At 47.5% G+C, this 57671-nt stretch carries 50 protein-coding genes and 3 tRNA genes (1 of these 53 running past the window's edge); 36 read left to right on the top strand and 17 right to left on the bottom strand.

The window, feature by feature from the left end:
* On the bottom strand, positions 1-269 hold the 5' portion of the coding sequence (locus H8K26_RS15240) for a hypothetical protein (protein WP_190480711.1). 247 nt of this gene lie to the left of the window's left edge; 269 of the gene's 516 nt are visible here — the first part of the coding sequence; the start codon lies at positions 267-269; its stop codon lies beyond the left edge, outside the window.
* Positions 270-505: 236 nt separating this feature from the next.
* Here H8K26_RS15240 and H8K26_RS15235 point away from each other — a divergent pair, with 236 nt between their 5' ends.
* The 4 genes from H8K26_RS15235 to nadC all read left to right on the top strand — a co-directional run bounded on the left by H8K26_RS15235 (position 506) and on the right by nadC (position 6792).
* Positions 506-2455 carry a CocE/NonD family hydrolase gene (locus H8K26_RS15235; protein ID WP_190480709.1) on the top strand — a complete coding sequence of 650 codons (1950 nt, stop codon included), beginning with the start codon at positions 506-508 and terminating at the stop codon, positions 2453-2455.
* Positions 2456-2499: 44 nt separating this feature from the next.
* Positions 2500-4551 carry a M13 family metallopeptidase gene (locus H8K26_RS15230; RefSeq protein WP_190480706.1) on the top strand — a complete coding sequence of 684 codons (2052 nt, stop codon included), beginning with the start codon at positions 2500-2502 and terminating at the stop codon, positions 4549-4551.
* A 210-nt stretch (positions 4552-4761) separates the two neighbouring features.
* Positions 4762-5898 carry a quinolinate synthase NadA gene (nadA, locus tag H8K26_RS15225; protein WP_390367063.1) on the top strand — a complete coding sequence of 379 codons (1137 nt, stop codon included), beginning with the start codon at positions 4762-4764 and terminating at the stop codon, positions 5896-5898.
* A gap of 27 nt (positions 5899-5925) precedes the next feature.
* The gene (nadC, locus tag H8K26_RS15220) at positions 5926-6792 is read left to right on the top strand and encodes a carboxylating nicotinate-nucleotide diphosphorylase (RefSeq protein WP_190480702.1); all 867 of its coding nucleotides are present in this window, start codon (positions 5926-5928) and stop codon (positions 6790-6792) included.
* 128 nt (positions 6793-6920) lie between these two features.
* Here the strand turns inward: nadC and nadB are convergent, their stop codons facing one another.
* The gene (nadB, locus tag H8K26_RS15215; protein WP_190480699.1) at positions 6921-8528 is read right to left on the bottom strand and encodes an L-aspartate oxidase; all 1608 of its coding nucleotides are present in this window, start codon (positions 8526-8528) and stop codon (positions 6921-6923) included.
* A 117-nt stretch (positions 8529-8645) separates the two neighbouring features.
* The gene (purT, locus tag H8K26_RS15210; protein WP_190480698.1) at positions 8646-9857 is read right to left on the bottom strand and encodes a formate-dependent phosphoribosylglycinamide formyltransferase; all 1212 of its coding nucleotides are present in this window, start codon (positions 9855-9857) and stop codon (positions 8646-8648) included.
* Between the two features lie 313 nt (positions 9858-10170).
* On the opposite strand from purT, the gene H8K26_RS15205 reads away from it, so the two are divergent.
* From H8K26_RS15205 to H8K26_RS15155, 11 genes are all read left to right on the top strand, one after another.
* Positions 10171-10443: an HU family DNA-binding protein gene (locus tag H8K26_RS15205; RefSeq protein ID WP_186885834.1), complete on the top strand. Its 273-nt coding sequence runs from the start codon at positions 10171-10173 to the stop codon at positions 10441-10443.
* Positions 10444-10495: 52 nt separating this feature from the next.
* Positions 10496-10571: transfer RNA gene (locus tag H8K26_RS15200), tRNA-Val, on the top strand.
* 26 nt (positions 10572-10597) lie between these two features.
* Positions 10598-10674, top strand: a tRNA-Asp gene (locus H8K26_RS15195).
* An 86-nt stretch (positions 10675-10760) separates the two neighbouring features.
* Positions 10761-12683, top strand: coding sequence for a SurA N-terminal domain-containing protein (locus H8K26_RS15190; RefSeq protein WP_190480696.1), 1923 nt, complete (start codon positions 10761-10763; stop codon positions 12681-12683).
* 194 nt (positions 12684-12877) lie between these two features.
* A complete protein-coding gene (ccoN, locus tag H8K26_RS15185; RefSeq protein WP_186885836.1) occupies positions 12878-14317 on the top strand; it encodes a cytochrome-c oxidase, cbb3-type subunit I in 1440 nt (479 codons plus the stop codon).
* Between the two features lie 18 nt (positions 14318-14335).
* Positions 14336-14953: a cytochrome-c oxidase, cbb3-type subunit II gene (ccoO, locus tag H8K26_RS15180; protein WP_190480694.1), complete on the top strand. Its 618-nt coding sequence runs from the start codon at positions 14336-14338 to the stop codon at positions 14951-14953.
* A gap of 41 nt (positions 14954-14994) precedes the next feature.
* Entirely contained in the window at positions 14995-15141 is a 147-nt protein-coding gene (locus H8K26_RS15175; RefSeq protein ID WP_186885838.1) for a cbb3-type cytochrome oxidase subunit 3, read from the top strand.
* A gap of 2 nt (positions 15142-15143) precedes the next feature.
* Positions 15144-16151 carry a cytochrome-c oxidase, cbb3-type subunit III gene (gene ccoP / locus H8K26_RS15170; protein WP_186885839.1) on the top strand — a complete coding sequence of 336 codons (1008 nt, stop codon included), beginning with the start codon at positions 15144-15146 and terminating at the stop codon, positions 16149-16151.
* 42 nt (positions 16152-16193) lie between these two features.
* Positions 16194-17606 carry a cytochrome c oxidase accessory protein CcoG gene (ccoG, locus tag H8K26_RS15165; RefSeq protein ID WP_190480692.1) on the top strand — a complete coding sequence of 471 codons (1413 nt, stop codon included), beginning with the start codon at positions 16194-16196 and terminating at the stop codon, positions 17604-17606.
* A 9-nt stretch (positions 17607-17615) separates the two neighbouring features.
* Positions 17616-18155: a FixH family protein gene (locus H8K26_RS15160; protein ID WP_190480690.1), complete on the top strand. Its 540-nt coding sequence runs from the start codon at positions 17616-17618 to the stop codon at positions 18153-18155.
* Between the two features lie 459 nt (positions 18156-18614).
* Positions 18615-19376, top strand: coding sequence for a sulfite exporter TauE/SafE family protein (locus H8K26_RS15155; RefSeq protein ID WP_190480687.1), 762 nt, complete (start codon positions 18615-18617; stop codon positions 19374-19376).
* A 29-nt stretch (positions 19377-19405) separates the two neighbouring features.
* On the opposite strand, the gene H8K26_RS15150 is transcribed toward H8K26_RS15155, so the two are convergent.
* From H8K26_RS15150 to trpS, 8 genes are all read right to left on the bottom strand, one after another.
* Positions 19406-19729 (bottom strand): flagellar basal body rod C-terminal domain-containing protein, encoded by a 324-nt coding sequence (locus H8K26_RS15150; RefSeq protein ID WP_223827054.1) that lies wholly within the window; start codon positions 19727-19729, stop codon positions 19406-19408.
* A gap of 76 nt (positions 19730-19805) precedes the next feature.
* Complete coding sequence (locus tag H8K26_RS15145) at positions 19806-21746, bottom strand: MASE3 domain-containing protein (RefSeq protein ID WP_190480686.1); 1941 nt, start codon at positions 21744-21746, stop codon at positions 19806-19808.
* Positions 21747-21883: 137 nt separating this feature from the next.
* On the bottom strand, positions 21884-22723 hold the full coding sequence (locus H8K26_RS15140) for a universal stress protein (RefSeq protein ID WP_190480683.1): 840 nt from the start codon (positions 22721-22723) through the stop codon (positions 21884-21886).
* 125 nt (positions 22724-22848) lie between these two features.
* Positions 22849-23661, bottom strand: a complete 813-nt coding sequence (locus tag H8K26_RS15135; RefSeq protein ID WP_370587111.1) for a helix-turn-helix domain-containing protein — start codon at positions 23659-23661, stop codon at positions 22849-22851.
* 96 nt (positions 23662-23757) lie between these two features.
* Entirely contained in the window at positions 23758-24162 is a 405-nt protein-coding gene (locus H8K26_RS15130; RefSeq protein ID WP_186898108.1) for a response regulator, read from the bottom strand.
* Between the two features lie 135 nt (positions 24163-24297).
* Positions 24298-24939, bottom strand: coding sequence for a response regulator (locus tag H8K26_RS15125; protein WP_186898107.1), 642 nt, complete (start codon positions 24937-24939; stop codon positions 24298-24300).
* Between the two features lie 106 nt (positions 24940-25045).
* Positions 25046-25501: a universal stress protein gene (locus tag H8K26_RS15120; protein WP_186885847.1), complete on the bottom strand. Its 456-nt coding sequence runs from the start codon at positions 25499-25501 to the stop codon at positions 25046-25048.
* Between the two features lie 172 nt (positions 25502-25673).
* Complete coding sequence (trpS, locus tag H8K26_RS15115) at positions 25674-26696, bottom strand: tryptophan--tRNA ligase (protein ID WP_190480681.1); 1023 nt, start codon at positions 26694-26696, stop codon at positions 25674-25676.
* 250 nt (positions 26697-26946) lie between these two features.
* Here trpS and hemC point away from each other — a divergent pair, with 250 nt between their 5' ends.
* The 5 genes from hemC (at position 26947) to ppa (ending at position 31673) form a co-directional block, all read left to right on the top strand.
* Entirely contained in the window at positions 26947-27894 is a 948-nt protein-coding gene (gene hemC, locus H8K26_RS15110; RefSeq protein ID WP_190480679.1) for a hydroxymethylbilane synthase, read from the top strand.
* 22 nt (positions 27895-27916) lie between these two features.
* Positions 27917-28669: a uroporphyrinogen-III synthase gene (locus H8K26_RS15105; RefSeq protein ID WP_317889281.1), complete on the top strand. Its 753-nt coding sequence runs from the start codon at positions 27917-27919 to the stop codon at positions 28667-28669.
* 2 nt (positions 28670-28671) lie between these two features.
* Complete coding sequence (locus tag H8K26_RS15100) at positions 28672-29835, top strand: uroporphyrinogen-III C-methyltransferase (protein ID WP_190480677.1); 1164 nt, start codon at positions 28672-28674, stop codon at positions 29833-29835.
* Positions 29836-29838: 3 nt separating this feature from the next.
* On the top strand, positions 29839-31035 hold the full coding sequence (locus H8K26_RS15095; protein WP_186898104.1) for a heme biosynthesis protein HemY: 1197 nt from the start codon (positions 29839-29841) through the stop codon (positions 31033-31035).
* Between the two features lie 101 nt (positions 31036-31136).
* Complete coding sequence (ppa, locus tag H8K26_RS15090) at positions 31137-31673, top strand: inorganic diphosphatase (protein WP_186885852.1); 537 nt, start codon at positions 31137-31139, stop codon at positions 31671-31673.
* A gap of 111 nt (positions 31674-31784) precedes the next feature.
* Here ppa and H8K26_RS15085 read toward each other — a convergent pair whose 3' ends face one another.
* Positions 31785-32822: a serine/threonine protein kinase gene (locus H8K26_RS15085; protein ID WP_186885853.1), complete on the bottom strand. Its 1038-nt coding sequence runs from the start codon at positions 32820-32822 to the stop codon at positions 31785-31787.
* A gap of 24 nt (positions 32823-32846) precedes the next feature.
* Positions 32847-34013, bottom strand: a complete 1167-nt coding sequence (locus H8K26_RS15080; RefSeq protein WP_190480676.1) for a GNAT family N-acetyltransferase — start codon at positions 34011-34013, stop codon at positions 32847-32849.
* A 27-nt stretch (positions 34014-34040) separates the two neighbouring features.
* Here H8K26_RS15080 and H8K26_RS15075 point away from each other — a divergent pair, with 27 nt between their 5' ends.
* From H8K26_RS15075 to H8K26_RS15065, 3 genes are read left to right on the top strand one after another with little or no spacing between them, the layout of a single operon-like run.
* Positions 34041-35654, top strand: a complete 1614-nt coding sequence (locus H8K26_RS15075) for an NAD+ synthase (protein WP_190480674.1) — start codon at positions 34041-34043, stop codon at positions 35652-35654.
* Between the two features lie 15 nt (positions 35655-35669).
* The gene (locus H8K26_RS15070) at positions 35670-36008 is read left to right on the top strand and encodes a P-II family nitrogen regulator (protein WP_186885856.1); all 339 of its coding nucleotides are present in this window, start codon (positions 35670-35672) and stop codon (positions 36006-36008) included.
* A gap of 29 nt (positions 36009-36037) precedes the next feature.
* A complete protein-coding gene (locus tag H8K26_RS15065) occupies positions 36038-37177 on the top strand; it encodes an ABC transporter substrate-binding protein (RefSeq protein WP_223827052.1) in 1140 nt (379 codons plus the stop codon).
* A 20-nt stretch (positions 37178-37197) separates the two neighbouring features.
* On the opposite strand, the gene H8K26_RS15060 is transcribed toward H8K26_RS15065, so the two are convergent.
* On the bottom strand, positions 37198-37833 hold the full coding sequence (locus H8K26_RS15060; RefSeq protein ID WP_186885858.1) for a Smr/MutS family protein: 636 nt from the start codon (positions 37831-37833) through the stop codon (positions 37198-37200).
* A 14-nt stretch (positions 37834-37847) separates the two neighbouring features.
* Entirely contained in the window at positions 37848-38795 is a 948-nt protein-coding gene (gene trxB, locus H8K26_RS15055) for a thioredoxin-disulfide reductase (RefSeq protein ID WP_190480671.1), read from the bottom strand.
* 245 nt (positions 38796-39040) lie between these two features.
* Here trxB and H8K26_RS17975 point away from each other — a divergent pair, with 245 nt between their 5' ends.
* From H8K26_RS17975 to serS, 4 genes are all read left to right on the top strand, one after another.
* A complete protein-coding gene (locus H8K26_RS17975; protein ID WP_190480670.1) occupies positions 39041-41386 on the top strand; it encodes a DNA translocase FtsK in 2346 nt (781 codons plus the stop codon).
* Between the two features lie 53 nt (positions 41387-41439).
* Complete coding sequence (gene lolA / locus H8K26_RS15045; protein WP_190480668.1) at positions 41440-42114, top strand: outer membrane lipoprotein chaperone LolA; 675 nt, start codon at positions 41440-41442, stop codon at positions 42112-42114.
* A gap of 43 nt (positions 42115-42157) precedes the next feature.
* Positions 42158-43462, top strand: a complete 1305-nt coding sequence (locus H8K26_RS15040; RefSeq protein WP_190480666.1) for a replication-associated recombination protein A — start codon at positions 42158-42160, stop codon at positions 43460-43462.
* Between the two features lie 327 nt (positions 43463-43789).
* Positions 43790-45085 (top strand): serine--tRNA ligase, encoded by a 1296-nt coding sequence (gene serS / locus H8K26_RS15035; protein WP_190480664.1) that lies wholly within the window; start codon positions 43790-43792, stop codon positions 45083-45085.
* 77 nt (positions 45086-45162) lie between these two features.
* Here serS and H8K26_RS15030 read toward each other — a convergent pair whose 3' ends face one another.
* Positions 45163-47001 (bottom strand): GGDEF domain-containing protein, encoded by a 1839-nt coding sequence (locus H8K26_RS15030; protein WP_190480663.1) that lies wholly within the window; start codon positions 46999-47001, stop codon positions 45163-45165.
* A gap of 258 nt (positions 47002-47259) precedes the next feature.
* Between H8K26_RS15030 and H8K26_RS15025 the strand changes: the two genes are divergently transcribed.
* The 9 genes from H8K26_RS15025 to H8K26_RS14985 all read left to right on the top strand — a co-directional run bounded on the left by H8K26_RS15025 (position 47260) and on the right by H8K26_RS14985 (position 57564).
* Positions 47260-47349 (top strand) — tRNA-Ser (locus H8K26_RS15025).
* Positions 47350-47513: 164 nt separating this feature from the next.
* A complete protein-coding gene (locus H8K26_RS15020) occupies positions 47514-48779 on the top strand; it encodes a tyrosine-type recombinase/integrase (RefSeq protein WP_190480660.1) in 1266 nt (421 codons plus the stop codon).
* A gap of 9 nt (positions 48780-48788) precedes the next feature.
* Positions 48789-49394, top strand: a complete 606-nt coding sequence (locus H8K26_RS15015) for a hypothetical protein (RefSeq protein ID WP_190480658.1) — start codon at positions 48789-48791, stop codon at positions 49392-49394.
* A 143-nt stretch (positions 49395-49537) separates the two neighbouring features.
* Positions 49538-49789: a helix-turn-helix transcriptional regulator gene (locus H8K26_RS15010; RefSeq protein ID WP_190480656.1), complete on the top strand. Its 252-nt coding sequence runs from the start codon at positions 49538-49540 to the stop codon at positions 49787-49789.
* Positions 49790-49799: 10 nt separating this feature from the next.
* Positions 49800-51551, top strand: a complete 1752-nt coding sequence (locus tag H8K26_RS15005; RefSeq protein WP_190480654.1) for a DUF927 domain-containing protein — start codon at positions 49800-49802, stop codon at positions 51549-51551.
* Positions 51552-52282: 731 nt separating this feature from the next.
* Positions 52283-53689: a 3'-5' exonuclease gene (locus H8K26_RS15000; RefSeq protein ID WP_190480652.1), complete on the top strand. Its 1407-nt coding sequence runs from the start codon at positions 52283-52285 to the stop codon at positions 53687-53689.
* Positions 53686-54324: a DarT ssDNA thymidine ADP-ribosyltransferase family protein gene (locus H8K26_RS14995; RefSeq protein ID WP_190480651.1), complete on the top strand. Its 639-nt coding sequence runs from the start codon at positions 53686-53688 to the stop codon at positions 54322-54324. The genes H8K26_RS15000 and H8K26_RS14995 overlap by 4 nt, the downstream gene beginning before the upstream one ends.
* A 10-nt stretch (positions 54325-54334) precedes the next feature.
* Positions 54335-56125 (top strand): ADP-ribosylglycohydrolase family protein, encoded by a 1791-nt coding sequence (locus tag H8K26_RS14990; RefSeq protein ID WP_190480648.1) that lies wholly within the window; start codon positions 54335-54337, stop codon positions 56123-56125.
* Positions 56126-56820: 695 nt separating this feature from the next.
* Positions 56821-57564, top strand: coding sequence for a KAP family P-loop NTPase fold protein (locus tag H8K26_RS14985; protein WP_190480646.1), 744 nt, complete (start codon positions 56821-56823; stop codon positions 57562-57564).
* Here the strand turns inward: H8K26_RS14985 and H8K26_RS18050 are convergent.
* On the bottom strand, positions 57561-57671 hold a 111-nt coding region (locus tag H8K26_RS18050), incomplete at its 5' end, for an integrase core domain-containing protein (RefSeq protein WP_190480174.1). The genes H8K26_RS14985 and H8K26_RS18050 overlap by 4 nt on opposite strands.

Below are 57671 nucleotides of genomic sequence, written 5' to 3'. Positions count from 1 at the left end.
GGCGCACTGAGCATGGCGCCCACGACTACTGAGCCCAGAAGAACCTCTGGAAAATAAGAGTAATGCCCCCGGTAATAGCCGTGGTTGCCGTAATAAGGGCGGGGACTGTGATAGGTGTATCCGGGGAATGGGCGTCCGGCGTAGTAGCCGTGGCGAACAGAGCTGACCGGGCTGGAATGCGATTGCGCCAGCACATTGGCGGAAAAACAAAGAGCAAATCCGGTTACGCACAGCAGATTAAATACCTTCATGATGTCAACCTTCAGCATATAAATGACTGTTTCAGTAAAATTCCGAAACTTAATGCAAAAAAAACACTCAGTAACAGATAACTATGATCTGTCATGTTCATATACTGCATATTAGCAGTATTCTGAAAATCTATTGTTTCCTTATGTTGCACGATGAAGCGTGCTTTTTAAATTGGAAATCACAGAATATGCGTGTAAATGACAGTTAAAAGAAATGATGTTCCGTGAAAAACCGATAAGAAAAAGGATCTGTGATGACTCGTTTAAAACTTTCTGCGTTGTTATGTGCGTCGCTGCTGGCGTTTAATCCGCTTAGTTCTGCGCTGGCTGCAGCAGATGCAACGGAAAAAGCTGACAGCAAGCCCTCGGTGCGTGAGCTGTACACCAAATATGAATATCAGATTCCTATGCGTGATGGTGCGCGTCTGTTTACGGTGGTCTATGTTCCCAAGGATACATCTAAAGCTTATCCGTTTCTGATGGTCAGAACGCCTTACGGTAGCGGTGTGCATGATGGTGAAGAGTCGCATTATGGTGTGGATTTTTACCCGCGTTCTGTCGGTCCATCAAAGGAATTTGAAAATAGCGGCTATATTTTCGTGAATCAGGATGTGCGTGGGCGTTACATGTCGGAAGGTAAGTGGCAGGAAATGACGCCCCATGCGAAATCTGACCGTGCTCCCGGCGAAGGCAATGAAAGCCAGGATATGTATGACACCGTCGAATGGCTGTTAAAGAGCGTACGTGGTAATAACGGTAAGGTTGGCATCTGGGGTATTTCATATCCCGGTTTTTATACCTCTGCCAGCGTCATTGATTCGCATCCGGCAATCAAGGCGGCATCACCGCAGGCGCCGGTGACAGATTTATATATGGGCGATGATTCTTATCATGGTGGCGCCTTTATGTTGTCGGCAAATTTTGATTTTTATACCAATTTCACGGCAGAAAAAAATCCGACCCGGTTGCCAAAAATCTGGAGTCAGTTTGACTATGGAACGCAGGATAGTTATCAGTATTTTCTGCAACATCTGACACTGGGAAATATCACGGCACAACTCAGCGACAAACAGCGCGAATTACTGATGCCGACAATTGCCCATACCAGTTACGATGATTTCTGGAAGTCGCGCAATATTGCGGCGCATCTGAAAAACGTTAAAACGCCTGTGCTCACGGTTGGCGGTTGGTATGACGCCGAGGATGCGCAGGGTCCGTTCACAACCTATCAGGCCATCAAAGCGAATAATAAAGGCAGTTTTAATGGCATCGTGATGGGGCCGTGGGCGCATGGTGGCTGGGCTGGCGCTGAGGGTAAGTCATTAGGCAATGTCAGTTTTGATGTGAAGACAGGTGAGTATTATCGTAAAAATATTCTGTTTCCGTTTTTTGAACAGCATCTGAAAGGCGAGAAGGGCAAAGCACTGGCGGAAGCGACCGTGTTTGAAACCGGAACGAATGTCTGGCGCGAATACTCCAGCTGGCCGCCACAGCAGGCACAAAATCGTACTTTGTATTTTTCTGCGAATGGGAAGCTGAGTTGGAAAGAACCACAGGAAGAGTTCAACACCTTTGACGAATATATCAGCGACCCGAAAAAGCCTGTGCCGTTTATCTCGTATGTGGCAACAGGCGTGCCGCGCGAGTATATGGTGTCGGACCAACGTTTTGCTTCTACCCGCCCCGATGTGCTGGTGTATCAGACTGATGTGTTGGAAGAAGATGTGACGATTGCGGGGCCGGTCAATCCCCGTTTATTTGTCTCGACATCCGGTACCGATGCTGACTGGGTCGTGAAGCTGATTGATGTTTATCCTGACGATTATCCTGAGCGACAAGCACCGCGTGATCGGGGTAGTGATGTGCCGCCTCCGGCGATAAAAATGGCCGGTTATCAGCAATTAGTCCGTGGCGAGCCTTTGCGTGGAAAGTTCCGTCACGGTTTTGAACAACCTATGCCATTTGCGCCGGGAAAAGTTGATACAGTGAGCTATCGTATGCCGGATATCAACCACACGTTTCGCCGTGGGCACAGGATCATGGTGCAGGTACAAAGCTCATGGTTCCCGTTGATTGACTTAAATCCACAAAAATTTATGGATATTCCTAAGGCAAATCCTGACGATTTCCAAAAAGCGACGCAACGCGTTTATCGCTCGCCAGGGCAGTATTCCGGTATCTCCGTACCAGTGTTGGTGAAATAATCGCTGGCACTACATTCACTTATATTTCAATAAAACGAAAAATTATGTCGACACCTCAATTCTTCAAACGCAGCATCCTTGCTACTCTGGTGAGCCTTGCCTGTATGTCTGCGCCGTCGCAGGCGCAAACCGCCACCTCAAACCAATTGGTACTTGAATCATCTACGATGGATTTGAAAGCAGATCCATGCACACAATTTTTTGAATATGCGAATGGACTATGGTTGAAAAATAATCCTATTCCTGCTGATCGCTCGCGCTACAGTGCTTACGATGAGGTCACCGAGCGCAATATGATTGCCTTGAAAAAAATCGCGGAAACAGCTGCAGCGGGTCACGATCAACACCGCGCAGCGCAACTGGTTGGCGCGTTTTACGCCAGCGGTATGAATGAAGCGCAAATCGAAAAAGAGGGCGTACGTCCACTGGATCCGACATTGGCGAAAATTAATGCCATCCACGATAAACAGCAGCTCATTTCCATGATCGCTGCGTTGCACAAGCAGGGTGTGAATCCACTGTTTGGTTTTACGATTGATCAGGACGCAAAGAATGCGAACCGCTATATTCCACAGCTGATGCAAGGCGGTCTGGGTTTGCCGGATCGTGATTACTATCTGAAAACTGATGCAAAAACCAAAGAGATTCGCGCTAAATATCTGTCTTACATGACGCAGATGTTTGGCTTTCTGGGCGATACATCTGAGGTCGCAGCAAAAAATGCAGCAGATGTGCTGGCGCTGGAAACCCGTCTCGCCAAGGTTTCTCTGACCAAGGTTGAGTTGCGTGATCCGCAGGCCAGCTATCATTTGTCCGACCTGGCTGGGTTGCAGAAACTGACGAAATCCACGCCGTGGGCCACGTATTTTTCGGGTGTTGGGCTGACACAGCCGGGGCAGATCAATATTGCGCATCCTAAATTTTTCGCCGAAGCCGATCGCCTGCTGGATCGCGTACCACTGGATCAGTGGAAAACCTATTTGCGTTGGGAATTGCTGAACACGCGGGCATCAGCACTCAGCTCTGCACTGGTCAATGCGCATTTTGATTTTTACGGCAAAACTCTGGCCGGGACGAAAGAGCTGCAACCGCGCTGGAAACGGGTGCTGGCAAGCATTGATGCTCAGGCTGGTGAGGCCATGGGTGAGTTGTATGTGGCTCAGTTCTTCGGACCCGAAGCGAAAGCTGGCGTGCAGGAAATGGTGATGAACATCAAGGCGGCGATGCGCGACAGCATCAGTAAGCTGGAGTGGATGTCCGATGTGACCAAGCAGCAATCGTATAAAAAACTCGATACGGTAATGGTGAAAATCGGTTACCCCGATGTCTGGCGCGATTATTCTGGCTTGCAGATCGACAAAGGCTCGTATGCAGACAATATCGCGCGCGCCTCTGAATTCGAGTTTAAGCGTGTGCTGGCAAAATTAGGTAAGCCTATTGATCGTAATGAATGGGGTATGACGCCGCAAACGGTGAACGCCTATTACAACCCGACCATGAATGAAATGGTCTTCCCGGCCGGGATACTGCAACCGCCGCTGTACCATGTGAATGCCGACCCGGCAGCGAACTACGGTAATACCGGTGCGACGATAGGGCATGAACTGACGCATGGTTTTGATGATGAAGGGCGGCAGTTCGACGCACAGGGAAATCTGAAAAGCTGGTGGACGCCGCAGGATGAGAAAAAATTCCTGTTGCGCGCCAAGGCCATTGAGCGTCAGTTCGATGAATTTAATCCTATCGATCAACTGCACATTAACGGCAAGCTGACTGCCGGTGAAAATATCGCCGATCTGGGGGGCTTGAAAATCGCGTTACAAGCCTTGCGCCAATCGTTGAAGGCCAAACCGCAGGCCGCAGAAATTGACGGCCTGACGCCGGATCAGCGCTTCTTTGTGGCGAATGCCCAAAGTTTCCGCAGCCTGATTCGTGATGAAATGTTGCGCATGAAACTGGCAACAGATCCGCATGCGCCGGACAAATACCGCGTCATTGCGCCGCTGGCAAACATGCCCGAATTTGCGGAGGCATTCCAATGTAAGGGCGATCGTTCGCCATTGCGTCAGGGCGCGAAGCGCGTGAACATCTGGTAACAGCGTATACTGTCGCCTTTGCTGTGATCCCAACGCCGGTTTCGCCCACAGCGCAACCGGCGTTTTTTATCCTCAATTTCCCTGAAAAACAGGGGGTATATGCCAAAATCGGCCTATTGTCAGCATAAACAATGGGTCTTTTTATATACCCCGGGGAGTATATTTTGATGCCGGAACGCCTTCCAGCGCGCTTCCGGCGATAGGCAGAGAATGATGGAAGCTACCAAAGTCGTTGAATTTGAACGTCCTTTAATGGAAGAAGGCAGCAGTTGTGTCGCTAATGCCTGGGCCAAAGTGCCGGATATGCCGACACCGGAAGAAAAAGTCGCCCTGAAAAACCGTATCCGCAGCTTGCTGAAAGAAAAGCAGGCGGTGCTGGTTGCGCATTACTATGTGGATGCAGACTTGCAGGATCTGGCCGAAGAAACCGGTGGTTGCGTGTCTGACTCGCTGGAAATGGCGCGTTTCGGGCGTGATCATCCTGCCAAAACACTGATCGTCGCTGGTGTTAAATTCATGGGCGAAACAGCCAAAATTCTGAGTCCTGAAAAGACGATACTGATGCCGGATCTGGATGCGACCTGCTCGCTCGATCTGGGGTGCCCGGCAGATGAGTTTGCGGCGTTTTGCGATGCGCATCCTGACCGCACCGTGGTCGTGTACGCCAATACCAGTGCGGCTGTCAAAGCGCGTGCCGATTGGATGGTGACGTCCAGTATCGGTCTCGATATCGTCGCGCATCTGCATGCGCAGGGCAAAAAAATCTTATGGGCGCCGGACAAACATCTGGGCAGCTATATCCAGAAAAAAACCGGTGCCGACATGTTGTTGTGGCAGGGTTCCTGCCTTGTGCATGATGAATTCAAAGGCATAGAGCTGGATTTGCTGAAGGCCGAGCATCCGAATGCAAAAATTCTGGTGCACCCGGAATCGCCTGCTGCCGTCGTCGCGCTGGCCGATGTGGTGGGTTCGACGTCGCAAATGATTCACGCGGCGCAGACCATGGATGCGCAGGAATTCATTGTCGCCACCGACAACGGCATTCTGCACAAAATGCAGCTGGCTGCACCCGGCAAAACGTTCATCGTTGCGCCAACGGCGGGCAATAGCGCAACATGTAAAAGCTGTGCGCATTGCCCGTGGATGGCGATGAACGGCTTGCGCAATCTGTTGCATGTGCTGGAAAACGGCGATCATGAAATTCATGTTGATCCTGTGGTCGGGCAAAAAGCGCGGGTCTGCATTGATCGCATGCTGGATTTTGCGGCGGCGAAAAAAGCCAATGTGCGCCCATCGTCCGATCTGGCAAAAGAAGCCAGCTTATTTTCCGGCATTGGTCCGGCTTAACTGAACTCTGCTCAGGATTTTGTACTCATGCCTAGTAATTTGAAAAATTCCCATTCGCCGTTCGATGCCGATCTGCAAAAAGCGTTTGAACGCAATATCCGCGATGCGCTGGCCGAAGATGTCGGTGCCGCCGACCTGACTGGTTTGTTGGTGCCTGCTGATGAAGTCGTGCAGGCGCAAGTGATTGTGCGCGAAGATGCCATCCTGTGCGGCGCGCCGTGGTTCGATGCCGTGATGACGACGCTGGATCACTCTATCGAAGTGGATTGGCAATATGCCGAAGGTGAGGCGATAAAGGCCAACACCGTGGTCTGCAAAATCAAGGCGCCGGCTCGTGCTTTGCTGACGGCCGAACGTTCTGCTCTGAATTTCCTGCAGTTGTTGTCTGCGGTTGCGACTGCGACTGGCAAGTATGTTGCTATCATCGCCGGCACTAAAGCGGCGATTCTCGATACGCGCAAAACCTTGCCAGGATTGCGTCTGGCGCAAAAATATGCGGTACGTGTTGGTGGTGGAAAAAACCAGCGTCTGGCTTTGTATGACGGCATTTTGATCAAGGAAAATCATATTGCGGCTGCCGGTGGTGTCGCCGCTGCCATGCAACAGGCACTGAGCCTGAATGCCGGAGTCAGCATACAGATAGAAGTGGAAACGCTGGAGCAATTACAGACGGCATTGCAAGCCGGTGCGACATCGATTTTGCTGGATAACTTCGATACCGCAATGATGCGTGAAGCCGTGGCAATCAACGCAGGCCGGGCTTTGCTGGAAGCATCCGGTGGCATTGATCATGTCACCGTTCGCGCGATTGCTGAAACCGGCGTTGACCGTATTTCCATCGGCAGCCTGACCAAGGATGTCAAGGCGACGGATTATTCTTTACGGATTATCTGAGCGCTGACAGGTTTCCCATTCTTTTTTCGCATAAAACAATGCCGCCAGAGTCCGCATAAATATTGGGCTGTGGCGGCATTGTTTTTTGCCGTTTTCGTGATTCTTGATTGTGTTGTATCGCCTGACGCTTATTTTTTGCGCTTCGGTGTCAGCACTGTTGGTAAGGCCTTTGGCAAGGTGTCGGGATAATCGCGACTGAAATGCAGGCCGCGACTTTCGCGGCGAGACAGTGCACTGTTGACGATGAGCGAGGCGACTTCAACCAGATTGCGCAATTCCAGTAAGTGGTTGGAAATGCGGAAGTTGGCGTAATACTCGTCGATTTCTTCTTTCAGCAAACGTATCCTGTGCTTCGCGCGCTCCAGTCGTTTGGTGGTGCGTACGATACCGACATAATTCCACATGAAGCGGCGCAATTCATCCCAGTTGTGGGCGATCACGACTTCTTCGTCGGCGTCAGAGACGCGGCTTTCATCCCAGTCAGGTAGGGCGATCGGTGTGATTCTTTCCTGACTTTCTATGTGTTTTGCTGCGGCACGGCCAACGACCAGACATTCAAGCAGGGAATTGCTGGCGAGACGATTGGCGCCATGCAGGCCGGTGTAAGCCGTTTCCCCAACCGCATACAGGCCGTGGAGATCAGTTCTGCCATCGGTGTCGGTAACAATGCCGCCGCAGGTAAAATGCACCGCTGGCACGACCGGAATGCCTTGTTTGGTGATGTCGATGCCCAGCTCCAGACAGCGCGCATAAATCGTCGGGAAATGCTCTTTCAAAAATTCTGGCGGCTGATGGCTGATGTCGAGTTCAACATAATCGAGGCCGCGTTTTTTCATTTCGAAGTCGATCGCGCGCGCCACCACATCACGTGGTGCGAGCTCCAGACGTTCATCATGATCGGCCATAAAACGCTTGCCAGCGGCGGCACCTGCTTCGGCGGGTAATTTTAAAATACCGCCTTCGCCACGTACCGCTTCCGTGATCAGGAAAGATTTGGCAAATGGGTGATACAGACAGGTTGGGTGAAACTGAATGAATTCCATATTGCCGACGCGGCAGCCTGCGCGCCATGCCATTGCAATACCGTCGCCAGTCGCTGTATCCGGATTTGTGGTGTACAGATAAACTTTGCCTGCGCCGCCGGTCGCCATCACGGTATGCTGAGCGGAGAAGGTATCGACTTTTCCGGTTTTAACGTCTTGAACATACAGACCGAGACAACGTGGTGTCGGTGAGGTGTCGCCGAGCTTTGCTGATGTGATGACGTCAATCGCGTAATGATGTTCAAACAGCGCGATGTTGGGGTGGTTACGCACCTTTTGTTCCAGCGTGACCTGAACCGCATGTCCGGTGGCGTCGGCGGCATGAATGATGCGACGCTGACTATGACCACCTTCGCGCGTCAGGTGGAAGCCGAGTTCTGCTTCCTCGTCGCGGGTGAATGGCACGCCTTGTTCTATCAGCCAATCTATCGCTTCACGCCCATGCTCAACAATATAACGGGTTGCTCCTTCATCGCACAGGCCGCTACCAGCGATCAGTGTGTCTGAAATATGCTGATCATGACTGTCATGCGAATCCAGCACGGCGGCAATGCCGCCCTGAGCCCAATTGCTGGCACCGTCAAGCAATTCGCGTTTGGAGATGATGGCAACCTTGCGTGTTTGTGCCAGATGCAAGGCGACGGATAAGCCAGCCAGACCGCTGCCAACGATGACTACATCGAAATTCTTCATAAAGAGCTTTATAAAAACGCGCTGTCTTGTTGCGCCGTCTTGTTGATAAATGGCCGCGATTTTTAAGTCGCGGCAAACGTGCTGACAGACCTGCGTTTGTTGAAATGATTTATTTTATTATTTTATGACGACAGGTCTCACTTTGGCTGCAGCTTCTTTGGCCAGGCGGCGTGCTGTGTCGGTGTCGCCCGCTGCTGCCAATGCCACGCCCATGCGACGGCGTGCGAAAGATTCGGGTTTGCCGAACAGGCGGATATCTGTGCCCGGTACTTGTAATGCCTCCGCAACGCCTTCAAATGCGATCCCTTTTGCTTCGTGTTGGCCGTAAATGACCGCTGATGCCGCCGGTGTCCGTAATGCGACATCGACCGGCAAGCCGAGTATGGCTTTGGCATGCAGTTCAAATTCATTCTGCACCTGACTCGACATGGTGACCATGCCCGTGTCATGTGGACGTGGGCTGACTTCGGAGAACCAGACCATCTCGTTTTTGACGAATAATTCAACCCCAAACAAACCGAGACCACCGAGATCATCGGTAATTTTCTTGGCGATATCACGTGCACCTTGCAGTGCCTGCGGGTGCATTGCCTGCGGTTGCCAGGATTCGACATAATCGCCTTGCACCTGAACGTGACCGATAGGCTCGCAGAAGTGCGTCTGGATTTCGCCATTGCTACCTATGGCGCGTACGGTCAGTTGTGTAATCTCGTAGTCGAAATCGATGAAGCCCTCAACAATGACGCGACCAGAATTGACGCGCCCGCCTGCTGCAGCGTAGTTCCATGCGGTTTCTACATCGGCGGCGCTGTCGAGTTTTGATTGTCCTTTGCCGGAAGAAGACATGACTGGTTTAACGATGCAGGGAAAACCAATTTCTGTGCATGCAGCGCGCAACTCGTCCAGACTATCGGCGAAGCGATATGGCGATGTCGCCAGCCCTAATGTTCCTGCCGCAAGGCGGCGTATGCCTTCGCGATTCATTGTCAGCCACGCTGCGCGCGCTGTCGGAATCACCTGCACCTTGCCGGCATTTTCGAGTTCAACCAACGTCGGAGTAGCGATGGCTTCGATTTCTGGAACAACCAGATCAGGCTGCTCGACTTCAATCAGTGCCGCCAATGCTGCGCCATCGGTCATATCGATAACGTAAGCGCGATGTGCGACCTGATGACCCGGTGCATTTTCATAGCGATCCACAGCGATCACTTCGACTCCCAGTCGTTGCAGTGAAATGATGACTTCTTTTCCAAGTTCACCTGAACCCAGCAGCATAACTTTGGTTGCGGAAGGGGAGAGTGGAGTGCCTAAATTTTGAATCAGTTTCATATTCGTGTCGGATAGTTTTTGTATGATTTTGTCGTAGCCACCAGCATGTGGTTTTCGCTTATTTATGCAATGCGCGGCGGGGCCGATTTATCGTTAACAGAAAGCCAGCAACGATATCAAGGTCAAATTATACTGAGTAAAGTCAAACTTAATCTTTAAGATTGCAATGAAAGCTTGTAAAACCGCTTGACACAAGGCTTTCCGGCTTGTTTTAATACCGGATGCAGATTTCCTGCTTGCCGTGATAGATGCGAGACTGAGAAACAATCGAATACATCGTCGCGAAATTCAAATTTTTGTGAGGGGGCTTTAAGTGAATAAAACTGAGTTGATCGATCATATTGCGAAAACAGCGGATATTTCAAAAGCGGCTTCTTCCCGCGCTCTGGACGCTTTGATCGGTGCGGTAAAAACAACGCTGAAGAAAAACGGTACAGTCACACTGGTTGGTTTTGGTACTTTCTCCGTCGGTAAACGTGCAGCGAGAACTGGCCGTAATCCACGCACCGGAGAAGCAATTAAAATCAAGGCGGCTAAGGTTCCTAAATTTAAACCTGGCAAAGCATTGAAAGATGCTGTAAACTAATGATCTTTCGCGGCGCCGTGACAATGGTGGCGCGAGTGTAAATTGAAGGTGCGGGCGCTTAGCTCAGTTGGTAGAGCGGAGCCCTTACAAGGCTTAGGTCGGGAGTTCGAGCCTCTCAGCGCCCACCAGTTAATTTATACATAGTAGTAAAAAAGGAGTGGTAGTTCAGTTGGTTAGAATACCGGCCTGTCACGCCGGGGGTCGCGGGTTCGAGCCCCGTCCGCTCCGCCAGAAAACTGAAAAGGCGAACGAAAGTTCGCCTTTTTTTATATTTGCAATTTTGTGATTGTTATTCTTCGTCATACGATAGGTTGAACATGTTTGAATTTATTCGTACCCATCAGCGCTTAATGCAATTTTTATTGTTGCTGATTATTTTTCCTTCGTTCGCCTTTTTTGGTATCGAGAGTTATACCAGATCGCAAGCGACTGCCGGTGCAACGGTTGCAACGGTTGCAGGTCAGGCGGTCACTCAGCAGGAGCTGGATGCTGCTTTGCGCGAACAGTTGGATAAATTTCGCCAGAGCTATGGTCCGCAATTCGACTCTAAGATGTTGAATACTCCGGAAATGAGGAAAAATGTTCTGGATGAGTTGATTGCCCGTAAAGCCGTTGCTGCTGAAATTAAAAATAGCAAACTGACGGTGACCGATCAGACTTTGCAGCAACAGATTCTGGCATTGCCTGGTCTGGTGAAGGCGGATGGCAGCTTCGATAAAGAACGGTATCTGAATTATCTTGCTTCTCAGGGGATGACTCAGGCTATGTTTGATCAGCGTATGCGCCAGGATTTGACGGTTGAGCAGTTGGCTGGTGCTGTGCAGAACACGAGTTTTATTCCAAAAACGGTCGTGGATCGTATTGCGCTGATCAGCGAGCAGGAGCGTGAAGTTCAGATGTTGAACTTTAAAACGGCTGATTTTACCTCGCAGGTAAAAGTCACTGATGAAATGGTGAAAGCTTATTACGATAAAAATGCTGCGCAATTCGAAATTCCTGAGTCAATCAAGGCCGAATATGTTGTCTTGAATAATGATGTATTGCAGGCGCAGGTTGCTGTTTCTGATGCGGAAGTGCAGGAGTTTTATAAAAGTAATGCGAAAGCCTACAGCGTTGATGAACAGCGCCGCGCGAGTCATATTCTGATTGCGGCGAAAAAAGACGCGAGTGATGCTGAAAAAGCGAAGGCAAAAGCGAAGGCTGAATCATTGTTGGCAGAAGTTCGCAAAAATCCTGCTTCATTCGCAAAGCTGGCAAAAGAAAATTCTCAGGATCCAGGCTCAGCAGAGCGTGGTGGTGATCTCGACTTCTTCGGTAAAGGTGCGATGGTCAAGCCTTTTGAGGATGCTGCTTACAAGCTGAAGCAAGGCGAAGTCAGTGACGTCGTGCAGTCCGATTTTGGTTTTCATATTATTCAGTTGACGGATGTTAAGCCTGCGATGGTCAAACCTCTGGATGAGGTGAGGGCGCAAATTACTGCTGATATTAAAAAGCAGAAAGCAGCAAAGGCGTATGCAGAGGCGGCGGAAACTTTTGGTAATACAGTTTATGAGCAGGCGGATAGTCTGAAATCGGTTGCAGACAAACTGAAGCTCAAAATAGAAGTAGTTGATGGTTTGGTGCGCGAACCGAATAAGGCGTTGCCGGCTTCTGTGGTGACGAATAATGCCAAATTTCTGACGGCTATTTTTGCTGACGGTGCTGTGAAGAAAAAACACAACACAGAAGCGGTTGAGGTTGCGCCAAATACTCTGATTGCCGGTCGTATTCTGGAATACAAAGCGGCTAGCAAGCGCCCGTTGGAAGAGGTGAAGCCGACGATCGTTGCGAAACTTACGCAATCCGAAGCTGAGGCTTTGGCTGAAAAAGAAGGTAAGGCTAAACTGGCCGCATTGAAAGCGGCGGATTCTGTTGCCGGATTCTCGGATGTGAAAGTGATTTCACGTGCGAAGCCGCAGGTTATTCCGGCGGCAGCATTTGTGCAGGTGATGAAGGCGGACACGCAAAAATTGCCAGCTTATGTTGGTGTGGCGCTCGGCGGTGGCGGTTATAGTGTTTTCCGTATTTCTAAGGTGAGTGCAGGTGTTCCTGATGCAGCAAAACGTGCATCAGATGCGCAGCAAATTGCCAGTATGCAGTCGCAACAGGATCTTTTGACTTACATAGAGTTGTTGAAAAAAAAGGCGAAAGTCAGCGTTAATAAATCGGCTTTGGCAGCTCCGGTTCAAGTAGTTCAGTAATCAAAAAAGATGACCATAAAACGGCGCCGGAACGGTGCCGTTTTTTTTGCGCAAACCGTTAATCGGCGTTATTCTTGAGGCTGTTGCGAATAGCATGAAGCAGGCGCAGATTCCGGTAATATTTGATATGTATCAATGTAGTTGTGCAGTGCGGTTGTTATTCTTTCAGTGTATTTTTACAACAGAGTGAGATCATGACGATAACTAAAGAAAACTCATACAACTATCGGGTTGTACGCCAATTTTCTGTCATGGCTGTAGTTTGGGGAATAGTCGGCATGCTTGTGGGCGTGGTGATTGCTACTCAACTGGCCTTTCCAGAATTTTTAACAGGGATACCTTGGCTTAGCTATGGGCGCTTGCGACCCTTGCATACTAATGCAGTAATTTTTGCGTTTGGCGGATGTGCGCTGATGGCGACATCTTATTATGTAGTTCAGCGTACTTCCAACGTACGCTTGTTTTCTGATGGTTTGGCTGAATTTACTTTCTGGGGTTGGCAACTGGTGATCGTTGCTGCAGCCGTTTCTCTGCCTCTGGGTTTTACTCAGGGTAAAGAATACGCTGAACTGGAATGGCCAATTGATTTGCTGATTGCAGTCGTTTGGGTTGCTTACGCGATTGTATTTTTCGGCACACTGGCTAAACGTAAAGTAGAACATATTTATGTTGCAAACTGGTTTTACGGCGCGTTCATTCTCGCCGTCGCAGTGTTGCATATCGTAAATAGTGCTGCATTGCCAGTTTCATTGACTAAGTCCTACTCAGCTTATGCTGGTGTGCAGGATGCGATGGTTCAGTGGTGGTACGGTCATAATGCGGTTGGTTTCTTCCTGACTGCAGGTTTCCTTGGAATGATGTATTACTTCGTTCCTAAGCAAATCGAGCGCCCTGTGTACTCCTATCGTTTGTCGATCGTTCACTTCTGGGCATTGATTTTTACCTACATGTGGGCGGGTCCGCATCATTTGCACTACACGGCATTACCTGATTGGGCGCAGTCCATCGGTATGGTGTTCTCCCTGATTCTGCTGGCTCCATCATGGGGTGGTATGGTCAACGGTATTATGACCTTGTCTGGTGCCTGGAGTAAATTGCGTTCAGATCCTATCCTGCGCTTCCTGATCGTGTCTCTGTCCTTCTATGGTATGTCGACATTTGAAGGTCCTATGATGGCGATCAAAACTGTGAATGCCTTGTCGCACTACACTGACTGGACTGTTGGTCACGTTCACTCCGGTGCTTTGGGTTGGGTTGGCTTTATTTCCATCGGTAGTTTGTATTACCTGATTCCACGTTTGTTTGGACAGACACAAATGTACAGCAAGCGTCTGATCGAGATTCATTTCTGGGTTGCGACTATCGGCGTTGTTTTGTACATCGCTTCTATGTGGATTGCCGGTGTGATGCAAGGTCTGATGTGGCGTGCAGTAAATGAAGACGGTACTTTGACTTACTCTTTCGTTGAGTCTGTTAAAGCGACATTCCCTTACTACGTCATCCGTTTAACAGGTGGTGCAATGTATCTGAGTGGCATGATTATCATGGCATACAACGTTGCGAAAACATTGATGGCTGCGAAACCAGTAAATAACGCGATACCTGCGTTGTCTGCTAATTCCGCTCATGCTTAAATCAACAGGAGAAATTTGATGCGTAATTTTACTCATGATCTGATTGAGCGTAACGTAGGCTTGCTGCTGGTGCTGACCATTCTGACGATCAGCTTTGGTGGTCTGGTTGAAATTGTTCCGCTGTTTTTTCAGAAATCGACAACGCAACCTGTTCAGGGAATGCAGCCTTACACGCCATTGCAATTGGCGGGGCGTGATATTTATCTGCGTGAAGGTTGCTACGGCTGCCATTCACAGATGATTCGTCCTTTCCGTGCTGAAACTGAGCGCTATGGTCACTATTCCGTTGCGGGCGAGTCTGTCTACGACCATCCTTTCCAATGGGGTAGTAAGCGTACTGGTCCTGATCTGGCACGTGTCGGTGGTCGTTACAGTGATAACTGGCATCGTGATCACTTAAATGATCCTCGCTCAGTTGTTGTTGAATCGAATATGCCTGCTTATCCATGGTTGGCAAAAACACCGCTGGATCCAAATAGCATTGTTCCAAAACTGAATGCGATGAAAACTTTAGGTGTTCCATACACTGAAGAGCAAATCAAAGCAGGTCCGGCAGAACTGGCAAATAAATCGGAGCAAGATGCTTTGATTGCATATCTGCAGGTTCTTGGAACAGCGATTAAAAATAAAAACTAAAGAGTGGCTCCTTGGGTTATCACTTTTTGAAAGGGTAAATTATGAATTTCACGATCCTGAGCAGTGTGGTGACGTTGATTAGCCTGTTTGTATTTCTGGGCATCGTCTACTGGGCGTTTAGTTCCGGTAACAAGGAGCGCTTCGAAAAACTGGCTCGCTTGCCAATTGATAATGAGAATGGAAAATAGTCATGGCAGATTTTTTTAATGAATGGTGGGGCATAGGTATCGCCACCATCGTGGCTCTCGGCATGGTCTTTTGCGTTGTGCTGTTATGGTCGCAGTCAAAAGTGAAAGTGAAGGTTGGTGCTGATGGTAAGCCTTTGCCAGCAGAAACCACTGGTCACGTGTGGGATGGTACTCTGATGGAGCAAAACAACCCGCTTCCGCAATGGTGGAAATGGTTGTTCTATCTGACGATCATTTTCAGCGTGGGCTATTTGATTGTCTACCCAGGTTTTGGTGGAAATCAAGGATCGTTCGGCTGGAGCCAGGTTGGTGCTTATGAAAAAGAAATGAAAGATGGTGAGGCGCAATACGGTCCGATTTTCAATAAGTACCTGGCAATGGATATCAAGGATGTCGCGAAAGATCCGCAAGCACGTGAAATTGGTCAGCGCCTTTTCCTGAACACTTGTGCGCAATGCCATGGATCTGATGCCCAAGGCGGTAAAGGTTATCCAAATCTGACAGATAGCGACTGGCTGTATGGTGGCGATCCTGAAGTCATCAAGACTACCATCACTCATGGTCGTAACGGCATGATGCCACCAATGGGTGCAGCAATTGGTAGCGATGATGATGTTCGTAACGTTGCTAACTATGTATTGAGTTTGTCTAATTCTGCACACGATCCTATCAAAGCAGCGATAGGTAAGCCAAAGTTTGCCGCTTGCGCAGCATGTCATGGTGCTGATGGTAAGGGAAATCAGGCTTTGGGTGCGCCGAATCTGACAGATAAAATCTGGTTGTATGGTGGCAGTATCGATACCGTAATGGAAACGATCAATAAAGGCCGCACTAACCAGATGCCTGCACATAAGACTATACTTACAGAAGGAAAAATTCATCTGTTAGCAGCGTATGTCTGGGGGCTGTCAAACAATACAGAAGCAGGGAAAGTATCTGATTCTGAAGCTAAGAGCATCAAGCAAATTGCTACCGCTGTTGTACCTGCTGCGGATAACGCCGTAAAATAAGCGTAAGAGCATTTGTTTAAATAAGAAAGACGAAGTTTTAAAATGAAGCATATCCCCATTACTCCGGTGCCGATGGATGAAGTAGAGCTGGCTCTGTTTGAGGAACGTAAGAAAGTTTATCCTCGTACACAAAAGGGCTGGTTTGCATCCTGGCGCTGGGTAATGGTGGCTTTTACACAGTTACTGTTTTACGGTACTGCCTGGCTCAACTGGAATGAGAGACAAGCGGTATTGTTCGATCTGGTTGCACGTAAGTTTTACATATTTGGAATTGTTTTCTGGCCGCAGGATTTTATTTATCTCGCGGTGTTGCTGGTAATCTCAGCGTTGTCCTTGTTTTTATTTACAGCAGTTGCGGGACGTTTATTTTGTGGCTACGCCTGCCCGCAAACGGTATACACCGAAATCTTTTTATGGATAGAGCGCAAGGTTGAAGGTGACCGTAATGCGCGTATCAAACTTGATACAGGTCCATTAACTGCTCGCAAATTCTCTTTAAAATTCGTTAAACACTTTTTATGGCTGATTTTAAGCTTGTGGACGGGTTTTACCTTTGTTGGATATTTCACGCCAATACGTGAATTAGCTATTTCTGTCGGATCCTTTACCTTGGGCCCCTGGGAAACATTCTGGTTCCTTTTTTATGGTTTTGCCACCTACGGCAACGCAGGCTGGATGCGTGAGCAGGTCTGCAAATACATGTGTCCTTATGCACGCTTCCAAAGCGCAATGTTCGATAAAGACACATTGATTGTGACTTACGATACCGAGCGCGGTGAACCACGTGGTTCGCGCAATAAGAAGGTTGATTTTAAAGCTGCTGGTCTGGGCTCTTGTGTTGATTGTGGTATCTGTGTTCAGGTTTGCCCGACTGGAATTGATATTCGTAACGGCTTGCAATACGAGTGTATTGCTTGTGGTTTGTGTATTGATGGTTGTGATCAGGTCATGGATAAAATGGGTTATGAGCGTGGATTGATCCGCTATACAACTGAACATGCACTGACACGCAAGTTAGATAACAAGGCGATGTGGAAACGGGTATTCCGCTTACGTACCTTGGTTTACAGCGGTATTTTAGGATTAATTATCATAGTCGCAGCAGTTTCTCTGGTCTATCACGTACCATTAAAAGTGGATGTGATTCGTGATCGTGGTATGCCAAAAATCACTGAAAATGGCGAGATAGAAAATGTCTACCGCCTGCAAGTCATGAATACGCAGGAATCTGCACGCAGGTATTCGGTAGAAATTCAGGGTGTTAAGGGCGCAACAATTTTGAATAATGTTGATATCGACGTTAAATCTGCCGCAGCAAAAGCTTTTCCGGTGCGTGTACGAGTTCCGGCGAATGTTCTACAGACAGGATCCAATCGAATTCGTTTTGTCGTTAAAGATCTCGATGCGCCTGATGTTTCCGTCACTGAAAAAGCTGTGTTTATTGTTCCCCGCTAAGGAGTGGTTATGGATGCAATCCTGATTTCAAAAAAAAGAGATAAATGGTTCAAAGAACCTTGGCTTTTGTTAGTCGCGGGCGGACCTGCAATCGTTGTTTGTGCGAGTATTTTTACTGGTGCCATTGCATTTCGTGGAGCAGATAAGGTGGTTGCTGAAGATTATTACAAGCAAGGCTTAATGATCAATAAAGATATTCAGCGTGATGCGAAATCAAGAGAATTGCATTTAGGTGCAACGCTGAGTCTCGACGTGTCCTCTGGAAAACTTCGTATGCAGTTGAAAGGTGACGGTTTGTTACCTGACACTGTGAAGCTGAGTCTTGCTAATGCCGCTGAAGGTGCGACATCTGTAAACGAAGTCGTTCATCGCTTACCTATGGTGCAAGTTAGCCCTGGGATTTATGAGGGTGACTTAAAGTTAGTCTCGAGTATTTTTTCAAGCTCTGTTAAATTGTTTCACATTAAATTAGAAACGACTGATTGGCGACTGACCGGGGATTGGTTTGAACCAGAGCAAAAGGTCGCGCAATTAGGTATGGCAAAATAATTGCGCATCCCTATGATTTGTTGACTGATCAGTTGAATAATCACTAAAGGGGACGAGATTGGAACATCAGAATTCAGCTCACAGCAAAGCTTATTTACGGCCAATGTTGATGATAGTGTTGTGGCCCGCATTTCTAATGGCATGTGCTGCAACAGGATTGTTTTTTAGTCTCGTTGATCCTATGGAGTTGATTATATTTGATCAGCGTTTGCAGTTGCATCTTACGGGCGTGTACACAATAGGTTTTTTCATGTTCTGGCTGTTAGGCATTCTCTCCAGCGGTTTGACTGCTTTACTAGTACAGAAGGCTCATTAGCCAGGTTTCAGACGCCAGTCTGCTATACATCTTTATTCAATCGGTGTGTAGCTCTTGAATACTACTGCGCAATGCGTGTCAGTTTCATCTCTTAAGCGAGATATATTTATTATCTCGCGTTCATCCCGATTTATATTATTACTATGCTGACTCTGCCCCTGATACTTGCTGCTGTAACCGCCGGTATCGCGGGAGGGGTGCATTGTGTAGGTATGTGCGGTGGTATTTCTTCCATGCTTAGTCGTACCGGGAGCAATGGAAGAAAAGTGATTCCTATCAGCCGGAGTGATGATACTGAAAGGCAGTCGCTAGTCTCGGTAACAAGTGGTATTCGTTTTCAGGCTTTGCTACAGGCCGGCAGACTTTCCACATATATGATGATTGGTGGAGTGTTTGGTGGTTTGGGAAGTGCAGGCATGATTTTGAAACCTTACTTTCCGGTTCATCAGATTTTGTTTGTCATTGGTAATCTTGCGCTGATTATTCTGGGACTCAAAGTTATCGGGTTTCGTTTTCACGTAAACGCTCTGAGTCCTTATTTTTCGCGCCTACAGCAAGCATTGTTTTTTTTTGCCCCGCCGCTAAAGCAAAGTATTGAATATCCGTTCTTTGTCGGTATGGCTTGGGGATGTCTGCCTTGTGGGTTACTTTGGGGGATGGCACCTTTTGCTTTGCTATCGGGAGATGCATTTTCGGGTGCAATACTGATGTTGTTATTCGGTTTGAGTGCAATGCCACATCTGTTGTTGAGTCAGGGCATATTTAATGCTGTCAGTAAGGTCAGGGTGCCTTCGGTATTGAAATACATCGGCGCATTTGTACTGATAGGGATAGGATTGATCGGACTCTGGTATTCAGATATGCAGCAGATGCCCGGTTTTCTTTGTGTCTTGCCTGATCGCTAGCTTTTTTTAGGTGTCAGTCAGTGTGGCGACTACGCTTTGGTATTGATCAGCGTTCCTAATAATTCATCAGCGGTTTTCACCATTTTTGCGTTGATGTCAAATCCAGCTTGGTACTGAATAGACTGCACTATCTCTTTCGTAAGATCAGTGCCGCTGGTCTCTTGTGTTGCCATCTTAAAACCCTGTTGGCTGATGCTGACGGTCACACCACCATTGCTTGCCTCTTGAAACGCAGCTTGCTGAGGTATGAAGCCTTGTGTTTCCGCGTTCGCTACATTGTGACTGGAAACATCTAAGGCTGTCTGATTTGCTCGCATACCTGACAGTCCATTGCTCAAAATAGAAGATAGCATCAGCTTTCCTTTGAAAATATTGCCATATGCAGAGTGTATCCCGTATTTTTTTGCATCACGATGTGTTTTACAATATTTAATCTGTCAGCGGTAATCTTATTTCCAGAGTAGTGCCTTCTCCAGGCGTGCTCAGAACCTGAAATTCTCCGTTCATTGCTTTAATTCTTTCCCTCATGCCTACCAAGCCGAATGAGCTGGTTTTCCCCATATCTTCTTCAACGATTCCTTTACCATTGTCGTTAATGTTTAATTTAAGTTCTGCGTGAGAGCGTTGAAATTCGATCTGAACATCGCTTGCTTCAGAGTGACGTGCGACATTGGTCAGTGACTCCTGAATAATGCGGAAAATGGCTGTGCTTCGCGCATCGTCTAACGTCAGTTGATCTTCGTCAGCAATCAATTCGCAATTTATGCGATGTCGATGAGAGAAATCTCTCTGTAAAGTCTGTAGCGCGAAGAACAGTCCTCCCTCATCCAGTGCGCGTGGGCGCAGATCTGTGGCGATACGCCGTAGCGTAGTAATCGCAGTCAATATCAACTGATCCATGCTGTTGATCGTGGGTTTATTTCTGTCCAGAAATGACAGATCCCGTTGCAGTAATGATAAATCCATCCTAAGTGCAGCGAGCAGCTGACCCAGATCGTCATGTAGTTCGCGCGCGATGTGCTTACGCTCCTCTTCACGGATCGATTGTAGTGTTGCTGAGAGCTGGCTGAGTTGCTCATGATACTTTGCCATTTTCTCTTTTGCGACTTTTCGGTCAGTAATGTCTCGGAAGATGACCGTGTAGTAGCGTTTTCCGTTTTCCAGTTGATGTGCAATTGATGCCTCGATCGGAAACTCCTCACCTGATGCGCGACATCCGGTGACATAAAAGTCTTCAAAATGGGTGCCCATCTTGCGGCGGGTGATCCCGGCCTCTCCAAATTGCTGCACGTGACTTTTATGCGTCTCGCGATGGCGTGCCGGAATTAAACGGTTAAGGGATGTTCCGACTAATTCATTTACTTCATAGCCGAAAATTAACGCAGCGGCGGGATTGACCAGAATGATTTCCTGTTTGTCGTCAACGGTGATGATGCCATCAATTGCAGTATCGATCATGCGACTCAGACGTTGGCGTTCCAGTTTTAATTCTTCAGCAGATTTTGCCAGATTATTAGTAGAAGCAGCGAGGCTTGCATAAGGTGTATGGATGTTGACAGCGACCATGCTGCGGTAAATCGCAATCGCGGAAAATAGTAGAAATGTATGTCCTATGACGACATTGACATCACTGGTTTCCGCATAGATGGAGAAGTAGACTTCAGACATTGCCATCAAGACGGTGGCCAGAAACAGTGGAACTCTGTCGATATGTAAATGCTCTGCAGATTTGTCAATCTGGAAGCGTAGTGCGTGTCTGTAAAATAAAACTGCAGCTAAGATATGTGCTGCAATTAACGAGGTTTCGCAGGCGACTTTGAACGATGTCTGACCGGCTCCCTGAATGAATGTCAGCGGAATTAAATTGGGAAATGCAAAAACCAGAATCCCCCAGCCTAACGTGGCTAGTAAACCGGCACTCAAAACCCCATACGATTGCATCTGACTTATTTCTGAGTCTTCCGGATCAAACGCAAGCCCAAGCAAAGTTGTCGCGATTATTGATCGAGAAATAAGCCAGAAACTCATTGATTTATGCATGTCTCCTGCGGTTTCGAATCCAGGCATACCTTGAAATGTGAGCGTATGAAAAAAGCCCAATATTGCTGTGCAGAGAAATGCAACTGCCAGTATCACACTACTTTTTTTACGTACTTCACCAAAAGCATTCCAGCAAACGATAAACACCGAAGCAAAAATAACGATGGTCACTGTCTCTAGAAAGGTATGTACCGGGAGCGGCGCTGGTACGACGAAGACGGAGAGGCGCTCCTGGTCTACCCATAAAAAACAGGATAGTACAAACAGGACCCCCGCGATCCAACGCGCTTCGGATAGTCTTGATGTTAACGAGAGTGAATTTGATGACATGCGACTTGATGATATTGAGATGAGATATGTGTATTTTAAGGGCTGAAATCAGCTTGTATTGATGTCTTGGTAAAAAAAATGGCACCCATCAGTGGATGCCATTATTACCGAGGCGGTGAACCTGACGCCAGTAATGATCAATGAGACATAAATACAGGAACCGTCATACTTTCAAGAATGGTCTTAGTCACGCCACCCATGATCATTTCCCTGAAACGGGAATGTCCGTAACCGCCCATCACTATCATATCGCTATCGAGGTCATGTGCTAATGAGAGCAACGCGTTACCGATATCAGTGGAAGTTTTGTGCACTGAAACCTCGACTTTAACGCCATGTCTTGCGAGGTAAAGAGCGATATCAGCGCCGGGTTGCTCGCCGTGGGCATCAGGCGTGGATTTTGGATTGAAAATGGCAACCTGAACTACATCTGCCTTTTTTAGTAAGGGCAGTGCATCAGTAACTGCACGGGTCGATTCCCGACTTGCATCCCAAGAGATCAAGGGGCGTTTTGCGATCGTATTAAAATCTCCCGCATACGGAATGATGAGTACCGGACGCCCGGAATTCATCACAATATATTCAGGAAAATCTGGTAATACTGAAGGCGAGGGCTCATCGTGATTGGTTTGTCCTATGATCACCAAGTCACTATATCTGGCTTGAAGGCCAATTCCACCACCAGCCTCGTCATTTGCAACCATACTTTCATGTGATGAAACACCAATCGTTTCCACTTCGCGATTGAAATTGGCGACGGCTTTTTCTGCGCGTTCTCTGAGAAAATTGAGATGGATCGTCAAGTTCGGGTCGCTGGCACTGATGTTTCCGTCCTGATAGATAAATCGTGAAACGCCAGTGACTGCTGTCCCGATTAAATGTGCATCTTCAGCTTTAGCAATTTCAGCCGCAAATTTGACTCTTAAATTTGATCGCTCTGATTCATCAACGTGCACAAGTAAGGTCTTATATGTCATGTCATTGCTCCTGTTAATTTTTTCTTCGCGTCAGAGCTTAAAAAACTCTTAGAGAAAAATCGGTAATGAATCAAAATCGGTGACGCAAATTTTTGTATAAGTTGCCAGATTCTAGCTTAAATATTTTATACGGCAACCGCTGTTTCACTTCCCCATTGCGGAAGTAGTTTTTTCCCAACCATTACAGATACTTTTTCACTGACTTTATTTCGGGTTTTTGCTGGCGGCAGACGACGCAGGGTTTTCAACGCAGTTGTATCAAGTAAGCATATTTCACGTTGATCGACGCTGATTAATCCCATTTCGTTAAATGCAGACAGCGTCCGGCTAACGGTTTCTAATGTCAAGCCAAGGTAGCTGCCGATTTCGTGGCGAGTCATACGCAGGTTGAATGATTTTCCAGAGTAACCTAACTGGCTGAAGCGTTCGCCCAGTGTGGTCAGAAAACGGGCAACTTTGGCTTCTGCGCTAAGTGCGCTAAGCATGCCTATCATTAATTGTTCACGAACCAGTTCGCGGCTCATGACGCTGAACATTGCATGTTCTAATTCAACATAGCTGCGCCCCAGATTTGCAAAAGCCTTGTAAGGCAAAATAATGATGTCGCAATCTGACAGAGCAACAGCTTCTGAGGCGTGTTGTTGATTATGGATGCCATCGATTCCAAGCAGATCACCCTTCATCGGAAAGCTCAGTACTTGTTCGTTACCGTATTCATCAATTAATACAGTTTTCAGGAATCCCGAGTTGACAACATACAGCGCTTCAAAATTCTGTCCTATCGTATGAATGCGCTGACCAGCTTTAAAGCGAACATGCTGAAATAAGGCTTCTTCATCCGTTGAGTTAAGAGGAGTAGGAATATTTAACAGATCACAGACCTGACTCAGGTCTGACCACAAATTGCCGTGGCAACGCCAACCTGCCTCGTTTGACATCACTGGAAGCATCGCTTTGTTTGCTGCAATATGTTGGCTGACTGGGCGGGATGATTGGGCAACTGTTGTCATGTGAGTCTCCTGGATAAACGAAAATTAATTAACTTGTTTCGACGCATCTGGACTTTCCCAGTCGTACAGAAAATTCTGTATCTGGTCGAAGTCAGTAGATTTGTCGAGAAAACCGTCTGCACCAGCGCGCATAGCGTGCACGCGATTGTCTTCAGTTGAGTGATTCGTGAGAATGACAATCTTGACCTCTGGTTTATTTTGCTTCACATCTTTCAAAAGTTGCAAGCCATTTTTATCACCTAATTGCAAGTCAAGAATCATTGCATCAGTGTCACTATTGATAACACTGTCGTAGGCAGTATCGATGTCGCCAGAAACACCGATAACGTGCATCCCTGGTATTTCTTCTATGAAACGAACGAGTCGATTTTGAATTAAAACCGAATCTTCAACGATAAATAAATTCATGGTGCGCGTGATGTAAGACATCGCTTGTTTGCTTGATGTCTATTATCACGGCTTCGCTTTTTGATTTAAATCAGGTAATGCTGATTTGAATTGTCAGATTTAAGGCTGATCTTATAGGAATATTCCTACAAGATAGTGACGGTGGGAAGTGCTTGGTCAGGCGTTAGGAATCAGAAGGTTATGGGCGACAGCGTACTGAACCAGGTCGGAAATGTTGCTCATATTCATTTTTTGCAAAATACGCATCTTATGTGTGCTGACTGTTTTTACACTGAGATGTAGCAGATCACCAATTTCTGTAATCGTTTTTCCCTTGACGATATGGCTGAAAACCTCAAATTCTCTATCAGAAAGGCTGGTATGCGGAAGGTTATCGTCGGCAGGCATCGCATTCATGGCTAACTGCTCTGCCACTTCTATGCTGATATAGGGGCGGCCCGACGCGACTTTGCGCAATGCTGTAACCAGTTGTGTGCCCGCACTTTCTTTTGTCAGATACCCTCTGGCGCCGGCTCTGATCGCACGCACAGCGTATTGCTCTTCTTCATGCATGGTGAGAATCAGGATGGGCAGCTTGGGGAATTCATCTTTGATCTGACGTATCAGGTCGACGCCGCTTCGCCCTGGCATGGACAGATCCATTAACAGGACATCAAACTGTGTGTTCCTCACTTTTTCCAAAGTGTCAAAACCGTCGATAGCTTCTGCAACCACACGTATGTCGTCGTTTCCATCAAGTATGCGCTTGAGTCCTTCACGCATGATAGTGTGGTCATCGGCAATAAGAATTCTAATCATTGATCAGTGGTGCAGTTAAATTTTGTGCAAGCTGAGTCGCAAGGCATGCACTATTGTACTGTACAACCCGATTAGTTGCTTATTGCCTATGTCCGTGGCTACCAGCTCAGTGTTTTTTGACTCTATGCACCAGAACTGGAATATCACACATGGATAAAACTTTGCTTGTCGTGCTACCCAAAAGTAATTGTCCGACCCCACTGCGTCCGTGGGATGCGATAAAGATCAGGTCGCAAGCATATTGCTGTGCTGTATGGACAATTTCCTTCGCAGGCGCATCACTAAACTTGACGACACTTTCAAACTCCAGACCTTCCTTGTGCGCAGCTACTCTGGCCGGCTCCAGATAAGATTCGCCAAAGGCACGCATCGCCGCCTGGTATTCTTCTTCAGTCGGGGTGTTTGGCGGAATGATGTCGATGTAAATAGGGTACTGATAATTCGCCGCTACAAAAATCCCAACTACCTTGGCATTTACTTTTTTTGCAAACTCAATACCCGCTTGAATGCTGGCATTGGCCAACTCAGACCCGTCGGTCGGCATAAGAATTTTGCTATACATCGTTCTTCCTTTCAGTAGTGGCAGATCGAACCTTCATGATGGATTATCTGAGGGATGTGCGTTTGATTAATAACAAGTTTTAAGGTGGTTAATCACACGTTGATACATCCTGCAGATGGTTCCCCTTCTGGACTGAATGAGAGGGGGAAATTAATGATGTACAGCATCTTTTTTAGAAATGTTTTAATCCTATCGCTGCTTTCACTTCATCGGTCGTTTTAGCTGCAATTTCCCGCGCTTTTTGGGTTCCCTCTTTGAGCATTTGCAGAACCTGACCGCGATCTTTGGCATATTCTTCGCGACGCTCACGAATTGGTGTAAGCAGATCCTGCAATATTCCTTCAAGACGTGCCTTGACTACGCTGTCACCCAAGCCGCCGCGTGTGTAGTGGTCTTTCATTGCTTGTAATCCGATTTTGTCTTCATCGAACGCATCCAGATAAATAAAGGCGACGTTATCTTCCAGGTGTCCAGGATCGCTGACGCGCAGATGCAATGGATCTGTATAGACATTGCGTACTGCCGCTTTTATCTCTGCGGGGCTGGCACCGAGGTTGATCGTGTTCCCGAGGGATTTACTCATTTTGGCTTTTCCATCGATACCCGGCAAACGACCGATCTCTGGCACCAATGCCTGACACTCAACCAGAATATCTTTCTTTGCCAGACGATTGAATCGGCGAACGATTTCGTTTGTCTGTTCAATCATAGGAATCTGGTCTTCGCCCACAGGTACCAGGCTCGCTTTGAATGCAGTAATGTCGGCGGCCTGACTGACAGGGTATGTCAGAAAGCCAGCAGGAATATCGCGCTCAAAATTACGCAGGATGATCTCTTGTTTGATCGTCGGATTGCGTTCCAGACGGGCAACAGAAACCAGATTCAGATAGTAGAACGTTAATTCTGTTAGTTCAGGAATTTGCGACTGAATAAAGATCGTGGATTTAGTGGGGTCAATGCCAACGGCAAGGTAATCCAGTGCAACCTCAAGTACGTTGTCATGAACTTTGGCCGGGTTGTCCATATTGTCCGTCAATGCCTGTGCATCGGCGAGCATGATGTACTGCTGATATTGATGTTGATATTTGACGCGGTTGCGCAGACTGCCGACAAAATGTCCCAGATGAAGAGGGCCAGTAGGGCGGTCGCCAGTCAGAATGGTGTGGTTTTTATTTTCAGTTGTACTTGCTTGCATAAAAATTCCGTTGTTTACGTGCGTAAAAAATGCCGCTCAATTTTGGCGGCATTTTGAATATGTGCGTCTAATCAAGGCGTTATGATGCCGTCACCGCCGATTATGTGTCAAGTTTGCCTGGATTGATCAAAAAGTCTGCAAATTTTCAATAGTTTAACCGACGAAATCATGATTTCTGAATGGTAAAATTCGGCACACTCGATTTACCAGATGACATCTGATTGCCTGAATATTTAGAAAGAAAATTATTTTGACTGCAGTTTCTCCCAAAAAATTGGTCATTGCTTCCAGAGAGAGCCGGTTGGCAATGTGGCAGGCTGAACATGTTCGTGACCGCCTGTTATCGTTATACCCGGATTGCCAGGTCGATATTCTTGGAATGACGACGCGCGGCGATCAGATTTTAGACCGTGCTTTATCTAAAGTCGGCGGGAAGGGTTTATTTGTTAAAGAGCTGGAAGTGGCGATGGCTGAAGGTCGTGCCGATCTGGCAGTACATTCCCTCAAAGATGTTCCTATGGAGTTACCCGAAGGCTTCACTTTGGCTGCGATTTTAGAGCGTGAAGATCCGCGCGATGCTTTTGTTTCCAACGATTATGATTCCCTTAGTAGCTTGCCCGATGGGGCTGTTGTCGGTACCAGCAGCCTGCGTCGTCAGGCCGTCATTTCCGCCCGTTTCCCGCATTTAGTGGTTCGCCCTTTGCGTGGCAATCTAGATACCCGTTTACGTAAGCTTGATGAGGGCGAATACGCTGCGATTATTCTTGCAGCGGCAGGATTAAAACGTCTCGAATTACCTCAGCGTATACGCGGATTTTTAGAGCCTGAGGCAAGCTTGCCTGCAGCTGGACAGGGCGCTATGGCGATAGAAGTGTCGGATTCGCGCCCTGATTTACTTGAGTTACTTGCCCCGTTGAATCATTTGGCAACTTCTCAGTCTGTTATTGCCGAGCGAACTGTGTCCAAGGTTTTTGGCGGGAGTTGTCAGATACCACTGGCGGCGTTCGCAACCGTAGCTGATCAAACAATGCACTTACGTGGAATGGTGGCAACCCCGGATGGACGGCGAGTGGCGAGTGCCGAGATTTTTGGTGATGCGTCTGAGCCAGGAACGCTGGGTTTACAACTGGCGCAGGCCTTGTCTGCCCAAGATGCTGAGGGCATCCTGGCTTTGTGTAAAGCACAGATTGTTGAGTAATTCTCTTATGTCGCGCAGGAATGTGATTGTCACGCGCCCATTGGCACAGGCTCAGGATTTTGCCGCTCAACTTCAGGCTTTATCGCGTCCGTGTCAATTATTTCCCTTGATCGAAATACATCACTTAGAGAATCAGACTGAGATTAGCGACAAAGTAACTAATCTCAGTAGTTATGGATTAGTTGTTTTTGTGAGTCCGAACGCGATTGATGCTTTTTTTTCGCATATCACGCAATGGCCGTTACAGGTTCCGATTGGTGTTGTCGGTGAGGGGAGTAGGCTTGCTTTGGCGCGCTATGGTCTTCATTCTGACAATGCGACGATCATCAGTCCCTCGAATAAACTGAAAACGGATTCTGAGACCTTGGCGGCCGAGATTGACTTTGCTGCACTGGCTGATAAGCAGGTATTGATCGTGCGAGGAACAACAGGCCGGGAATTTTTGGCCGATGCATTTCGTTCCCGTGGCATTCATGTGACGCAACTGGCTGCTTATCGGCGTTCTGCTCCCGAATTCAGTATTTCTGTGAAGAGGCAGTTAGAACAGTTGCTCCAGTCAGAGAATGACTGGGTGATTACCAGTTCTGAGGCATTGCGAACGCTCATTTTCTGGTGTGAACAATTAACCCTCGACGATGCCGTGGCAAAAATCCAACATCAACACATTATCGTTCCCCACGTCCGTATTGCCGAAACAGCGCAGGCAATGGGGTTTCATTCCATCACTTTAACCGCATCAGGCGACGAACAGCTACTTGTCGCGTTACAATCCTGAGTATGAATGAACAGCAAACTAACACAGGGGGTTCTTTGCCATCTCAAAGCCCTGATCAATCCGTGGTCGCTACTGCGGCCAATTCGCTTCCGGCTTCTTCGTCAGGCAGCTGGACTCATCCTGCCTTTCTGATTTCAGGCGTCTTAGCCGTATTGTTGGCTGCGCAATGGTGGTCTTCTCAAAATCAGATCAGTGCTCTGAAAGAGGAGGTTGCTCGACGTTTGCTGAGCGCTGACACGACAAGTAATGAAACGAAGTTGCTGGCCAAAAATGTGCAGGAAACGACAAAAGAAATTCAGGCCAAAGTTCTTTTGATTGAAAGCAAACAAATCGAATCTCAAAGCCAGCAACTGGCTTTGGAGCAGCTGTATCAGGATCTGTCAAAAAATCGTGATGAATGGGCATTGGCAGAAATTGAACAGGTATTGGCGACAGCCAGCCAGCAATTGCAGTTGGCAGGTAATGTTCAGGGTGCGTTGATTGCATTGCAGAACGCGGATGGACGCCTGGCTAAATCTGACAAGCCTCAGTTCATTACGATCAGAAGAGCAATCGCGAAAGACATTGATCGTCTGAAGTCTTTGCCGGCACTTGATTTACCTGGCATTGCGTTACGCCTCGACAGCGTCATTACACAGGTTGATCATATTCCTTTGTGGGCGGATGAGAAGTCAGTGGTTTCGCCAACGCCGCCAAAAGCACCATTGAGAATTATTCCAAAAACTCAGCGTGCATCGAAGCAGGATAAGCAGGATAAGAAAGTGGCCGAGGTTGAGGAAAGTACTTTCTCCATGCGTTTGCAGGACGCTTGGCAGAGTTTTTCCAGCGAGATGTGGGGCGAGGTTAAGCAACTGATTCGTGTCCGCAGTGTAGAAACGCCTGACGCTTTGTTGTTGACCCCGACGCAATCCTATTTTGCACGCGAAAATCTTAAATTGCGTCTGCTTAATGCAAGACTTGCCTTGCTGGCCAGAAATGAGAGTGTTTTCCGTAGTGACTTGGTGTCTGCGCAAGATGCGATTTCAAAGTATTTCGACACCAGGGCGAAACAGACTCAGAATGCGCAAGCCTTATTGCGTCAGGTTCAGGGCAGCAATCTGTCGATAGAAATGCCGAATTTGTCAGAAAGTTTAAATGCAGTACGCAACTACAAAGTGAAGCCTTAACGTATGCGAATTTTTATCCGGCTTCTGATTCTGTTTTCTCTTGCCGTTGGTCTGGCGATCGGTGCGCGTTTCAATCCAGGAAACGTCGTGTTGTTTTATCCGCCTTACAGAATCGATTTATCTTTAAATTTATTTCTCTTTTTGGTGGCAGTGCTGTTTCTGATTGTCTATGCGATTTTCGGAGCAATTGTCACCACACGCAAAATGCCTAAGAAAGTGGCAGCTTACCGCCAGCAGAAGCGTGAACGTGATGGCAATAAGGCTTTGCGTGAGTCGCTCAAGACCTTGTTTGAAGGACGTTTCGGATATGCTGAGAAAGCGGCGATCCGCGCAGCCGAACTACCAGATAATGCCGGGGTAGCTGCACTGATTGGTGCGCGTGCGGCGCATCACATGGGGCAATTTGAGCGCAGAGATCTGTGGTTGGCGGGAATTGAGGCTGACAACAACTATAAAGTCGCCAGACTTGTGAGTGCGACTGAGCTGCTGGTTGATCAGCATCAGTCAGATAAGGCGCTTGAGGCAGTTAAGGAGTTACATGCCAATGGTAGTCGCCATATCCAGGTGCTGCGTTGGGCATTGAAAGCAAATCAGCAGGCGCAGAAGTGGGGAGATGTGTTGAAACTGGTTCGTACTCTCGATAAGCATCATGCCCTGCATCCAGCGCTCTCGAAAAGGCTGAAGGAATTAGCCTACGAGGATTTGTTAAAGGGGCATGAGCATGATGCAGAGTCTTTGCGGCGCGTCTGGTTTGAAATCCCGGCAAACGACAGAAAATCCGCCTTTATCGCATATCAGGCTGCGAACGCTTTTAATGCCAGAGGTTTGTATGATGAGGCACGTTCTATCGTTGAGAAAGCACTGACAGAGGATTGGGATGAGCGCCTGTTGCGGGCTTATCGCGATGCAGCCGCTGCAGAGGGTTCGGCCGCATTGTTATCTCAGATTGAACATTGCGAAAAATGGTCCCTGAATCATCCGACTGATCCTGAACTGGCGTTAACGCTTGGCGTACTTTGTTTGCGTCAAAAATTATGGGGCAAGGCACAACGACACATGGAACAAGCTTTGTCTGACGCGGTTTCAGCCCGGACAGTGACAGAATCGAATCTGAAATTGGCACAATTGCACGAGGCGCTTGGGCAGGATGAAGAGGCTGCCTACCATTACCGGCAATGTGCCATAGCGACGACGCTGTAATTTGACTGGCTTATCTTTTGCGCCGCACAAATATAGCCATAAACCCGATATAATTTTGCACGGTAAATTGAATTTATTGATATCTATTAAGAAAGAGTGACATGAGCTTGAATAACGTACCAGCAGGTCGTGATCTGCCAAATGACTTTAACGTCGTCATTGAAATTCCAATGAATGCAGATCCTATCAAATACGAGGTTGATAAAGAAACTGGTGCCATTTTTGTTGATCGTTTCATGGGCACGGCAATGCACTACCCATGTAATTATGGTTATGTTCCGCAGACTATCGCAGGTGATGGTGATCCAGTTGACGTATTAGTCATCACACCATTTCCTTTGATTCCAGGTGTTGTTGTTCGCTGTCGCGCCATTGGTGTATTGCAAATGACGGACGAAGGTGGCGAAGATGCAAAGGTGTTGGCAGTTCCTGTCGATAAAATTTTGCCGATTTATACGCATTGGCAGAAACCAGAAGATATGAATGAGTTGCGCCTGAAACAGATTCAACATTTCTTTGAACACTACAAAGATCTTGAAAAAGGCAAATGGGTGAAAGTTGAAGGTTGGGGTGGCCCGGAAGAGGCAAAAAAAGAGATTCTTGATGGCGTTGAAAATTTCAAAAAGCTTCAGAAATAAGTAAGAATAAGTAAGTTTCCCTAAAAAACGCGGCTATTGTGGCCGCGTTTTTTATTCAGAATCAATTAAGTCTTGTTTGTAATTGCTAGTAAAACCCACATGGACAAGACCTTAGCGAGGTAGGTTGACCATTACCGCAAACGCGATCGCAATCAGTATCGCTGCAAGACTAAGCCAGAGAAGAGTATTACTCTCAGTGCTGGTGTTGTTCTCTGCACCGTCCGGACTGATTTTTCCTCTCTTGCGTTTCAGTCTTTTATCCCGATCCAGTACTTTTTGTAAATCATCAGCCATCTCGCGTGCAGTCTGGTAGCGATCGCTCAGCTCTTTTTGCATTGCTTTCATTACGATTCTTGAGAGCGATTCAGGTATCGCGGGATTGATTTCTGATGGTGCCTTCGGTGTTTTATATGCGATCTGATTCAGTAGTTTGTCTATATCGTTACTTTGAAATGGTTTCTGCAAAGTCAGCATTTCATACATGACCGCGCCGAGCGAATAAATATCCGTCTGCGCATTCACCTGTTTTCCCATGGCCTGTTCCGGAGACATGTAGTTAGGTGTACCGAGAATATTATTATTGAACAGCGTTACATTAGCTGGTTGGTTTTCATCCAGCAGGCGATTCGGTGCGCGGGCGATACCAAAGTCGACTACTTTGGGTTGATTATTCGTCAGAATAAAAATATTACCAGGTTTAATATCTCTGTGAATAACTGCTTTCTCGTGGGCATAGGCAAGCGCGTCCGCAATTCTTTGAATGATATCTGTGGTTTCTATGGAATCGAAAGTGCGTCCCGCGGCCAGCATCATTTTCAAGTCTTGTCCACCGAGGAATTCCATCGCGATAAATGTCGTACCTCCTTCGCTGGAAGCATCGAAGATCGTCACAATATTCGGATGAGAAAGTCTGCCGGCCGCCCGTGCTTCGTTGATGAACTGCTGTTCACGTTGCTTTTTGTCTGCGGCATTCCCGCTTGCATTGAGTATTTTGATGGCAACATCCCGGTCAATGACAGGATCATGACCCCGAAAGACGGTGCCATTCGATCCTGTGCCTAGCTTTTCAGTCAGGTAAAAGCGACCTGCGCGTTTGTGCATATTCATTGCGTTACTCGGATTATCGGATGTTGTTTTGTTTTTTTGCATGTCAGCAGGATGCCTTGATGCATCTTAAATTTCAAGTGGTTGTTTATACGGATTATGCTCATTCAAATCGTCCAGATACAGTTCTATGCCGTTTGTTTCTCTTTGTAGAAAATTGGCGACAGCATTACTGAACTCTGGGTGCGTTAAGAAATGTGCCGAGGCAGTCTTTTGCGGTAGAAATCCTCTGGCCATCTTGTGTTCCCCTTGGGCTCCGCCTTCAAAGGTCCGGATACCGTTTTTAATGCAAAATTCTATCGCCTGATAATAAGCTGTCTCGAAATGCAGGCAGGGATAATGCTCAACACAACCCCAATAACGACCGTACACCTTGCTTTGATTGAATATCAACAGCGAAGCCGCAATTTTCTTTCCATCTTTAATCGCAAAAATAAGATGGACGTGCTGCGGCATTGTGTTGCCAATTTGTGTGAAAAACTCAAGATTCAGGTAAGGTTTTGAGTGATGATTTTCATACGTTGCATCGTAACAGCGCTTGAAAAAAAGCCAGTCTTCCTCGTTCGCATCCAAACCTTGAATATGCGAGAAAACAATGCCTAGTTCCTGTACTTTTTTTCGCTCGGCACGGATATTTTTGCGTTTTTTCTTACTGAGCGTATTCAGAAAACTCTCGAAGTCAGAGTGCTGATCATTTTGCCAATGAAATTGTACCCCCGCTCTGATCAAAAAACCTGCATTTTTCAGCTGTGTTATTTGATTTTCATCAGGAAACAGAATGTGACACGAGGAAAAGTCTCCTGATAGCGTGAGGTTTTTCAGATTTTCCAGCAATAAGTTTCTGACCGTATTATCACTCGCAATAATTCTGCTGCCTGTAACGGGAGTGAATGGTATCGCGGACAGTAGCTTGGGGTAGTACTGCAACCCATGCTGTTGATATGCCTGTGCCCAGGACCAGTCAAACACGTACTCACCGTAAGAATGTGTTTTCTGATAAAGCGGGCAAGCGCCAACCAAGGTTTTATCTTGCCATATCGTTAAATAATATGGATGCCAGCCAGTTTTTGCCGAGGCCGATCCGGATGAGTGTAAGGCGTGCAAAAAAGCATACGAAAGAAAGGGATTGGCGGACGGATCGGATTTCAGCAAACTGTCCCATTGTTCTTGTCCAATATCAGAGAGAGAACTTGCGAAGCCCATGCGATAATACTGGTCGATAGAAACTAATTCCATTTTTTGATTTTTTCAAATTGCACGATTATGACGATTAAAGTTGCCATTGCTCAGATGAATAGTACGGTCGGTGATCTGGCCGGAAATGCCGCGAAAATAGTAAATTATGTCCGCCAGGCAGCTGAGCAGGGAGCAGATATTGTTGTAACACCTGAGCTGTCTTTGGTTGGTTATCCTCCGGAGGATTTACTGTTAAGAACCGGGTTTTATCTGCAAACACAGCAGGTGTTATCTGATCTGACTGCGCAGCTTGCTGCATTCAAAGATATTTATGTGTTGGTCGGGCATCCTGAGGCCATAGATGGACGTCATTTTAATGCGGTTTCCGTTTTGCTCAACGGCAGCGTCATTGTTCGCTACTTTAAGCGCAATCTGCCGAATGACATGGTATTCGATGAAGTCAGATATTTTTCTGCTGGTTCTGAGGCTTGTGTGTTCGACGTGAAGGGCGTGCGCTTTGGTATCAATATTTGTGAAGATACCTGGTTTAAAGATGCGCCTCTGGCCGCGAGGAGTGCTGGGGCGCAGGTATTGTTGGTGCCAAATGGCTCACCATTTCACATGGATAAGCAGCAGCAGCGTCTTGATGTGATGCGCGCGAATGTCAGCACTACAGGCATGTCGCTTGTGTATGCCAATTTACTTGGCGGTCAGGATGAACTGATTTTTGATGGAAATTCCTTTGTTTTAAATTCGCAAGGGGAACTCGTTGCTCAGTTGGCACACTGCGAAACGGCTTTGCAAGTCATAGAATTTGACGGTGGGCAACCCGTGTCTCAGCCCTTGCCTGAATTAGGTACAACAGAATCTCAGGTTTATCATGCACTGGTACTTGGCGTGCGTGATTATGTGACTAAAAATGGCTTTCCCGGCGTCTTACTGGGATTGTCTGGCGGCGTTGATTCTGCGTTAACTCTGGCGATCGCGGTTGATGCATTGGGTGCAGAAAAAGTCAGGGCAATCATGATGCCTTCACCTTATACCGCAGATATCTCTCTGTTAGACTCGCGCGATATGGTGGAGCGCCTTGCTGTGCGTTACGATGAGATTTCAATCGGCGCTTGTTTTGATGCATTCAGAACCACCCTGAACGCAGAGTTTGCCGGCTTAAAAGAAGATACGACAGAAGAAAATATTCAAGCGCGGATTCGCGGCACGATACTGATGGCCTTATCCAATAAGTATGGTTCTATCGTGCTGACGACCGGCAATAAGAGTGAAATGGCTGTTGGTTATTGCACCTTATATGGTGATATGGCTGGTGGCTTTGCCGTGATCAAGGATATTCCTAAAACACTGGTATACCGTTTGTGTGCGTACAGAAACAGTATTGCCGAAATTATTCCAGAGCGCATTCTGACGCGACCACCTTCTGCCGAACTGCGTCCGGATCAAACCGATCAGGATTCTTTGCCGCCCTATGAAATACTCGATGGCATCATGCAGTTGTATATGGAACAAAATAAATCCCGTGCCGATATTATTGCAGCAGGATATCGCGAAGAGGATGTTGAACGAATTACGCGTTTGATTAAAATTAATGAATACAAACGTCGTCAGGCGCCAATAGGTGTGCGGATTACTCACCGTGCTTTTGGTCGTGACTGGCGCTACCCGATCACCTCAAAATTCAGAGACTAAAAAAGGAAATTTATTATGAAACAAATCACAGCAGTCATTAAACCATTTAAGTTGGATGAAGTCCGCGAAGCATTGGCTGATGTTGGCGTAACGGGCTTGACCGTGACCGAAGTAAAAGGCTTTGGCCGCCAAAAGGGACATACTGAACTGTATCGCGGTGCCGAATATGTTGTGGATTTTTTGCCGAAAATTAAAGTAGAAGTTGTTGTGGACGACAACATTTGCGATAACGTTGTTGATGCCATTATTAAAGCGGCGCATACTGGAAAAATAGGCGATGGCAAAATTTTTGTGCAAAACGTTGAGCAGGTAATTCGCATCCGTACCGGTGAAACTGGTTCTGAAGCGGTCTGATTTATTACTTAAACTGAGTGCAAGCAACTATGATGGCATCCAAATTACTCACTGCAGTATTCGCAGCGCTGCTGGCCTTGCCAGCTATTGCGGAAAATGGCGTCAGTGAGCATAAAATTATTATTGGCCAATCTGCTGCTTTTTCGGGGCCTGCAGCGCAACTGGGCATACAGTTGCATGCAGGGGCGAAAGCCTATTTTGATCACGTGAATAGCACTGGCGGCGTCTTTGGCCGTAAGATCGAAGTCATTAAACGTGACGATAAATACGAGGCTGACATTGCTGCTGCCAATACGAAGGCACTGATAGAGACTGACGATGTATTTGCCTTGTTTGGTTATGTTGGCACTGCAACCAGCAACGCCGCAATGCCGATATTCACGCAAGCGAAAGTGCCATTCTTTGCACCTTATACTGGTGCTCAGTCTTTGCGGGAACCTTTCAATAAGTTGATCTTCAATGTTCGCGCCAGCTATTTTGACGAAACCGAACATCTGGTTGATCGTCTGGTAAATACCGGGCTTAAAAATATCGCTGTGTTCTATCAAAATGACGCGTACGGTAAAGCAGGATTAACGGGCGTAGAGCGTGCGCTGAAGAAAAAAAATCTTCCTATTGTTGATACCGCAACGGTAGAGAGAAATAGTCTTGATGTTGCCAAAGCAGTTGAAAAAATGATGGCAAAACGTCCCGACGTTATCATCCAGATCAGTGCCTATTCTTCTTCTGCAGCGTTAATTAAAGAGATGCGCCGATTGGGTTATACCGGCCAGTTTTATAACGTCTCTTTTGTCGGTAGTCAGGCTTTGTCGGATGCGTTGGGTAAAGATGGTTCCGGCGTCGTTGTGTCGCAAGTCGTGCCTTTCCCTTGGTCAGCGGCGAACGCAACTGTCGTCGGTGAATACACTAAAATCATGAATAAAGCCGGCATTAAAGACCTGAATTTTTCCAGTCTGGAAGGTTTTATTGCGGCGAAGGTATTTGTGGAAGGTTTGCGTCGTTCAGGCCAGAATCTGACCCGCGAAAAATTGATTTCCTCTTTAGAGTCGTTGAACACTAAGAGTTACGATGCGGGTGGTTTTGACATTAACTTTTCATCGTCGAATCACAATGGTTCAAAATTCGTTGATATGACCATGATTGGCAAAGACGGAAAATTCAAGAACTGATAAAAAAGGCCTGAGGAAACTCAGGCCTTTAATAATACGATCAGCGCACCTGATCCACCATCCGCTGCAGTCGCCTGACTAAATGCCAGCACCTCATCTTTCTGGATCAGCCAGTTTCTTACTTTGTGTTTCAGAACGGGTTCTTTATTGACAGAACCCAGACCTTTTCCATGAATGATCCGTACGCAACGGACTCCATTTCTACCGCATCGCCTCAGAAAATCACCCAGACTGTCTCTGGCCTGATCGCGGCGCAGACCATGCAAATCTAATTGCGCCTGGATCACCCAGTGCCCCTTGCGTAATTTTCTGACGACATCAACGCCGACTCCGGGACGGGTATAGCTCAGATTTTCATCTGTTTCCAGCAATGAATCCGCATCGAATTCATCAGAAAGCGATTCTTGTAATGCTGCTTTCTCATCGGCGATGTATTGAAATGGTATTGGTGCCGGGCGTACCGGAGTTGCCTGATGCTTGACTGCCACTTTCAATGGTTCAACCGAACCTATGCTGGAGCGGAAAATATTCGCTTCTGCTTTTGCTTTCTTTTCCTGCTCCAGACGTTCTGCTTCAGCGCGCTGTCTGGCTTCCTGTTGTGTTTTGAGTTGCTGACCCAGAGATTTCAGGTCAGCAAAATTTTTCAGCGACGACATCGATTCAGCCTGGATTATTCTTCCAGATAACGCTGTGCATCCAGTGCCGCCATACAGCCGGTACCTGCGCTGGTAATCGCCTGACGGTAAACATGATCCTGCACATCACCAGCTGCAAATACGCCGGGAACATTCGTTGCGGTTGCCATGCCTTCAGTACCGGTGCGGGTTTTGATGTAGCCGTTATGCATTTCCAGCTGACCTTCAAAAATGCCGGTATTCGGTTTGTGACCAATTGCGACAAATACACCATGGACAGGCACTTGTGTAATTACCCCATCCGCCGATTTGATATTTACGCCGGTGACACCAGAATCATCTCCAGTGACTTCATTCAGAGTGTGATTCCATTTGACTTCTACTTTGCCTTCGGCAACTTTTGCCATCAGGCGGTCGATCAGAATAGCTTCTGCGCGGAATTTGTCGCGACGGTGAATCACTGTGACTTTGCTGGCGATATTCGATAAATACAGTGCCTCTTCGACTGCTGTATTGCCGCCACCGACAACCGCAACTTCTTTGCCGCGATAAAAGAATCCATCGCAAGTGGCGCAGGCGGAGACACCTTTACCCATAAAGGCTTGTTCAGAAGGTAAACCCAGATATTGTGCTGAAGCACCTGTCGCGATAATCAGTGAATCACAGGTGTATTCACCCTGATCACCGATCAGACGGATAGGTTTTTCGTCCAACTTGGTTGTGTGGATGTAATCGAAAATAATTTCCGTGTTAAAACGTTCTGCATGTTGCAGAAAACGTTGCATCAGTTCCGGACCTTGCACACCCAGCGGATCTGCTGGCCAGTTTTCGACATCCGTTGTTGTCATGAGCTGCCCACCTTGTTCTACGCCAGTGATCAATACCGGATTAAGATTGGCGCGGGCGGCATAAATAGCGGCGGAATAACCCGCTGGACCTGAGCCGAGAATCAATACGCGAGCGTGTTTTTTAGATGTAGACATGAGCAGACCTGCATAAAAAGAGTTGAAGGGGAGGCCAGACGGGATAATCGATGCCTTATTTGCTTGCAGATGGTGTTGCCTTAGAAAAAAGCAAGCGATGGCGCTTTTTTGCATTTTCATCTGCAGATCAGCGCAAATTATAGTCTATCCTCTGGTGCTGCGTGAGGTGCCCGGTGTTTGGCGAGCGGGCTCTAACATGCTATCTTGTCAGTCTTTGGTTGTCTGGATGAACATTTTCCTGATTTATGACTACAAGTAACAGCGAAGCCTACACCCGTAGCAGTAAAAGCCCGGCGCCCCCGCCATTGCCAAATAAAATGGTGGTGTTGCTGATGGAGGCACGCTGGCTCATTTTCGCTGCATTAAGCGTTTGCCTGATATTGATACTGGCGACGTATTCCAAGGCAGATCCGGGCTGGTCACAGTCCAGCGTTGTACCGAAAATCCATAATCTGGGCGGAAAGTTCGGCGCATGGCTGGCAGATGTGGTGCTGTATGTATTCGGTTTCTCTGCCTGGTGGTGGAGCGTCGTTTGCTTGCGTCAGGTCGTGAAATCTTATCGGCGTCTGGCCGATCGGCTATCGATGCAAGTCGAAACGAAAACCGGCGAAGAAGAGGGTTTGCCTTACCTGCTTGCGCGGATCACGGGATTTGCCTTACTGATTTGCGGCAGCATGGGGCTGGAGTTTTTGCGCATGCATACCCTGAGTCTGCCATTGCCATTGGCTCCCGGGGGCGTACTTGGCAATGTCATTGGTTCTGCCGCATACAGCGCTATGGGTTTTACTGGCGCAACATTGGTGTTACTGATGGCGATGGCATTGGGTATCAGCTTGTATTTTCAGGTGTCCTGGCTGACGATCGCAGAAAAAACCGGTGCGGCGATAGAAACCGTTTTTGTGTTCATACAAAATAAATACGCGGCGGCGGAAGACCGGCGTGTTGGTCAGACTGCCGCAGTCAAGCGCGAAGAAGTAGTGGTGCAGGAACGCGCTAAGATTGTGGAAGCATCGCCGATACGCATAGAGCCTCAGGTGGTTGCCGTGCAGCGTTCTGAGCGCGTGGAAAAAGAGAAACAGGTGTCCTTATTCAATGAACTGCCAGACACGAATTTGCCACCGCTTTCTTTGCTCGATGATGCACCGCCCGTGCAAGAAACCGTCAGCGTGCAGACACTGGAATTCACCAGTCGTCTGATAGAGAAAAAACTCTCCGATTTCGGTGTCGATGCCAAGGTCGTTGCCGCTTATCCCGGGCCTGTCATTACCCGTTACGAAATTGAGCCAGCGACCGGCGTGAAAGGCAGTCAGATCGTCAATCTGGCGCGTGATCTGGCGCGCTCATTGTCGCTGACGTCGATACGTGTGGTAGAAACCATTCCCGGTAAAAATTACATGGGGCTGGAATTGCCGAATCCGAAACGGCAGATTGTCCGCCTGACAGAAATTCTCAGCTCCAAGATTTATCACGATAGCTCATCAAGCCTGACCGTAGCACTCGGTAAAGATATTGCGGGCAATCCGATTTGTGCCGATCTGGCGAAGATGCCGCATTTGCTGGTGGCCGGTACGACTGGCTCAGGTAAATCTGTCGGCATTAATGCGACGATATTGTCACTGCTGTACAAGTCTGATCCTAACGATGTGCGCATGATACTGATCGACCCTAAGATGCTGGAGATGTCAGTGTACGAAGGCATTCCGCATTTGCTGGCACCGGTGGTGACGGATATGCGTCAGGCCGGGCATGCTCTGAACTGGGCGGTTTCTGAAATGGAGCGCCGGTATAAACTGATGTCCAAGCTGGGCGTGCGTAATCTGGCTGGTTATAACGTCAAAATCGCAGAAGCGGCAAAGAAAGAGCAGCATATACCGAATCCATTCAGCCTCACGCCGGATGCGCCGGAGCCACTCGATAAATTGCCAACCATCGTCATCATCATTGATGAGTTAGCCGATCTGATGATGGTGGTGGGTAAAAAGGTGGAAGAGTTGATCGCCCGTATTGCACAAAAAGCGCGTGCGGCGGGCATACATTTGATTCTGGCAACGCAGCGACCATCGGTGGACGTAATTACCGGCCTGATCAAGGCGAATATTCCTACCCGTATCGCGTTTCAGGTCAGCAGTAAAATCGACTCGCGCACGATTCTCGATCAGATGGGTGCAGAAACCTTGCTCGGTATGGGCGATATGTTGTACATGCCGCCCGGAACCGGTTTGCCGGTACGGGTACACGGCGCGTTTGTGTCGGATGAAGAAGTGCATCGTGTGGTTGAGCATTTAAAAGCGCAGGGCGAGCCTAACTATATTGAAGGCATACTCGAAGGCGGCACTTTGGAAGAGGGCGGTGAGAGCGGCGCTGCGGGCGAGATTGCCGGTGGTGGCGAGGCCGATGCCTTGTACGATCAGGCTGTAGCGATCGTATTGAAAAACCGTCGCGCTTCGATTTCGCTGGTACAGAGGCATTTGCGCATTGGTTACAATCGCGCTGCCCGCTTGCTGGAACAAATGGAACAAAGCGGGGTCGTATCAACGATGCAGTCGAACGGTAACCGTGAAATTCTGGTCCCGGTCGGAAATGCTGAGTAGTCATGGATATCCGCGACAGGCGGATCAGGCGGTCGATATGATAAGTAGTACAGATGAGTAATCAAGGAAAATCAGTGAAGAAGCAAAGTAAAATAGTACGCGGTCTGCTGGCATGTGTTGTTGCCACCACGCTGTTACCCGCAATCGCCATGGCGTCCGCGGTCGATCAATTCAAATCCTTTGTCTCGAACACCAAAAGCGCCAAAGGTGAATTCGTTCAGCAGCAGATCAAAATGGTGGATGGCAACCCTAAAGTCTCCAAGACCTTCAGCGGCGCATTTGTTTTCGCCCGTCCCGGGAAATTCATCTGGACTTACCAAAAGCCTTACGAGCAAGTGTTGCAGGCCGATGGTGAAAAGCTCTTCATCTTTGATAAAGATTTAAATCAGGTCACGATCAAAGAATTAGGCAATGCTTTGGGTTCCAGCCCTGCAGCGATTCTGTTTGGCAGCGCCGGTGCTGCTGATCTGGATAAAAATTTCGTACTCAAAGATGTGCCATCGAAGCAGGGCATGGAATGGCTGGAAGCAACTGCGAAAACCAAAGGCAGCCAGTTCGATCATATCGGCATCGGCATGAAAGACGGCGTTCCTTACGCTTTGGAATTGCGCGATCAGTTTGGTCAGGTGTCGTTGGTGACGCTCAAAAGCATGGAAAAAAATCCTGCTTTGAAAGCGGATCAGTTCAAATTCGTCGTCCCTGCCGGGGCAGATGTGTTCCGCCAATAATGATGGAAATTGAGTTGGCAAATGAGATGGCAGATGTGATTGCATGATGAACGCACCACGTAAGAAGCTCGCGCCGCTGGCCGAGCGCATGCGTCCGGCGACGCTGGATGATGTGATTGGTCAGCAGCATATTCTGGGCGAGGGTAAACCGCTACGCGTTGCGTTTCAGTCTGGCGAGCCACATTCGATGATCTTGTGGGGCCCGCCGGGTGTGGGGAAAACCACGCTGGCGCGCCTGATGGCAGATGCATTCCACTGCGAGTTTATTGCTTTGTCGGCCGTTTTATCTGGCATTAAAGATATTCGCGAAGCCGTTGAACGGGCGCAGATTCTGCAGGCAACTTCGCAACGCCGCACCATCTTGTTTGTCGATGAAGTGCATCGTTTCAATAAGAGCCAGCAAGACGCTTTTTTACCGCATGTGGAAAGTGGCTTGTTCACCTTCATCGGCGCGACGACCGAAAACCCTTCATTCGAAGTCAATAGCGCCTTGCTGTCGCGGGCCGCTGTGTATGTGCTGAAATCGCTGACGGATGATGATCTTGCGCTGATGGTGGATCGCGCTTGTGAGCGTCAGCTTGATGGTTTGCAGATCCTGCCGGAAGCCAGAGCCAGTCTGGTGTCGAGCGCCGATGGCGACGGACGTAAATTATTGAATAACCTCGATATCGTCGCGCATGCCGCGACTGCCAAACATTTAACTGTCGTTGATCCTGCTTTACTCAGTGAATGTCTGGGCGACGCTTTGCGGCGCTTTGATAAAGGCGGCGATGCGTTTTACGATCAGATTTCTGCCTTACATAAATCCGTGCGTGGATCGAATCCTGATGCTGCGCTCTACTGGCTGGTGCGCATGCTCGATGGTGGCGCTGATCCGCGCTACATGGCGCGCCGCATCGTTCGTATGGCGTCGGAAGATATCGGTCTGGCTGATCCGCGTGCTTTGCGTATTTGTCTGGATGCAGCTGAAACCTATGAACGTCTGGGTTCGCCAGAAGGCGAGTTAGCGCTGGCGGAGGCGGTGATTTACCTTGCTTGTGCGGCGAAATCGAATGCAGTTTATAAAGCCTATAACGCGGTGCGGGCGTTGGTGGCGAAAGATAAATCGCGCGTCGTGCCTGAACATTTGCGGAATGCGCCGACCAAGTTAATGAAGCAGCTCGGTTACGGCAAACTGTATCGCTATGCCCACGATGAGCCGGATGCGTATGCCGCTGGCGAAACTTATTTGCCGGAAGGCTTGGAGGGCGAATCCTGGTATCACCCGGTACCGCGCGGACTGGAAATCAAAATTGCAGAAAAGCTGGCGTATTTGCGGCGGCTGGATGATGAGGCGGACGGTGTTTAACGGCGTCTGTCGATTTGCTGATGCGCTTGATCAGGTTTGAGCGCATTTTCGATCGTCAAAATGCGGTAAAAAAACGCTCAGAAATCACTCAAAAAGCAGAAAAAAGCCTGAAATATACTCCCGGGGGTATCTGTTTTTGCCAGCCTGTACCCCTTTGTTTGTATAGAGATAAGCTGATTTTGCTCATATACTCCCCATTATTTGTATTTACATGCGCTGGATGGCGTTGAAATTCAGTCGCGGTCGCATGCTATAAGTTTAGGGAAATTCGCCCGCCCTTGCTACAATAGCCGATTAGCTCATTCCACTTATTCGTATCAGATCACTATGATAGATATTCAACTCCTGCGTAAAGATATCGCCGCTGTTGCCGCGCGTCTTGCTACTCGTAAATTCAAACTCGATGTCGATGCGTTCAATGCGCTCGAAGGTGAACGTAAGCAGATCCAGTCCCGCACTGAAGAATTACAAGCCAAGCGTAACAGCTTGTCCAAACAAATCGGTATGCTCAAAGGCAAAGGCGAAGATGCTTCCGCAGTGATGGCCGAAGTCGGCGGCATCGGCGACGAATTGAAAGCCTCAGAAGTCCGTCTGTCAGAAGTGCAGACCGCCATGACGGCATTCTTACAGACGATCCCTAATCTGCCGCACGAATCTGTGGTGGTGGGGCAGGATGAAACCGCGAACGTCGAAATCCGTAAAGTCGGCACACCGCCGGTTTTTGATTTCGAGATCAAAGATCACGTTGATATCGGCTCTGCACTGGGTCTGGATTTTGATACCGCAGTCAAATTAACCGGCTCACGTTTCTCGGTGATGAAAGGCGGTATGGCGCGTTTGCATCGTGCGTTGGCGCAGTTCATGCTCGACACGCAAACCATAGAACACGGCTACACAGAAATGTACACGCCGTACATGGTGAATGCTGATTCCATGCGCGGTACAGGTCAGTTGCCAAAATTTGAAGAAGATTTGTTTGCCGTGAAAAAAGGCGGACAAGACGGCGAAGGCGAAACGCTGTATCTGATTCCGACATCCGAAGTGACGTTGACCAACACCGTGCGTGACGAAATCATTCCAGCGGATGCCTTGCCGATCAAGATGACGGCGCATACACCATGCTTCCGTTCTGAAGCGGGCAGCTATGGTCGCGATACACGCGGCATGATACGTCAGCATCAGTTCGATAAAGTGGAAATGGTACAGATCGTGCATCCAGAAAAATCCATGGAAGCGTTGGATGAAATGGTCGGTCACGCCGAAGCGATTCTGAAAAAACTGGGCTTGCCATACCGCGTCGTCAGTTTGTGTACCGGCGATATGGGCTTTGGCGCGACCAAAACTTTCGATCTGGAAGTCTGGTTGCCAGCACAAAATACTTACCGCGAAATTTCATCGGTATCGAATATGGAAGCCTTCCAGGCACGTCGCATGCAAGCACGTTTCCGCAATGCGCAGGGCAAACCGGAAGCGGTGCATACGCTGAATGGCTCTGGCCTGGCGGTGGGACGTACGCTGGTAGCGGTGCTGGAAAATTACCAGCAAGCGGACGGTTCTGTCGTGATTCCGGAAGCGCTGCGTCCTTACATGGGCGGCATGGAAAAATTAGTGCCGGCAGCTTAATGAAGCCGAGATGGCTGATGAACTGAGCTGATCTTGAAAAAAAAGTCCCGCGTCGAATGCAAAGACGCGGGATTTTTTTATGCCTGTTTCATTTCTGAGCGGCGATCGACAAACAAGCTGTTGCCGTGAATTTTCTTCGCCTGTTTCTTCGCTTCAGAAGCCGCAATCGAAATCTGATGGTGCGAATAAAACTGATTCGGGCTGGATTTGACCACGCCCAGTGACAGACTCACCAACGGATAAAACACTTTTTTTCCTTGCCGGTCTTCGCTCAGATAGCCACCGCGTTCGCGGTCTTCATTGTTATAAAAATCCTGAATCTCGGTTGCAAAGCTTTCCAGAATATCGCTGCAACGCTGCTCCCAGTCATCGCTGCGAAACAGAATAATAAAATCATCGCCGCCGATGTGACCGATAAAATCCATCTGCGAATCGCAATGCCGTTTCAGCACATCGCCCGTCATCTGAATAATATCGTCGCCGCGCCGGTAACCATACACGTCATTAAACGGCTTGAAATGATCGAGATCGCAATAACAGGCGCTGAACCTTTGCTGTTTTTGCAGCAGCTGATCAATGTGTTCGTTAATCGGCACGTTGCCGGGTAACTGCGTCAGCGGATTCGCATAACGTGCGGCGGTAATCTGCATTTGCGTGATTTCGCGCATCAGATCCGGCCCGGTACAAATGCCCAGATATTGCCCCTGATCGGTAATGATGATGCCGTTGATCAGATGCTCAGGATTGGCTTCGACAATGATATGGCTGACATCCTGCATACTGGTGTTTTTATCGACCACCACCGGGTGCGGGTCCATAAACACCTTGCAGGATTTTTTGCCGTACAACTCGCGCTGATACGGGCGCGCAAAACGGTCAATCATGTGATAGCGATTGATGATGCCGATCGGCGTGCCCTGATCGACCACCGGTATCATCTGTAACTTCGGGTTTTGCAGAAAAATATCATCGACCTGATTATTCAGCATGCTAGATGGTATCGATGGCGTTTCTTTCAGAATCTTTTCGACTGCCGCGGTTTGCTCAAAGAAACCAGATGCCCGGCGCGACAGTTGCTGATGATGCGATACCAGCGCCTTGGCCACCTCTGCCGGAATTGCCTTGCTCGGCGTCGGGTGAGGGCGGGCGATGTGATAGCCCTGACCACAAGCCACGCCGATATCGCGCACCATCAGCAATTCCGCATGCGTTTCTATGCCCTCGGCAATGACCCGTGTTGCCGATTTCTCTGCAATGCTTTGTATCGAGCGGACAAACTGCGCCTTCACCGGATCATGATCGATGCCCTGGATAAAGTGCATATCGATTTTTACGTAATCCGGCTTTAATTCTGACCACAAGCGCAGACTCGAAAAGCCCTCGCCCAGATCATCAATCGCAATTTCAAAACCCATGCTGCGATAATGAATCACCGCCTCCGACAGCAAAGCGTAATCATGCGTCGGCTGATATTCGGTCAGCTCGATGATGACGCGGTCTGGATTCACGCCCAACTGATGAATGTAATCCAGCGTTTCACCATAGCGCACATCGCGCTGGATCAGGCATTCCGGGCTGACATTCAGAAACAGCTTGCCCGGCAGATTCTGTACGAAAAATTCTTCCAGCACGATTTTGCGGCACAGATGTTCAACCACAACCGTTAAATTGTGCGCCGATGCGGCTTTAAATAAATTAATCGGTGAATGCAGTGGGCTGTCAGACGGGCCGCGTATCAAGCCTTCGTAACCCAGAATATCGCCATTCTGCATTTCAACGATAGGCTGGAAACGCGCCGTCAGCGAGCGTTGTTCGATGATGCGCTGCAAATGCGCCAGAGTCATCGCATCGGCATCATCCGTCGTCACACCAGCTGCAATATTGGCGGTTGCCAGGTGCTGATGCACGATGGCCATTCTTTCCTCAGACGCTGCGCTGTTCATTCGGCGACTTTCCCAAAAACGCGCCGCTGGCTTTTCAGGCTGCAGACGCAAAAACAATCAATAGCAACAATATAAATAGTTGATATGACAAGCGCGTGTCATTATTGCCTTTAGGGAATAAATTAACATCAGCTCCATCGAATGGGTGCATGATCGAATCGCACTTTGCTAGGAAAGCAAAGATTTCTTTGCTATAATCGGCGGCTTCGTTTTATAGCGAACAACCAAGCCGGAGAGGTGGCAGAGTGGTTGAATGTACCTGACTCGAAATCAGGCGTACTGTAACAGGTATCGGGGGTTCGAATCCCCCCCTCTCCGCCAAAATTCAGTATTTTAAGATTCAAAGATGTTCAAAAACCCGCTTCTAGCCCAGTGCTGATGCGGGTTTTTTGTTTATTAAGCGTTTTTAGTGTTCATTGACATCCTAAGTTTTTAGAGCCATCCTTAGAGCCATGAAGTAACCCCTTAACTTCCATGGCTCCAAAATGCCCAAATTAGCGACTCCTCTGACGGATGTGCAGGTTCGCAACGCGAAACCTAAAGACAAACCTTATAAGTTATCGGATGGCGGCGGGATGTATCTGGAGGTGATGCCGTCCGGCACACGAACGTGGCGCATGAACTTCGTGCAAGCCAGTGGCAAGAAAAATCGCTTAACGTTTGGGCAATATCCGGAAACCAGCTTACTGGAAGCCCGAGAAAAACGCACCGCCGCAAAGAAACTACTCAATAGCGGCATTGATCCCGCCGAAGCCCGCGATAACGATAAAGCGGCACGTTCTGAGAACGCGAATAACACGTTTGAGAAGTTAGCGCGGGAATGGCATACCAATAAAATTCCGACATGGCGCGGCAGTACCGCAAAAGATACCTTGCGTCGTCTTGAGATTGATATCTTCCCGCAAATTGGCTCCATGCCCATTGCATCGATTACCCACCAGCAAATGATTGCCGCCTTACGCAAGGTTGAAGCGCGTGGTGCCGTCGAGATCGCCCACCGCCTGAAAGCCACTTGCGCCCGTATCTTTAGCTACGCGAATCAGCAAGGCATAGAAAACCGTAATCCGGCGCAAGATTTAAAAGATGTACTGAAACCTGTGAAGGCCGGACATTTTGCGGCCATTTCCACGGATGAATTACCGGCGTTTCTGGCAGCGATGAATCAAAACGATGCGCGACTGTTTAAACCGACCCGCATTGCCTTGCGTTTGATGATGCTGTTATTTGTGCGTACCAGCGAATTAATTACCACGCCATGGAGCGAAATCGATCTGGAAAAAGGCGAATGGATCATTCCTTGGCAACGCATGAAGCGCGGCAAACTGACCATTAACCCCGATAAAACCAATCATCATGTTTGTTTATCCCGCCAAGCCTTGGAGCTATTACGCGAACTGCATACGCTGACAGGTGGCGGTGTGTATTTATTCCCGAACCAGCGCGACCACGAAAAACCCATGAGCAATGGCGCAATCCTGATGGCCTTACGGCGCATGGGCTATCAGAATAAGATGACAGGCCATGGCTTCAGAGCCTTAGCCATGAGTACCATCAAAGAGCAATTAGGGTATCGGCATGAAGTCGTGGACAGGCAATTAGCTCATGCGCAGAAAGACAAAATCGCCAGCGCCTACGACCGCGCCATCTTCTTGGAGGAGCGCAAAAAGATGATGCAAGACTGGGCGGATTACATCGACCAAATTGCAGCCAATAAAATAGTTCCGCCCAAATTCACTCAACACGCCGCCTGAGCTGACAAGATGACGACTCCCAATATCCCTAACGAAACGACGTTCTTCACTCTTCAAGAGCCAAGCTGGGAGTATTGGTCACAGCAAAAACAAGCAAGGCTCTGGCAGGCAGTCGCATTGGCCTGCAATCTTGATCCGTTTCAATTCACGAATTTCGGATTGCCCAATCTGGACAAGGTATTTGCGCGAACGCCAACGCAATTTAACGATCTGCTCGATCAAGCCAAAGTGAATCTTGGTAATCCGCTGTTAAAGCCGATTGCGTATAGCAAAGACGGATCAGAAGAAAGCGAAATAGAACTCGCTAAGTTCGGCGCATGGCTGAAATCCATGCGTTATCCGCTGCCGGAGTCCTTCCCTTGGCAAGATCAGGCGGCAGCACCCCTGTCCAGAGAATGGCCGTGGGGGTCTACTTATGAAACCAAGCTATTGCGTCATTTGGCAGCAGCAGCGAATCGGTTTTGGAAGAATTACGACCCTGCTGATCCGACGACGGCCCCCACCAATAAGGAAGTGGTCGACTGGCTGGTTAAGAAAGGTGTTGCAAATCGAACAGCATCAGTGATGGCGACGATACTCCGCGTGGATGGCCTCTCGACCGGCCCAAGAAAATAGTTAACAGCATCCACTAAAACCCAATACCGGCGCGGGTTTAAGGCTAATTTGTGAGGAATGGGCGCAGTTAACTGCGCCTATTCGCGCTGTCCGTCAAAAGGTGTAATGGCTCCATGTTCAACAACGCCCAAAGGGGTACTAACATGGTTCAAACTATTCTAAGACTTCCGGCAGTCAAAGCCGAATCCGGTGCATCCCGCTCCACCATTTATCTGCGCATCAAGCAAGGCTTATGGACAAAACCCGTCAAGCTCGGCTTACGGGCGATTGGCTGGCCTTCCAACGAAGTGGCGGCACTCCTTCAGGCACGTATTGCCGGATTTGACGATCAGAGCATTCGCGCCTTGGTCGTCAAACTGGAAGAAGCACGCTCCAGCGCCTTCAAAAACATCTGAGGGGCGATTTATGCAAATCGATGATGAATGTGTTGCAGACGTATCAGAGCCAGTTCAGCAAGAGGCGGTGAATCGCTTTAAATATGGTGGCGGACAATTCGAAGTATCTTCCAAAGGGGTTTTCTTTTTTGGAACGGATAAAGACGGCAATGAGCAAAAGCCCCGCTGGATTTGCGCTCCGCTTTACGTGATCGCCAAAACACGCGACGAAAGAAGCAGTGAATGGGGGCGTTTGCTCGAATGGAAAGATGACGACGATCAGATACACCAATGGGCGATGCCACTCGATAACTTAGAAGGCGACGGCGCAGAAGTGCGGCGGGAATTAGCGAATCGAGGCTTGCATATCTCACCCAATCAAACCGAACGGGCGCTGCTATCGGCTTATATTAAAGTCGCCAATATCAAAGCCAGAGCGTTATGTGTGCAGCGCTTAGGATGGCATGGCAATGTCTTTGTTACCCCTGCGGGAGCCATTGGAAAATCAGATGAAATCATGGTGTTCCAGAATACACAATCCGTTGAGCCAGCGTTTTCAACATCGGGAACCATCACAGAATGGCGTAATTCAGTTGGCGCTTTAGCGCAAGGGAATTCAAGGCTGATGTTTGCAATCTCCAGCGCATTTGCAGGTGCTTTGGCAGAAATCGCTAATGAAGATTCCGGCGGATTCCATTTGCGTGGTATGTCGTCGTCCGGCAAATCCACTGCACTCACCATGGCCGCATCCGTTTGGGGGAAACCTGTCAAGTACATCTGCCTGTGGCGCTCTACATTGAACGGTATGGAAGGACTGGCAGCACTGCACAATGACGGCTTATTGATCTTAGACGAAATCGGACAAGTTGATCCCACCGTTGCAGGCGATACGGCTTACCTGTTGGCGAACGGCCAAGGCAAAACCAGAGCAAGCCGTAATGGTGTTGCCAAGCCTGCGCAAAAGTGGCGGTTGATCTTTTTGAGTTCTGGTGAAGAACCGTTAAGCGCAATCATGGCACGAGCCGGAAAGAAATCAACGGCGGGGCAAGAAATCCGACTGGCGGATATCGAAGCCGATGCCGGGCGAGAGATGGGGATATTTGAAACCTTGCATGGCCGTTCCAGTCCTGCTGAATTTGCCAAGGAAATCAAAGACAGGACATCGCAGTATTTTGGTGTTGCTGGTCAGGCGTGGTTAGAACAACTCACTGCCAACCGTGATCAGCTACATAGAGACGTGAACGACCGAATCAATTTGTTTATACGTCAGGTGGTTCCCAATGGATCAGCAGGCCAAGTTGAGCGGGTAGCGCGGCGCTTTGCATTGGTCGCGGTCGCGGGTGAACTGGCGACCGAATATGGACTGACGGGCTGGAGTATTGGCGATGTAACGGCAGCAGCAAAAATCTGCTTTACATCATGGCTGGAGAATTTCGGCGGCAACGGCAATCGTGAAGAACGTGCGATTCTTGCGCAAGTCAGATCATTCTTTGAAACTCATGGTGCAAGCCGGTTTGAAGATATCCGCGTCACCGACGAACAACGGGTTCCGCATCGCGCCGGATTCTTCAGAACCACGTCAGACAACATCAGAGAATTTATTGTGTTGCCTGAAGTCTTTCGCAATGAAATCTGCCGAGACAAAGACGAAAAGCTGGTGAAAAAAGTTTTGATCAAAGCCGGTATCCTGATCCCTGCTGATAGTGGCCAGCCGTCGCAAAACATCCGGCTCCCAACTTTCGGCTCAGTCAAAGCGTATGTACTCAAATATCAGAGCGCGTAGCGCCTACATCAAAAATTCAGTAACGGCGGTAACGCTGGTAACAAACCAAGGGTGAAGGATTTCACCCTTTTGCATTTTGATCTGTCGGGTTCTGATATTTCTGCCGATGATTTTGCATTTACCTAGCCCTAGGTGCGCCTAGGCATAGGGCTAGACGTGCCTAGGGGTGTCTATGGATATGTATATGCCTAGGTCTAGCGCACACGTGTCTATGGATACGTGCCGTAGTGATAAATATAGTACATCCCTATGCATATTCATAGGCTTATGGATTGACGGAAAAAAGATAACTCACGTTACTACTGTTACCGTTGTTACCAAGAATTATAACGAGTGGGTATTACTAGTTATTGTGTTCGTCATCATTCTCCTTTGTGAAATTTCATGTAAAAGACTTTACGTAATCAGTCGCGGTTCAAATCTAGGGTTGCCAAATTAAAGAACTAAGATAGTTTTTTCTGTGCAATATCGCCTTCCTGTCAATTTCAATTTTTCGAATAAAGGGTAAGCCTCTAAATTTAAAAAATTAGTCGCGATTTATCCTTCTTTTTTTCGGCCGAAGTTGTTAATTTATTGACGATAGAGAAAAACTATAGCACCATGATGTCAAAAAGGTAAAACTCTCACGGGTCATTATTTGTCGCAAAAATCGCTTTCTTTTACTTAAAATTTCTAGGCGGGGATTTTCCATCTAGAAACTCTATCAATCGCAAAATTTTTTGGAAATTTATATGCGCGCATTAATTGATGTTGGCCCAACCCCAGAGCAATTATCGTTAATTTCTCGAATTCAAATGGGCGTAGAGGTAATAAGAGGGGCGGCAGGCAGTGGCAAAACGACTACTGCATTGCTCAAACTTCGCTCTTCAATTGGTGCATTCCTAAATCGCAAACGTCGTCAAAAACGAACTACCCCAATAAATATTCTGCTTCTTACATATAACCGAACATTGAGTGGGTATGTTTCCGAACTCGCACATAAACAGTTTACAAACACGCCAGAAATAAACTTAGAAGTGTCCACTTTCAGTAAGTGGGCAAAAAATTCTTTAGGGATAAATGGCAATATCATCGATGGCCCAGAAGATCTGATTTCTCGAGCTGAGTTCTTGAATTTTTGTAGCAATACAAATTTATCAGCGGATTTCGTAAGGGAAGAAGTTGACTATCTTATGGGGAAATATTTGCCTCGTGAAATTGCGCACTACTTGACCGCTCGGCGAGACGGTCGAGGAGGTACTCCGAGAATGGCACAAAATATGAGAGAAAAACTTTTAAACGAAATTGTTTATCCTTATATGCAAAAAAAATACGCCAATGCTAAATTTGATTGGAATGATTTGGCAGTTGCGATGGCAGAGCGAAAATTCCACGCCTACGATATTGTCATTGTCGACGAGTCGCAAGACTTCTCAGGAAATCAGATTCGAGCGGTAATGAACCAACTCTTAGACGACCACTCAGTTACATTTATCCTAGATACAGCTCAGAGAATTTATGCAAGAGGCTTTACTTGGGCTGAGTTAGGAATTAGCGTTCGGCCAGAAAACAGTTTCCGACTTAGTGCTAACTATAGAAACACCAAGCAAATTGCAAGATTTGCAACTTCCCTATTGAAAGGCATTGGAACCGACGACGATGGTACGTTACCTGATTTTTCAGCTACAACCCGCGAAGGGCAAATTCCAATTGTTCTCAAAGGCAGTTTTGGAAATCAAGTCAAATATGCAATTAATTTTATTAAATCAAAAATTGATCTATCCTCTGAATCTGTCGCGTTTCTGCATCCCTTAGGCTGGTTCAAGGCGCTAGAAATACTTTTGAATGATGCTGACCTCCAATATATAACAATTACACGTGCATCAGATTGGCCCATCGGATCCGAAAATATTGCATTAAGTACATTGCATTCAGCAAAAGGTCTGGAATTCGATCACGTTTTTATTTTGGGATTAAATGCTGAAGTTATGCCACACGGGGATGGCAATGAGGACGAAAAACTCCTTACACTTAGACGATTATTAGCGATGGGAATAGGTCGTGCAAAATCAACAATTATCTTAGGGTACAAACCTGAAGATGCATCAACAGTTATTGAATATTTGGATCCAGAGACATTCATGGATATAGCGGTATGACCATTGATAATATTGTACGCCTCCGTGAGATTGAAGAAATTCTTCATTTCACTACGAATACGGGCATTTTAGGGATTTTGGATACTCGCCTTCTAAAAGCTCGAAATCGACTAAATGTAGATGCTAGACTTGAATATATTTTCACCCCAAATGCCAGAGTTCGTAATAGAGATGCAGCATGGCTCGACCACGTAAACCTGTCGGTATCGAAAATAAACACGTCGTTCGCAACTTATTCTGGTAATTGGCATAGAGATACAAACATTTGGTGGTGTGTTCTATCATTCTCGCCTGAAATATTAATTCATGATGGTGTCGTTTTTACTACGACGAATAATATATACACTTCAGTAAAAAGGGGGCAGGGTTCAGATGGATTTGAGGCCATGTTTGCACAAAAAATCGTGCAATATAATGGGAAATCAATTGAACGTGATCCTAATTGCCCAGCAAACCACACGACGTGTGAGCAAGCCGAAATATTGTACCCCGGCGAACTAAGTACTGAGTTTTTAAGGAAAATTTACGTTCCTAATGACGATATCTGTGATCAAATTGCTGGCCAATTGACTGCAGTTAATCACCGTGCCATTGAAATTGAAATCCGCGAGTCGCTTTTTAAAGAACTTTACTGAAATACAAATAATGAATCGAACACTTCAACAAGGGATAGTTCGCTCTGCACTATGGGCAGCCTACGGCGACATACTTGGTTTCCCGACCGAACTTGTTGACGAGGACGGACTAAAGAGGCGAATTGGAACTTCCAAAATTTCTCAAGCAACCGGCTGGAAACGACTCATAGGCGGACATTTCGGTGTTTGGGCCATGCTCAATGCGGGGACATATTCAGACGATACTCAATTACGATTGGCAACATCTCGGTCAATACGGGGTGACGGACATTTTGATGTAGAAACATTTGCAAAGATTGAACTCCCAGTCTGGCTCTCATACTGCCTTGGTGCAGGCCGTGGCAGTAAACTTGGTGCGACCATGTTAGGTCAACGAGGCGTAAATTGGTTTAGCAATTTTTTTGATCAACGCGCGGTGCGATATGTGGATGGCGGCGGAAATGGCGCTGCAATGCGTATTCAACCACATGTTTGGGCTTCAACAGACTTAGGAATAGCTGAAACATATATACCGGACGTAATTCGTAATTCATTATGCACGCATGGTCATCCTAGAGGAATCTCCGGAGCTGTTATTCACGCAGCGTGCTTGGCCGCTGTATTACATGAATCAAAAATACCGGTTCCAACAGATTGGGTTGATCTAGTTCTTTACATAGAATTGGCTCAAAAATTCATTTTTGAAGACCCCGAATTAAGCACTTTCTGGCTACCAACTTGGGAACAAAAAGCTGGTAGATCTTTTAGCGAGGAAATGGAGAAAGTCAAGCTTGAATGGATCCAAGATGTCGAAAAATGCCTCCCTTTATTAAACCAAGATCCGAAAATCGCATATGCGTCAGTCGTACAAATGTTGGGCGGGTTTGATGACAATTCGAGAGGCTCCGGTATTAAGTGTGCGTTATTTGCTCTTGTGGCAGCATGGTGTTTTCGTGAAATGCCAACGGAGAATGGGCTAGTAATCGTGGCGAATCTCCTTTCAAGCGATACTGACACAATTGGCACTATGGCAGGCGCACTTCTAGGAGCCATAGCATCTAGCGAGCCATTAGACATCGTTCAGGATAAGAAATATATAACAATTGAAGCGAAACGCTTACACGCGATAAGTCGCGGCGAGATCGTAGAAAGCTTTCAATACCCAGACTTAATGACTTGGCAAGCACCACGAACTCAACTTGATACGGTTGGAAGCATTGGTGCTCAATTGGCATTTGCAGGTCTCGGGCTTATTGAACGCTGTAGTGAGGAATTTGTAAGTAGTAAAGCAGATTACTCTTACCAATGGTTCAAGTTAGAGTTTGGTCAGACAATACTGTGCAAACGAAGAATAAAAATTGACGAAATGGATGCCAAAGCTCTCCCTGCGATCATTTCGCCACTGAAGACATATAATCCTCCAACAGATTTAGAAAAAGTACGGGCGAGAGTTCCGCTGCATACCCGCGATATGTTCGACGCAACCAATACTCCGGTAAACGATGACCTCACTTCAAATCTAAAAATCGCAGCGTCAATAAAGAAATCTGCTGTTTCTGACCTAGAAATTGCCAAAACAAAGCATGTTGATGAACCTCAAAATAACAACATTAATGGAGATGTACCTCTGCATTTGAATAAATATGAATATTCGATTGACGAGTTAACAGATATTGCAATTAAGTCTGGTTTTGATGTGTCTATTATTGGTAATGATTTACTTGAACTGGCAGAGCGCCAAAATGGAATCGAACTAGCGATAAGCTACGCTGCTATCGTAGTAAAAGCTCGGCGAGCGCGACTACAACGAGGAAAGGTCTAAGATGTATGTTTTTTTTAAAAATATTTAAAACAAATTATCCTGAAAAATTCTTATTTCAGAACGAGAAAACAATTTAAAACGGTTTTTCAAAAAAATTTTATGGAGCCATGGTTGGAGCCATGAGGCAACTTTAAATTATAGAAATCCTTTATATATAAGGCTTTCAAAGGGTGATTTGACTTCCCCCCTCCAGTATTCATGCGGGTTTCCGTAAATTTAAAAGACCGCTAAATGCGGTCTTTTTTCTTTTGTGGCGGTAGAAATTTGTCATCCGCCATCTGATTTTAAAAATAGCCTTCGTCAGTGTATCGGTCGCTAGGTGGCTATACCTTTTTGTGCTGCGTTGCTCTTTTTAGAGCAAGAGTACGTCAATCAGTACCCCTAAATCAATTTGTTTGCTGGTAAATCATTTCAGTCGCTAAACATAAGCAACTCCTTGCATACTTAGTGTCAGTCGGTACGTCAGCGTTTGCCAATAGCGTGAAATATAGAGCCGTTGTCACTTCTTCAGATCATAAGTGATTTGAGTCAAATCACTTATGACGGCAGTGTATCCCGATTAGTATGGTGAAAAAGCGATCTTCACTGCTTTATGAATCCATGGCTATATTAATAAAAGATAATTAGTTTGCATTCCTGAATGTTCAATAATTGCTTAAAATAAAACATTGAAAATAACTCCATTGAGTTAACCTATGCAAAAGCAAGCCAAAAATTTGTCTGAACACTGGGAAGGTGATCAACTAGGCAGAAAGCAGGTTGCAGCAAATCTTGAGAAATATCTCACTAATCGGTATCAAGCCAAGCCTACGGAAAGCGGGTTTGTTCTCGCTGTTAATGCAGAGTGGGGCTTCGGTAAAACCTTCATGCTTCAGTGTTGGAAGGACGAATTAGAGTCAAAAAATTATCCAGTGGTATATTTTGATGCGTGGAAAAATGATTTCACTCCAGAGCCTCTTATTGCGTTTATTTCTGAAATCGACAATGGATTAAAACCCTCATTTACTAAAATTCCCGCAGCAAAAAGAGCTCTCAGTGGTGCTATGGGAAAAGTAAAAAAATTAATTAAACCTTCGATCCAGGTCATTGGAATGGCATTACTTAAACATATTGCAGGTTTAAGCTGGGAGAAAATGCACGACTCATTTTCAGATACTGAAACTGATGAGGTCGATATAGAAACAGGCCGTAGCACCAAACACACTTCGTTTGAGACCACCGCGAAAGCATTAGAAAAAATGGTTGCCGAGTCTCTGAAGGAACATAAGACGACAAAAGTAGCCATTGAAGAATTCAAACAAAAACTCCAGCTATTGATTGAGGCGCTTGAAAAAAGTTCTGGCGTTGAATTGCCAATATTTATCTTGGTGGATGAATTGGATAGATGTCGTCCAGATTACGCTATAGAGTTACTGGAGGTGACCTGCTCCCCAAATTAGTACGAAACCAATTTAGAGTCCGCGGTTAAAAAACTGTCTGCAAATTGATTCGGCGTCAGATAGCCAATCGAGCTGTGCGGTCGTTGCTCATTATAGTCCTGACGCCA

The organism is Cognatundibacterium aquatile, from assembly GCF_014699135.1.
In the GTDB taxonomy this organism is placed as follows: domain Bacteria; phylum Pseudomonadota; class Gammaproteobacteria; order Burkholderiales; family Burkholderiaceae_D; genus Undibacterium; species Undibacterium aquatile.
The sequence above is the reverse complement of the archived record's forward strand: the minus strand, read 5'-3'. Positions and strand labels throughout refer to the sequence as shown.

Bases quoted from the DNA above. Each gene is read 5' to 3' on its own strand.
- H8K26_RS15135 (WP_370587111.1), bottom strand. From the start codon at position 23,661: ATGTCAAACGAGGCAGGTTGGCGTTGCCACGGCAATTTGTGGTCAGAC.
- trxB (WP_190480671.1), bottom strand. From the start codon at position 38,795: ATGTCTACATCTAAAAAACACGCTCGCGTATTGATTCTCGGCTCAGGT.
- trpS (WP_190480681.1), bottom strand. From the start codon at position 26,696: ATGCAAGCAAGTACAACTGAAAATAAAAACCACACCATTCTGACTGGC.
- H8K26_RS15075 (WP_190480674.1), top strand. From the start codon at position 34,041: ATGACGATTAAAGTTGCCATTGCTCAGATGAATAGTACGGTCGGTGAT.
- H8K26_RS15125 (WP_186898107.1), bottom strand. From the start codon at position 24,939: ATGATTAGAATTCTTATTGCCGATGACCACACTATCATGCGTGAAGGA.
- lolA (WP_190480668.1), top strand. From the start codon at position 41,440: ATGAGTAATCAAGGAAAATCAGTGAAGAAGCAAAGTAAAATAGTACGC.
- H8K26_RS15130 (WP_186898108.1), bottom strand. From the start codon at position 24,162: ATGTCTTACATCACGCGCACCATGAATTTATTTATCGTTGAAGATTCG.
- H8K26_RS15005 (WP_190480654.1), top strand. From the start codon at position 49,800: ATGCAAATCGATGATGAATGTGTTGCAGACGTATCAGAGCCAGTTCAG.
- H8K26_RS15060 (WP_186885858.1), bottom strand. From the start codon at position 37,833: ATGTCGTCGCTGAAAAATTTTGCTGACCTGAAATCTCTGGGTCAGCAA.
- H8K26_RS14990 (WP_190480648.1), top strand. From the start codon at position 54,335: ATGAATCGAACACTTCAACAAGGGATAGTTCGCTCTGCACTATGGGCA.
- H8K26_RS15160 (WP_190480690.1), top strand. From the start codon at position 17,616: ATGGATGCAATCCTGATTTCAAAAAAAAGAGATAAATGGTTCAAAGAA.
- H8K26_RS15120 (WP_186885847.1), bottom strand. From the start codon at position 25,501: ATGTATAGCAAAATTCTTATGCCGACCGACGGGTCTGAGTTGGCCAAT.
- ccoN (WP_186885836.1), top strand. From the start codon at position 12,878: ATGACGATAACTAAAGAAAACTCATACAACTATCGGGTTGTACGCCAA.
- H8K26_RS15000 (WP_190480652.1), top strand. From the start codon at position 52,283: ATGCGCGCATTAATTGATGTTGGCCCAACCCCAGAGCAATTATCGTTA.
- nadB (WP_190480699.1), bottom strand. From the start codon at position 8,528: ATGAAGAATTTCGATGTAGTCATCGTTGGCAGCGGTCTGGCTGGCTTA.
- H8K26_RS14995 (WP_190480651.1), top strand. From the start codon at position 53,686: ATGACCATTGATAATATTGTACGCCTCCGTGAGATTGAAGAAATTCTT.
- purT (WP_190480698.1), bottom strand. From the start codon at position 9,857: ATGAAACTGATTCAAAATTTAGGCACTCCACTCTCCCCTTCCGCAACC.
- H8K26_RS15015 (WP_190480658.1), top strand. From the start codon at position 48,789: ATGACGACTCCCAATATCCCTAACGAAACGACGTTCTTCACTCTTCAA.
- H8K26_RS15040 (WP_190480666.1), top strand. From the start codon at position 42,158: ATGATGAACGCACCACGTAAGAAGCTCGCGCCGCTGGCCGAGCGCATG.
- H8K26_RS15010 (WP_190480656.1), top strand. From the start codon at position 49,538: ATGGTTCAAACTATTCTAAGACTTCCGGCAGTCAAAGCCGAATCCGGT.
- H8K26_RS15080 (WP_190480676.1), bottom strand. From the start codon at position 34,013: ATGGAATTAGTTTCTATCGACCAGTATTATCGCATGGGCTTCGCAAGT.
- H8K26_RS15070 (WP_186885856.1), top strand. From the start codon at position 35,670: ATGAAACAAATCACAGCAGTCATTAAACCATTTAAGTTGGATGAAGTC.
- H8K26_RS15085 (WP_186885853.1), bottom strand. From the start codon at position 32,822: ATGCAAAAAAACAAAACAACATCCGATAATCCGAGTAACGCAATGAAT.
- H8K26_RS15235 (WP_190480709.1), top strand. From the start codon at position 506: ATGACTCGTTTAAAACTTTCTGCGTTGTTATGTGCGTCGCTGCTGGCG.
- H8K26_RS15020 (WP_190480660.1), top strand. From the start codon at position 47,514: ATGCCCAAATTAGCGACTCCTCTGACGGATGTGCAGGTTCGCAACGCG.
- H8K26_RS15155 (WP_190480687.1), top strand. From the start codon at position 18,615: ATGCTGACTCTGCCCCTGATACTTGCTGCTGTAACCGCCGGTATCGCG.
- serS (WP_190480664.1), top strand. From the start codon at position 43,790: ATGATAGATATTCAACTCCTGCGTAAAGATATCGCCGCTGTTGCCGCG.
- H8K26_RS15175 (WP_186885838.1), top strand. From the start codon at position 14,995: ATGAATTTCACGATCCTGAGCAGTGTGGTGACGTTGATTAGCCTGTTT.
- nadA (WP_390367063.1), top strand. From the start codon at position 4,762: ATGATGGAAGCTACCAAAGTCGTTGAATTTGAACGTCCTTTAATGGAA.
- H8K26_RS14985 (WP_190480646.1), top strand. From the start codon at position 56,821: ATGCAAAAGCAAGCCAAAAATTTGTCTGAACACTGGGAAGGTGATCAA.
- H8K26_RS15230 (WP_190480706.1), top strand. From the start codon at position 2,500: ATGTCGACACCTCAATTCTTCAAACGCAGCATCCTTGCTACTCTGGTG.
- ccoG (WP_190480692.1), top strand. From the start codon at position 16,194: ATGAAGCATATCCCCATTACTCCGGTGCCGATGGATGAAGTAGAGCTG.
- H8K26_RS17975 (WP_190480670.1), top strand. From the start codon at position 39,041: ATGACTACAAGTAACAGCGAAGCCTACACCCGTAGCAGTAAAAGCCCG.
- H8K26_RS15190 (WP_190480696.1), top strand. From the start codon at position 10,761: ATGTTTGAATTTATTCGTACCCATCAGCGCTTAATGCAATTTTTATTG.
- nadC (WP_190480702.1), top strand. From the start codon at position 5,926: ATGCCTAGTAATTTGAAAAATTCCCATTCGCCGTTCGATGCCGATCTG.
- H8K26_RS15030 (WP_190480663.1), bottom strand. From the start codon at position 47,001: ATGGCCATCGTGCATCAGCACCTGGCAACCGCCAATATTGCAGCTGGT.
- H8K26_RS15095 (WP_186898104.1), top strand. From the start codon at position 29,839: ATGCGAATTTTTATCCGGCTTCTGATTCTGTTTTCTCTTGCCGTTGGT.
- H8K26_RS15100 (WP_190480677.1), top strand. From the start codon at position 28,672: ATGAATGAACAGCAAACTAACACAGGGGGTTCTTTGCCATCTCAAAGC.
- H8K26_RS15145 (WP_190480686.1), bottom strand. From the start codon at position 21,746: ATGTCATCAAATTCACTCTCGTTAACATCAAGACTATCCGAAGCGCGT.
- H8K26_RS15150 (WP_223827054.1), bottom strand. From the start codon at position 19,729: ATGCTATCTTCTATTTTGAGCAATGGACTGTCAGGTATGCGAGCAAAT.
- H8K26_RS15140 (WP_190480683.1), bottom strand. From the start codon at position 22,723: ATGACATATAAGACCTTACTTGTGCACGTTGATGAATCAGAGCGATCA.
- H8K26_RS15065 (WP_223827052.1), top strand. From the start codon at position 36,038: ATGATGGCATCCAAATTACTCACTGCAGTATTCGCAGCGCTGCTGGCC.
- ccoP (WP_186885839.1), top strand. From the start codon at position 15,144: ATGGCAGATTTTTTTAATGAATGGTGGGGCATAGGTATCGCCACCATC.
- ppa (WP_186885852.1), top strand. From the start codon at position 31,137: ATGAGCTTGAATAACGTACCAGCAGGTCGTGATCTGCCAAATGACTTT.
- ccoO (WP_190480694.1), top strand. From the start codon at position 14,336: ATGCGTAATTTTACTCATGATCTGATTGAGCGTAACGTAGGCTTGCTG.